This is a genomic window from Pseudomonas sp. SBT1-2 (assembly GCF_028640875.1).
Lineage (GTDB): Bacteria > Pseudomonadota > Gammaproteobacteria > Pseudomonadales > Pseudomonadaceae > Aquipseudomonas > Aquipseudomonas chlororaphis_I.
In genome coordinates this window covers 57,672-113,478 of the sequence record NZ_JAQZAA010000111.1, presented here as the reverse complement: position 1 = coordinate 113,478, position 55,807 = coordinate 57,672, and the positions used below count along the sequence as shown (strand labels likewise).

53 protein-coding genes (2 of these 53 only partly in view) are annotated in these 55,807 nt (G+C 63.1%); 31 read left to right on the top strand and 22 right to left on the bottom strand.

Annotation, left to right across the window (positions count from 1 at the left end; translation table 11 throughout):
- The 5 genes from PVZ78_RS25950 to PVZ78_RS25930 form a co-directional block, all read left to right on the top strand.
- Positions 1-206, top strand: the end of a protein-coding gene (locus tag PVZ78_RS25950; RefSeq protein WP_028682281.1) for an oxidoreductase. It extends 640 nt beyond the left edge of the window; the window shows 206 of its 846 coding nt (coding positions 641-846); its start codon lies off the left edge, out of view; its stop codon occupies positions 204-206.
- A 189-nt stretch (positions 207-395) separates the two neighbouring features.
- On the top strand, positions 396-851 hold the full coding sequence (locus tag PVZ78_RS25945; RefSeq protein WP_009048695.1) for a (2Fe-2S)-binding protein: 456 nt from the start codon (positions 396-398) through the stop codon (positions 849-851).
- A gap of 23 nt (positions 852-874) precedes the next feature.
- Positions 875-3,022, top strand: a complete 2,148-nt coding sequence (locus PVZ78_RS25940) for a xanthine dehydrogenase family protein molybdopterin-binding subunit (RefSeq protein WP_273829505.1) — start codon at positions 875-877, stop codon at positions 3,020-3,022.
- A gap of 1 nt (position 3,023) precedes the next feature.
- Positions 3,024-3,602: a hypothetical protein gene (locus PVZ78_RS25935; protein WP_053268900.1), complete on the top strand. Its 579-nt coding sequence runs from the start codon at positions 3,024-3,026 to the stop codon at positions 3,600-3,602.
- Positions 3,603-3,692: 90 nt separating this feature from the next.
- Entirely contained in the window at positions 3,693-4,301 is a 609-nt protein-coding gene (locus PVZ78_RS25930; RefSeq protein ID WP_273829504.1) for a GGDEF domain-containing protein, read from the top strand.
- Between the two features lie 89 nt (positions 4,302-4,390).
- Here PVZ78_RS25930 and PVZ78_RS25925 read toward each other — a convergent pair whose 3' ends face one another.
- The 7 genes from PVZ78_RS25925 to gloB all read right to left on the bottom strand — a co-directional run bounded on the left by PVZ78_RS25925 (position 4,391) and on the right by gloB (position 14,332).
- Positions 4,391-5,998 (bottom strand): ABC transporter ATP-binding protein, encoded by a 1,608-nt coding sequence (locus PVZ78_RS25925; protein ID WP_038632050.1) that lies wholly within the window; start codon positions 5,996-5,998, stop codon positions 4,391-4,393.
- Position 5,999: 1 nt separating this feature from the next.
- A complete protein-coding gene (locus PVZ78_RS25920; RefSeq protein WP_009048700.1) occupies positions 6,000-7,019 on the bottom strand; it encodes an ABC transporter permease in 1,020 nt (339 codons plus the stop codon).
- 1 nt (position 7,020) lies between these two features.
- A complete protein-coding gene (locus PVZ78_RS25915) occupies positions 7,021-8,094 on the bottom strand; it encodes a microcin C ABC transporter permease YejB (RefSeq protein WP_009048701.1) in 1,074 nt (357 codons plus the stop codon).
- A gap of 1 nt (position 8,095) precedes the next feature.
- Positions 8,096-9,949 carry an extracellular solute-binding protein gene (locus PVZ78_RS25910; protein ID WP_009048702.1) on the bottom strand — a complete coding sequence of 618 codons (1,854 nt, stop codon included), beginning with the start codon at positions 9,947-9,949 and terminating at the stop codon, positions 8,096-8,098.
- Positions 9,946-11,775 (bottom strand): extracellular solute-binding protein, encoded by a 1,830-nt coding sequence (locus PVZ78_RS25905; protein WP_273829503.1) that lies wholly within the window; start codon positions 11,773-11,775, stop codon positions 9,946-9,948. Before PVZ78_RS25905 ends, PVZ78_RS25910 begins: the two co-directional genes overlap by 4 nt.
- Positions 11,776-12,007: 232 nt before the next feature.
- Entirely contained in the window at positions 12,008-13,465 is a 1,458-nt protein-coding gene (locus PVZ78_RS25900) for a transglycosylase SLT domain-containing protein (RefSeq protein WP_028682275.1), read from the bottom strand.
- Between the two features lie 99 nt (positions 13,466-13,564).
- Positions 13,565-14,332: a hydroxyacylglutathione hydrolase gene (gloB, locus tag PVZ78_RS25895; RefSeq protein ID WP_016704649.1), complete on the bottom strand. Its 768-nt coding sequence runs from the start codon at positions 14,330-14,332 to the stop codon at positions 13,565-13,567.
- 65 nt (positions 14,333-14,397) lie between these two features.
- Between gloB and PVZ78_RS25890 the strand changes: the two genes are divergently transcribed.
- Positions 14,398-15,162: a class I SAM-dependent methyltransferase gene (locus tag PVZ78_RS25890; protein WP_009048706.1), complete on the top strand. Its 765-nt coding sequence runs from the start codon at positions 14,398-14,400 to the stop codon at positions 15,160-15,162.
- Positions 15,163-15,245: 83 nt separating this feature from the next.
- The gene (gene rnhA, locus PVZ78_RS25885) at positions 15,246-15,698 is read left to right on the top strand and encodes a ribonuclease HI (protein ID WP_009048707.1); all 453 of its coding nucleotides are present in this window, start codon (positions 15,246-15,248) and stop codon (positions 15,696-15,698) included.
- Between the two features lie 16 nt (positions 15,699-15,714).
- Here the strand turns inward: rnhA and PVZ78_RS25880 are convergent, their stop codons facing one another.
- Together PVZ78_RS25880 and PVZ78_RS25875 are read right to left on the bottom strand one after the other, a co-directional pair.
- A complete protein-coding gene (locus PVZ78_RS25880; RefSeq protein ID WP_273829502.1) occupies positions 15,715-16,665 on the bottom strand; it encodes a glycerophosphodiester phosphodiesterase family protein in 951 nt (316 codons plus the stop codon).
- A gap of 143 nt (positions 16,666-16,808) precedes the next feature.
- Positions 16,809-17,132, bottom strand: coding sequence for a DUF2388 domain-containing protein (locus tag PVZ78_RS25875; RefSeq protein WP_038579500.1), 324 nt, complete (start codon positions 17,130-17,132; stop codon positions 16,809-16,811).
- A gap of 195 nt (positions 17,133-17,327) precedes the next feature.
- On the opposite strand from PVZ78_RS25875, the gene dnaQ reads away from it, so the two are divergent.
- The 3 genes from dnaQ (at position 17,328) to PVZ78_RS25860 (ending at position 21,066) form a co-directional block, all read left to right on the top strand.
- Positions 17,328-18,086 carry a DNA polymerase III subunit epsilon gene (dnaQ, locus tag PVZ78_RS25870; protein WP_009048710.1) on the top strand — a complete coding sequence of 253 codons (759 nt, stop codon included), beginning with the start codon at positions 17,328-17,330 and terminating at the stop codon, positions 18,084-18,086.
- Between the two features lie 119 nt (positions 18,087-18,205).
- On the top strand, positions 18,206-20,461 hold the full coding sequence (locus tag PVZ78_RS25865; RefSeq protein ID WP_273829501.1) for an arginine/lysine/ornithine decarboxylase: 2,256 nt from the start codon (positions 18,206-18,208) through the stop codon (positions 20,459-20,461).
- Positions 20,462-20,475: 14 nt separating this feature from the next.
- Positions 20,476-21,066, top strand: coding sequence for a GNAT family N-acetyltransferase (locus tag PVZ78_RS25860; protein WP_041988995.1), 591 nt, complete (start codon positions 20,476-20,478; stop codon positions 21,064-21,066).
- On the opposite strand, the gene PVZ78_RS25855 is transcribed toward PVZ78_RS25860, so the two are convergent.
- Both PVZ78_RS25855 and PVZ78_RS25850 read right to left on the bottom strand, forming a co-directional pair.
- On the bottom strand, positions 21,063-21,956 hold the full coding sequence (locus PVZ78_RS25855) for a LysR substrate-binding domain-containing protein (RefSeq protein ID WP_016704653.1): 894 nt from the start codon (positions 21,954-21,956) through the stop codon (positions 21,063-21,065). The genes PVZ78_RS25860 and PVZ78_RS25855 overlap by 4 nt on opposite strands.
- Before the next feature lie 86 nt (positions 21,957-22,042).
- Positions 22,043-22,279, bottom strand: coding sequence for a hypothetical protein (locus tag PVZ78_RS25850; protein WP_009048714.1), 237 nt, complete (start codon positions 22,277-22,279; stop codon positions 22,043-22,045).
- A 228-nt stretch (positions 22,280-22,507) separates the two neighbouring features.
- On the opposite strand from PVZ78_RS25850, the gene PVZ78_RS25845 reads away from it, so the two are divergent.
- The 3 genes from PVZ78_RS25845 to PVZ78_RS25835 all read left to right on the top strand — a co-directional run bounded on the left by PVZ78_RS25845 (position 22,508) and on the right by PVZ78_RS25835 (position 24,872).
- Entirely contained in the window at positions 22,508-23,065 is a 558-nt protein-coding gene (locus PVZ78_RS25845; protein ID WP_009048715.1) for an NADPH-dependent FMN reductase, read from the top strand.
- Positions 23,066-23,196: 131 nt separating this feature from the next.
- Positions 23,197-23,544, top strand: coding sequence for a metalloregulator ArsR/SmtB family transcription factor (locus PVZ78_RS25840; RefSeq protein ID WP_028682271.1), 348 nt, complete (start codon positions 23,197-23,199; stop codon positions 23,542-23,544).
- Positions 23,545-23,585: 41 nt separating this feature from the next.
- Positions 23,586-24,872 carry an arsenic transporter gene (locus PVZ78_RS25835; protein ID WP_273829500.1) on the top strand — a complete coding sequence of 429 codons (1,287 nt, stop codon included), beginning with the start codon at positions 23,586-23,588 and terminating at the stop codon, positions 24,870-24,872.
- 161 nt (positions 24,873-25,033) lie between these two features.
- Here the strand turns inward: PVZ78_RS25835 and PVZ78_RS25830 are convergent, their stop codons facing one another.
- Positions 25,034-25,984, bottom strand: a complete 951-nt coding sequence (locus PVZ78_RS25830) for a DUF1853 family protein (protein ID WP_009048718.1) — start codon at positions 25,982-25,984, stop codon at positions 25,034-25,036.
- 105 nt (positions 25,985-26,089) lie between these two features.
- On the opposite strand from PVZ78_RS25830, the gene PVZ78_RS25825 reads away from it, so the two are divergent.
- Genes PVZ78_RS25825 through pepN form a run of 6 tightly spaced genes read left to right on the top strand, consistent with a single transcriptional unit; the run spans position 26,090 to position 32,594 of the window.
- Positions 26,090-26,980 (top strand): NAD(+) kinase, encoded by an 891-nt coding sequence (locus tag PVZ78_RS25825; protein ID WP_007920913.1) that lies wholly within the window; start codon positions 26,090-26,092, stop codon positions 26,978-26,980.
- A complete protein-coding gene (locus PVZ78_RS25820; RefSeq protein ID WP_371920928.1) occupies positions 26,977-27,951 on the top strand; it encodes a metallophosphoesterase in 975 nt (324 codons plus the stop codon). Before PVZ78_RS25825 ends, PVZ78_RS25820 begins: the two co-directional genes overlap by 4 nt.
- On the top strand, positions 27,948-28,820 hold the full coding sequence (locus PVZ78_RS25815; RefSeq protein ID WP_016704656.1) for a rhomboid family intramembrane serine protease: 873 nt from the start codon (positions 27,948-27,950) through the stop codon (positions 28,818-28,820). Before PVZ78_RS25820 ends, PVZ78_RS25815 begins: the two co-directional genes overlap by 4 nt.
- 15 nt (positions 28,821-28,835) lie before the next feature.
- The gene (locus PVZ78_RS25810; RefSeq protein ID WP_007920905.1) at positions 28,836-29,096 is read left to right on the top strand and encodes a YeaC family protein; all 261 of its coding nucleotides are present in this window, start codon (positions 28,836-28,838) and stop codon (positions 29,094-29,096) included.
- Entirely contained in the window at positions 29,093-29,923 is an 831-nt protein-coding gene (locus PVZ78_RS25805; RefSeq protein ID WP_273829499.1) for a DUF2797 domain-containing protein, read from the top strand. Before PVZ78_RS25810 ends, PVZ78_RS25805 begins: the two co-directional genes overlap by 4 nt.
- Before the next feature lie 13 nt (positions 29,924-29,936).
- Positions 29,937-32,594: an aminopeptidase N gene (gene pepN / locus PVZ78_RS25800; protein ID WP_273829498.1), complete on the top strand. Its 2,658-nt coding sequence runs from the start codon at positions 29,937-29,939 to the stop codon at positions 32,592-32,594.
- A gap of 126 nt (positions 32,595-32,720) precedes the next feature.
- On the opposite strand, the gene PVZ78_RS25795 is transcribed toward pepN, so the two are convergent.
- Entirely contained in the window at positions 32,721-34,373 is a 1,653-nt protein-coding gene (locus PVZ78_RS25795) for a SulP family inorganic anion transporter (RefSeq protein ID WP_009048723.1), read from the bottom strand.
- Between the two features lie 387 nt (positions 34,374-34,760).
- Here PVZ78_RS25795 and PVZ78_RS25790 point away from each other — a divergent pair, with 387 nt between their 5' ends.
- From PVZ78_RS25790 to PVZ78_RS25755, 8 genes are all read left to right on the top strand, one after another.
- On the top strand, positions 34,761-35,810 hold the full coding sequence (locus PVZ78_RS25790; RefSeq protein ID WP_016704660.1) for a WD40/YVTN/BNR-like repeat-containing protein: 1,050 nt from the start codon (positions 34,761-34,763) through the stop codon (positions 35,808-35,810).
- Positions 35,811-35,857: 47 nt separating this feature from the next.
- Entirely contained in the window at positions 35,858-38,233 is a 2,376-nt protein-coding gene (locus PVZ78_RS25785) for an efflux RND transporter permease subunit (RefSeq protein WP_273829497.1), read from the top strand.
- A 279-nt stretch (positions 38,234-38,512) separates the two neighbouring features.
- Positions 38,513-38,806 (top strand): DUF5629 family protein, encoded by a 294-nt coding sequence (locus PVZ78_RS25780; protein WP_016704661.1) that lies wholly within the window; start codon positions 38,513-38,515, stop codon positions 38,804-38,806.
- Positions 38,793-39,965, top strand: a complete 1,173-nt coding sequence (locus tag PVZ78_RS25775; protein ID WP_273829496.1) for a lactonase family protein — start codon at positions 38,793-38,795, stop codon at positions 39,963-39,965. Before PVZ78_RS25780 ends, PVZ78_RS25775 begins: the two co-directional genes overlap by 14 nt.
- 167 nt (positions 39,966-40,132) lie before the next feature.
- Positions 40,133-40,312 (top strand): hypothetical protein, encoded by a 180-nt coding sequence (locus PVZ78_RS25770; protein ID WP_007923220.1) that lies wholly within the window; start codon positions 40,133-40,135, stop codon positions 40,310-40,312.
- Between the two features lie 211 nt (positions 40,313-40,523).
- Positions 40,524-40,649: a hypothetical protein gene (locus PVZ78_RS25765; RefSeq protein WP_009048728.1), complete on the top strand. Its 126-nt coding sequence runs from the start codon at positions 40,524-40,526 to the stop codon at positions 40,647-40,649.
- A 115-nt stretch (positions 40,650-40,764) separates the two neighbouring features.
- The gene (locus PVZ78_RS25760) at positions 40,765-40,971 is read left to right on the top strand and encodes a hypothetical protein (protein WP_009048729.1); all 207 of its coding nucleotides are present in this window, start codon (positions 40,765-40,767) and stop codon (positions 40,969-40,971) included.
- The gene (locus PVZ78_RS25755; protein WP_009048730.1) at positions 40,968-41,225 is read left to right on the top strand and encodes a hypothetical protein; all 258 of its coding nucleotides are present in this window, start codon (positions 40,968-40,970) and stop codon (positions 41,223-41,225) included. The genes PVZ78_RS25760 and PVZ78_RS25755 overlap by 4 nt, the downstream gene beginning before the upstream one ends.
- Before the next feature lie 149 nt (positions 41,226-41,374).
- Here the strand turns inward: PVZ78_RS25755 and PVZ78_RS25750 are convergent, their stop codons facing one another.
- The 4 genes from PVZ78_RS25750 to PVZ78_RS25735 form a co-directional block, all read right to left on the bottom strand.
- Complete coding sequence (locus PVZ78_RS25750; protein WP_273829495.1) at positions 41,375-41,980, bottom strand: glutathione S-transferase; 606 nt, start codon at positions 41,978-41,980, stop codon at positions 41,375-41,377.
- Positions 41,977-45,618, bottom strand: coding sequence for an AAA family ATPase (locus tag PVZ78_RS25745; protein WP_273829494.1), 3,642 nt, complete (start codon positions 45,616-45,618; stop codon positions 41,977-41,979). Before PVZ78_RS25745 ends, PVZ78_RS25750 begins: the two co-directional genes overlap by 4 nt.
- Positions 45,615-46,859, bottom strand: a complete 1,245-nt coding sequence (locus PVZ78_RS25740; RefSeq protein ID WP_007923235.1) for an exonuclease SbcCD subunit D C-terminal domain-containing protein — start codon at positions 46,857-46,859, stop codon at positions 45,615-45,617. Before PVZ78_RS25740 ends, PVZ78_RS25745 begins: the two co-directional genes overlap by 4 nt.
- Before the next feature lie 248 nt (positions 46,860-47,107).
- Positions 47,108-47,938, bottom strand: a complete 831-nt coding sequence (locus PVZ78_RS25735; RefSeq protein ID WP_273829493.1) for an alpha/beta fold hydrolase — start codon at positions 47,936-47,938, stop codon at positions 47,108-47,110.
- Between the two features lie 237 nt (positions 47,939-48,175).
- Here PVZ78_RS25735 and PVZ78_RS25730 point away from each other — a divergent pair, with 237 nt between their 5' ends.
- Complete coding sequence (locus tag PVZ78_RS25730) at positions 48,176-48,625, top strand: MerR family transcriptional regulator (RefSeq protein ID WP_273829563.1); 450 nt, start codon at positions 48,176-48,178, stop codon at positions 48,623-48,625.
- Positions 48,626-48,683: 58 nt separating this feature from the next.
- Here PVZ78_RS25730 and PVZ78_RS25725 read toward each other — a convergent pair whose 3' ends face one another.
- Both PVZ78_RS25725 and PVZ78_RS25720 read right to left on the bottom strand, forming a co-directional pair.
- The gene (locus PVZ78_RS25725) at positions 48,684-49,691 is read right to left on the bottom strand and encodes an acetoacetate decarboxylase (ADC) (protein ID WP_443218364.1); all 1,008 of its coding nucleotides are present in this window, start codon (positions 49,689-49,691) and stop codon (positions 48,684-48,686) included.
- 219 nt (positions 49,692-49,910) lie between these two features.
- A complete protein-coding gene (locus tag PVZ78_RS25720; RefSeq protein WP_273829492.1) occupies positions 49,911-50,714 on the bottom strand; it encodes a type 1 glutamine amidotransferase domain-containing protein in 804 nt (267 codons plus the stop codon).
- A 195-nt stretch (positions 50,715-50,909) separates the two neighbouring features.
- Here PVZ78_RS25720 and PVZ78_RS25715 point away from each other — a divergent pair, with 195 nt between their 5' ends.
- Together PVZ78_RS25715 and PVZ78_RS25710 are read left to right on the top strand one after the other, a co-directional pair.
- Positions 50,910-51,989: a saccharopine dehydrogenase family protein gene (locus PVZ78_RS25715; RefSeq protein ID WP_273829491.1), complete on the top strand. Its 1,080-nt coding sequence runs from the start codon at positions 50,910-50,912 to the stop codon at positions 51,987-51,989.
- 100 nt (positions 51,990-52,089) lie between these two features.
- On the top strand, positions 52,090-53,322 hold the full coding sequence (locus PVZ78_RS25710; RefSeq protein ID WP_273829490.1) for an NADH:flavin oxidoreductase/NADH oxidase family protein: 1,233 nt from the start codon (positions 52,090-52,092) through the stop codon (positions 53,320-53,322).
- Positions 53,323-53,446: 124 nt separating this feature from the next.
- Here PVZ78_RS25710 and PVZ78_RS25705 read toward each other — a convergent pair whose 3' ends face one another.
- The 3 genes from PVZ78_RS25705 to PVZ78_RS25695 all read right to left on the bottom strand — a co-directional run bounded on the left by PVZ78_RS25705 (position 53,447) and on the right by PVZ78_RS25695 (position 55,276).
- The gene (locus PVZ78_RS25705) at positions 53,447-53,929 is read right to left on the bottom strand and encodes a GNAT family N-acetyltransferase (RefSeq protein ID WP_273829489.1); all 483 of its coding nucleotides are present in this window, start codon (positions 53,927-53,929) and stop codon (positions 53,447-53,449) included.
- 99 nt (positions 53,930-54,028) lie between these two features.
- Positions 54,029-54,244, bottom strand: coding sequence for a hypothetical protein (locus tag PVZ78_RS25700; protein ID WP_041989015.1), 216 nt, complete (start codon positions 54,242-54,244; stop codon positions 54,029-54,031).
- 219 nt (positions 54,245-54,463) lie between these two features.
- The gene (locus tag PVZ78_RS25695; protein WP_273829488.1) at positions 54,464-55,276 is read right to left on the bottom strand and encodes a DUF2971 domain-containing protein; all 813 of its coding nucleotides are present in this window, start codon (positions 55,274-55,276) and stop codon (positions 54,464-54,466) included.
- A 405-nt stretch (positions 55,277-55,681) separates the two neighbouring features.
- Between PVZ78_RS25695 and PVZ78_RS25690 the strand changes: the two genes are divergently transcribed.
- Positions 55,682-55,807: the 5' portion of a hypothetical protein gene (locus PVZ78_RS25690; protein WP_273829487.1), read on the top strand. It continues 462 nt past the right edge of the window; 126 of the gene's 588 nt are visible here — the first part of the coding sequence; it begins with the start codon at positions 55,682-55,684; its stop codon lies off the right edge, out of view.

Here is a 55,807-nt window from a genome sequence, read left to right as displayed (position 1 = left end):
GCCAGCAGGCCAAGGCCTATAACCAGCAGCAGCCGGGCGATCCGGACAAGCTGGCGCAGGCGATGATCGCCCTGGTCGAAGCCGAGCAACCGCCGCTGCGCCTGCCCCTGGGCACCGACACCCTGGGCGCCATCGCGGCGAAGAACGCCTACGTCGAGCAGGAAACCGCGACCTGGCGGGCGCTGTCGGCCTCCACCGATTTCTGATGCTGCGCTCATCGCCCGGCCGCCCCGTCCAGGCCGGCTGGGCGTGACCGGCGGTCGCAGAATCCGGCCTGTTCGGCAAACTGCGCTTAGCTGTATGGAAAACCTCGCGGCGCGCGTAGGCCTTCGGCCACAGCGACGCCGCTCCAGGATCCCGTGAATCCTGTCCCCCCTCGGCCTGAGGAATTGTGCATGTTGACACTCAATATCAATGGCAAGGACCAGCAGCTCGAGGTGCCCGCGGACATGCCGCTGCTCTGGGTGCTGCGCGATGTGGCGCACCTGACCGGCACCAAGTTCGGCTGCGGCATGGCGCAATGCGGCGCCTGCACCGTGCATGTCGACGGCGCGCCGCTGCGTTCCTGCGTGACCCCGGCCGCGGCGGTGGCCAACGGGCAGAAAATCCTCACCATCGAAGGCCTGTCGACGGACGGCTCGCACCCGGTGCAGCGCGCCTGGGCCGAGCTGGACGTGGTGCAGTGCGGTTACTGCCAGTCGGGGCAGATCATGTCGGCTGCGGCCTTGCTGGCGAAGATCCCGTCGCCCACCGACAGCGATATCGACCAGGCGCTGTCCGGCAATATCTGCCGCTGCGGCACCTACCCACGGATCCGCGCGGCGGTCAAACGCGCCGCCGAAATCGGCTGAGTCGGCATTAAGAGGGACAAGGCATGATCACTGCGTCGCGTCGTGGATTTCTCAAAGGGGGGGCGCTGCTCGGCGGCGGCCTGGTGGTGGCGTTCGTCATTCCGGGGGCCAATCGTTTTGCCCGGGCGGCGAGCGAAGAATTTGTGCCCAATGCCTTCTTGCGCATCGCTCCGGACGGCATGGTCACCGTGGTGCTCGGTCATTCGGAAATGGGCCAGGGCATCTGGACCGGGCTGTCGATGCTGATTGCCGAGGAACTGGATGCCGACTGGTCGAAGATCCGCGTCGAGCACGCGCCGGCCGCCGCGGTGTATGGCTTGCCGGCGTTCGGCGGGATGCAGATCACCGGCGGTTCGACCTCGACCTGGATGGAGTTCGACCGCTATCGCCAGGCCGGCGCCGCAGCGCGCCAGATGCTGATCGAAGCCGCGGCCAAGCGCCTGCAAGTAGCACCCTCGACCCTGCACACCGAGCAGGGCTGGGTGGTGGCCGGTGACCAGCGCCTGAGCTACGGCGACCTGGCCAACGACGCCGGGCAACTGCCGGTGCCGGACCCGGCCTCGCTGCACTTGAAGGAGGCCAAGGACTGGCGGCTGATCGGCAAGCCGACCAAGCGCCTGGATACGCCGGAGAAAATCACCGGCCGCGCGCAATTCGGCATGGACATGTATTTCGACGGCCTGCTGACCGCCGTGGTCCTGCGTTCGCCAGTGTTCGGCGGCACGCTCAAGTCGTTCGATCCCCAGGCGGCGCTGGCGGTGCCTGGGGTGATCAAGGTGCTCCAGGTGCCCACGGGCGTGGCGGTGGTCGCCGAGCATTACTGGGCGGCCAAGCAGGGGCGCGATGCGCTCAAGGCCGAATGGGACCTGGGGCCGAACGCCAACATGAGCAGCGAAAGCCTGATGCAGAGCTTTCGCAAGCTGGCGCTGACCCCCGGGACCAAGGTCGCCGAGGCCGGCGATGCGGCCGGGACCATGGCCAAGGCGGCGCAGGTGATCAAGGCCGAATACAGCGTGCCGTACCTGGCCCATGCGCCGATGGAGCCGCTCAACTGCACGGTGCGCATCGGCGCCGACAAGTGCGAGATCTGGACCGGCACCCAGTTCCAGACCCTGGACCAGATGGTCGCGTCGAAGATCACCGGGCTCAAGCCGGAACAGGTACAGATCCATACGCAATTTCTGGGCGGCGGTTTCGGCCGCCGGGCCAACCCGACCTCGGACTTCGTCAGCGAAGCGGTGGAGGTGGCCAAGGCCGCCGCCGCCCCGGTGAAAACTGTCTGGTCGCGGGAAGACGATGTGCGCGGCGGCTACTTCCGCTCAGCGTTCCTGCACCAGGCGCAGGTCGGCCTGGACGCCCAGGGCCTGCCGCTGGCCTGGCAGCATGTGCTGGTGGGGCAGTCGATCATGGCCGGCACCTCGTTCGAGGCCAGCTTCGTCAAGAACGGTATCGATAACACCTCGGTCGAGGGCCTGGCGGACGGGCCTTACCTGAAGGGCACGCCGAACCACCGGGTCGACCTGCATTCGCCGATGACCGGCATCACCGTGCTGTGGATGCGCTCCGTGGGCCACACCCACACCGCGTTCGTCGTCGAGTCGCTGATCGACGAGATGGCCGACGCGGTGGGCAAGGACCCGGTGGAATACCGCCGCATCCTGCTCAAGGATCACCCGCGGCACCTGGGCGTGCTCAACCTGGCGGTGGAGAAGGCCGGCTGGGGCAAGCCCGTGCCCAACGGCCATGCCTTGGGCGTGGCGGTGCACGAGTCCTTCGGCAGCTATGTGGCGCAGGTGGCCGAGGTGTCCCTGGAGGCCGAGCGGATTCGCGTGCACCGGGTGGTCTGCGCGGTGGATTGCGGCATCGCGGTGAACCCGCAAAGCATCGTCGCGCAGATGGAGTCGGGCATCACCTTCGGCCTGGGCATGGCCCTGCACAGCCGCATTTCCTTCAAGGACGGCCGGGTGGTGCAGTCCAACTATCACGACTTCCAGGTGTTGCGCCTGAACGAGATGCCCCAGGTCGAGGTGCATATAGTCGCCAGTACCGACAAGCCCGGCGGTATCGGCGAGACGGGCGTGCCGCCCACGGCGCCGGCGGTGGCCAACGCGGTGTTCGCCCTGACCGGCCAGCGGCTGCGCGAGCTGCCGTTGCAACTGGCGGGGGTGTGAGATGAAACGCCACCTGTTCCTCGGTTCGCTGATCCTGGTCGGCCTGGGCGGTTATGCCTCGGACCTGTTCGCCGCCGATGAACCGGCGCTGGCGGCGTTCGCGACGGTGCAGAAGGTGTTCCAGAGCCCGCGCTGCCAGAATTGCCATATCCCTGGGGATGCGCCCTTGCAGTTCGACGCTGGCACACCCCATGCCATGGCCGTGGTCCGTGGCCTGGACGGCAAGGGCGCGGCGGGGCTGCCGTGCGCCACCTGCCATGGCGAAAGCAACCCGCCGGCCAGCTATGGCCCGCACATGCCGCCGGGGGCGCCGCACTGGAGCCTGCCGCCGGCGGCGCACAAGATGGCCTGGATCGGCCTGCCGGCCGACCGCCTGTGCCAGATGATCAAGGACAAGGCCAGCAACGGCGACCGCGACTTTGCCGCGCTGATCAAGCATGTCAGCGAAGACAAGCTGGTGCTCTGGGGCTGGAACCCCGGTGGCAACCGCGCGCCGGTCCCGGTGCCCCACGACATCTTCGTCAGCCAGTTCAAACTCTGGGCCGAGGCGGGCGGACCCTGTCCGGCGGTCGGAAGTTGACGCCAGGGGCACCCTGGGAGGGCTGGTTGCGGGCAGTCGCAGGCCCTGGCAACTAAGCTCTATAGGAGTTACCCGCCAATGGAGTGTGCGATGTTTTCCCCAGACAAGCCTGTCCAGGCACCGGACCAGGTGCCATCCCCGGAGGCGGACGACCCGTCCCGGCAACTGTTGCGCGATCAGAACCGCCGGGCCGAGCAGGAGCTGGCCGCGGTGCAGGTAGCCAACCTCGATAAACTGACCCTGCTGCCCAACCCCCACGGCTTTGCGGTGCTGGCCGGCGATGCGTTGCAGGCCTGCAAGGACCTCAACTGCCCGGCGACCTTGCTGCTGTTCGACCTCGACGATATCTACCGCATCGCCCGCGCTTACGGGGCGGAAGAAGGCGAGGCGGCGCTCAAGACCTTCGCCGACGGCCTGCGCATCGCCTTTCGCGAAAGCGACGTGGTCGGGCATCTGGAGTACCAGCGTTTCGCGGTACTGCTGACCGGCTCGGAACGGGTGGAAAAACTGGCGATCATCGCTCGCCTGCAGGCCATCCTCGACGAGCGCACCGCCACCCAGCAGTGCATTTACGACATCTGTTTCAGCATCGGCCAGATCGAGTTCGATCCGGCCCGGCCGGCCGATGTGGAAACCTTGCTGGCGGAAGCCGACAAGACCATGAGCAGGCCGGGCCTCGGGCCGCAGATAAAGGACTAGCCGCTGATCCAGCCCGCTGTGTGGGCTGGACGGAGAGAAAGTCCAGCCAATAAAAAACCGCCCTCAGGCGGTTTTTTATTGGCCGGTTGTCACTCGGCGGCCGGCACCAGGAACGCGGCTTCGAGCAACTGCCGGGTGTAGGGATGCTGCGGCGCGGCGAAGATATCTTGCGCGTCGCCCTGTTCCACCACCTGGCCATGCTTGACCACCATCAACTGGTGGCTCAGGGCCTTGACCACCGCCAGGTCGTGGCTGATGAACAGGTAGGTCAGGTTGTACTTGGCCTGCAGCTTGCGCAGCAGTTCCACCACCTGGCGCTGTACGGTGCGGTCGAGGGCCGAGGTCGGCTCGTCCAGCAGGATCAGCGCCGGCTTGAGTACCAGGGCGCGGGCGATGGCGATGCGCTGGCGCTGGCCACCGGAGAACTCGTGGGGGTAGCGATGCCGGGTTTCCGGGTCCAGGCCGACTTCCTTGAGCGCCTCGATGATTGCCTGTTCCTGCTCGGCGGCGGTGCCGATCTTGTGGATGCGCAGGCCTTCGCCGACGATCTGGCTCACGCACATGCGCGGGCTGAGGCTGCCGAAAGGGTCCTGGAACACCACCTGCATCTCCCGGCGCAACGGCCGCACCTGCTGCTGCGACAGGCCGTCCAGCTGCTTGCCTTCGAAGCGGATGGCGCCCTTGCTGGCGATCAGCCGCAGGATCGCCAGGCCCAGGGTGGACTTGCCCGAGCCGCTTTCGCCGACGATGCCCAGGGTCTGGCCCTGGGGCAGGCTGAAGTTGATGCCATCCACCGCCTTCACATGGTCGACGGTGTGGCGCAGCAGGCCTTTCTTGATCGGGAACCAGACCTTCAGGTCCTCGACCTGCAACAGCGGCGGGCCGACCACATTGGTCGCCGGCTTGCCGCTGGGCTCGGCCGCCAGCAGTTCGCGGGTGTAGGGATGCTGCGGCGCGCGGAACAGCTCTTCGCAGGGCGCCTGCTCGACAATGCAGCCGCGCTGCATCACGCAGACGCGGTGGGCGATGCGCCGGACCAGGTTGAGGTCGTGGCTGATCAGCAGCAAGGCCATCCCCAGGCGCGCCTGCAACTCCTTGAGCAGTTCGAGGATCTTCAACTGCACGGTGACGTCGAGGGCGGTGGTCGGCTCGTCGGCGATCAGCAGCTCCGGCTCGTTGGCCAGGGCCATGGCGATCATCACCCGTTGCCGCTGGCCGCCGGACAGCTCGTGGGGCAGGGCCTTGAGGCGCTTGTGCGGCTCGGGGATGCCCACCAGATCCAGCAGCTCCAGGGTGCGCTGGGTCGCGACCTTGCCGGTCAGGCCCTTGTGCAGGCCCAGCACCTCGTTGATCTGCTTCTCGATGCTGTGCAGCGGGTTGAGCGAGGTCATGGGCTCCTGGAAGATCATGGCGATGCGGTTACCGCGGATATGGCGGATGGTCTTCTCTTTCTGGGTCAGCAGATCCTGGCCGGCGTAGTGGATAGTGCCGGACGGATGACGGGCCAGCGGGTAGGGCAGCAGGCGCAGGATCGAGTGCGCGGTCACCGATTTGCCTGAGCCGCTTTCGCCCACCAGAGCCAGGGTTTCGCCGCGCTTGATGTCGAAGCTGATGCCCTCGACCACCCGTTGCTGGTGCTCGCCGACGACAAATTCGACGGCGAGGTCGCGGACTTCGATCAAATTGTCCTGATTCATCTCATTTCCTCGGGTCGAAGGCATCGCGAGCGGACTCGCCGATGAATACCAGCAGGCTCAACATGATCGCCAGCACGGCAAAGGCACTGATGCCCAGCCACGGCGCCTGCAGGTTGGATTTGCCCTGGGCCACCAGTTCGCCCAGGGACGGCGCGCCGGGCGGCAGGCCGAAACCGAGGAAGTCGAGGGCGGTCAGGGTGCCGATGGCGCCGGTGAGGATGAAGGGCATGAAGGTCATGGTCGAGACCATGGCGTTGGGCAGGATGTGGCGGAACATGATGGCGCCGTTCTGCATGCCCAGGGCGCGGGCGGCGCGCACGTATTCCAGGTTGCGCCCGCGCAGGAACTCGGCGCGCACCACGTCTACCAGGCTCATCCAGGAGAACAGCAGCATGATCCCCAGCAGCCACCAGAAGTTCGGCTGCACGAAACTGGCAAGGATGATCAGCAGGTACAGCACCGGCAGCCCGGACCAGATCTCCAGGAAACGCTGCCCGGCCAGGTCGACCCAGCCGCCATAGAAACCCTGCAGCGCCCCGGCGATGACGCCGATGATCGAACTGAGGATGGTCAGGGTCAGGGCGAACAGCACCGAGACCCGGAAGCCATAGATCACCCGCGCCAGCACGTCGCGGCCCTGGTCGTCGGTGCCCAGCAGGTTGTCCGCCGAGGGCGGCGCGGGGGCGGGGACCTTCAGGTCGTAGTTGATGCTCTGGTAGCTGAACGGGATCGGCGCCCACAGCACCCAGGCGTCCTTGGCCGCCAGCAGCTCGCGGATGTACGGGCTCTTGTAGTTGGCCTCCAGGGGGAACTCGCCGCCGAAGGTGGTTTCCGGGTAACGCTTGAGCGCCGGGAAGTACCAGCCGTCGTCATAGTGCACCACCAGCGGCTTGTCGTTGGCGATCAGCTCGGCGCCAAGGCTCAGACCGAACAGGACCAGGAACAGCCACAGCGACCACCAGCCGCGCTTGTTGGCCTTGAACAGTTCGAAGCGCCGACGATTGAGGGGGGACAGGTTCATCTCAATGCTCCCGGCTTTCGAAGTCGATGCGTGGGTCGACCAGGGTGTAGGTCAAATCGCCGATCAGTTTCACCACCAGCCCCAGCAGGGTGAAGATGAACAGGGTGCCGAACACCACCGGGTAATCGCGGTTGATCGCCGCCTCGAAGCTCATCAGGCCCAGGCCGTCGAGGGAGAAGATCACCTCCACCAGCAAGGATCCGGTAAAGAAGATGCCGATGAAGGCCGAGGGGAAACCGGCGATCACCAGCAGCATGGCGTTGCGGAACACATGGCCGTAGAGCACGCGGCGCTTGGTCAGGCCCTTGGCCCTGGCAGTGATCACGTACTGCTTGTTGATCTCGTCGAGGAAGCTGTTCTTGGTCAGCAGGGTCATGGTGGCGAAGTTGCCGATCACCAGGGCGGTCACCGGCAGGGTCAGGTGCCAGAAGTAGTCGAGGATCTTGCCGCCCCAGCTCAACTGGTCGAAGTTGTTCGAGGTCAGGCCGCGCAGCGGGAACCAGTCGAAATAACTGCCGCCGGCGAACATCACGATCAGCAGGATGGCGAACAGGAACGCCGGGATCGCGTAGCCGACGATGATCGCCGAGCTGGTCCAGACGTCGAAGTGGCTGCCGTGGCGGGTGGCCTTGGCGATCCCCAGGGGGATCGACACCAGGTACATGATCAGGGTGCTCCACAGCCCCAGGGAAATGGACACCGGGAGTTTCTCGCGGATCAGGTCGACCACCTTGGCGTCGCGGAAGAAGCTGTCGCCGAAATCCAGGGTGGCGTAGTTCTTGATCATGATCCACAGGCGTTCCGGCGCCGATTTGTCGAAGCCGTACATCTTCTCGATTTCCTTGACCAGGGCCGGGTCCAGGCCCTGGGCGCCACGGTAGCTGGAACCTGCCACCGAGACTTCGGCGCCGCCGCCGGCGATGCGGCTGGTGGCGCCCTCGAAACCCTCGAGCTTGGCGATCATCTGTTCCACCGGGCCGCCGGGCGCGGCCTGGATGATCACGAAGTTGATCAGCAGGATGCCGAACAGGGTAGGGATGATCAGCAGCAGTCGCCGCAGAATGTAGGCCAGCATCTTATTGCTCCACGCCGGCGGGGGCGGCCTGCGAGTGGGTGTCCGGGGTCACGGCCGGCTTGGCGTCGGGCTTGATCCACCAGGTCTGGGTGCCGATGTCATATTTGGGCGAGACCTTCGGGTGGCCGATATGGTCCCAGTAGGCCACGCGCCAGGTCTTGATGTGCCAGTTGGGAATCACGTAGTAGCCCCATTGCAGCACCCGGTCGAGGGCGCGGGCATGGGCCACCAGGCTCTTGCGCGAGTCGGCGTTGATCAGGTCTTCCACCAGCGCATCGATGGTCGGGTCCTTGAGGCCGATGAAGTTGCGGCTGCCGGGGTTGTCGGCGCTGGAGGACTTCCAGTATTCGCGCTGCTCGTTGCCGGGCGAACTCGATTGCGGGAAGCCGCCGACCACCATGTCGAAGTCCCGCGAGCGCAGGCGGTTGATGTACTGGGAAACGTCGACCCGGCGGATCACCAGGTCGATCCCGAGGTCCGCGAGGTTGCGCTTGAACGGCAGCAATATGCGCTCGAACTCGGTCTGGGCCAGCAGGAACTCGATCACCACCGGCTTGCCCTGGGCGTCGACCATCTTGTCGTCGACGATGCGCCAGCCGGCTTCCTGCAACAGCTGGTAGGCCTGGCGCTGCTGGGCGCGGATCATGCCGCTGCCATCGCACACCGAGGGCTGGAAGGCTTCAGTGAAGACCTGGTCGGGGATCTTGCCGCGCAGCGGTTCGAGGATCTGCAGTTCGTCGGCGTCGGGCAGGCCGGTGGCGGCCATTTCCGAGTTCTCGAAGTAGCTGCGGGTGCGGGTGTAGGCACCGTTGAACAGTTGTTTGTTGGTCCACTCGAAGTCCAGCAGCAGGCTCAGGGCCTTGCGCACCCGCACATCCTGGAACAGCGGGCGGCGGAGGTTGTAGACGAAGCCCTGCATGCCGGTGGGGTTGCCGTTGGGGATCTGTTCCTTGATCAGCCGGCCTTCGCTCACGGCCGGGATGTTGTAGGCGTTGGCCCAGTTCTTCGCGCTGGTTTCCAGCCAGTAGTCGAACTGCCCGGCCTTGAGGGCTTCCAGGGCCACGGTGTTGTCGCGGAAATAGTCGGTGGCCATGACGTCGAAGTTGAACTGGCCGCGGTTGATCGGCAGGTCCTTGCCCCAGTAGTCCTTGACCCGCTCATAGCGCACCGAGCGTCCGGCCTTGACCTCGGCCACCTTGTACGGGCCGCTGCCGAGGGGGATTTCCAGGTTGCCCTTGGAAAAGTCGCGGTGCTCCCACCAGTGCTTGGGCAGTATCGACAGCTGCCCGAGAATCAGCGGCAGCTCGCGGTTGTTCTTGTGCTTGAACTTGAACAGCACCTTGAGCGGGTCTTCGGCGATCACGTCGTCGACGTCGGCGTAGTAGCCGCGGTACATCGGCGCGCCGGCCTTCATCAGGGTCTGGAAGCTGAACACCACGTCTTCGGCGCGGATCGGATGGCCGTCGTGGAAACGCGCCTCGGGGCGCAGGTAGAAACGCACCCAGCTGTTGTCCGGGGCCTTCTCGATCTGCCCGGCGATCAGGCCGTACTCGGTGAAGGGTTCGTCCAGGCTCTGGCGCATCAGGGTGTCGTAGATCAGGCCGATATTGTCCGCCGGCACGCCTTTGTTGATGAACGGGTTGAGGCTGTCGAAGCCGCCGAAACCGGACTCGCGGAAGGTGCCGCCCTTGGGCGCGTCCGGGTTGACGTAGTCGAAGTGCTTGAAGGTCGCCGGGTACTTCGGCGGTTCGTTGTACAGGGTCAGGGCGTGTTGCGGGGCGGCCTGGGCGAGGCAGGCGATTCCCGTCAGCAGCACGCCGCCGGCCCACGGGAGCAGGGCACGCAGGGGCATCATTGGGCTTTCTCCAGGGACTTCAGCCACCAGGCGCTCAGGCCCAGCTGGTAGGGCGGCGTGGTGACGAAGGCGAACCGGTTGCGGTACGCCAGGCGATGATAGTTGAGGTACCAGTTGGGGATGATGTAGTGCTGCCACAGCAGCACCCGATCCAGGGCCCGACCGGCGGCCAGTTGCTCGTCGCGGCTCTGCGCGGCGAGCAATTGTTCCAGCAGGTGATCGACGATGGGGTTGTCGATGCCTGCATAGTTCTTGCTGCCCTTGACCCTGACCTGGCTGGAGTGGAAGTACTGCCATTGCTCCAGGCCCGGGCTCAGGGTCTGGTTCAGGGTCATGAGGATCATGTCGAAATCGAACTGGTCCAGGCGCTGCTTGTACTGCGCCCGATCCACGGTGCGCAGGTGCGCGTCGATGCCGATGCTGGCCAGGTTCTCGACGTAGGGCTGGAGGATCCGTTCCAGGTTCGGGTTGACCAGCAACAGCTCGAAGCGCAGCGGTTGCCCGTTGCTGTCGAGCAGGCGCTGGCCGTTGAGCTTCCAGCCGGCTTCGGCGAGCAGGCCCAGGGCCTGGCGCAGGGTCGCCCGCGGGATGCCGCGGCCATCGGTCTGCGGCAGGCTGAAGGGCTGGGTGAACAGGCTGGCGGGCAACTGCTCGCGGTAGGGCGAGAGCAGCAGCCATTCATGGCCGACCGGCAGGCCCGTGGCGGAGAACTCGCTGTTGGGGTAGTAGCTGGTCGCGCGCTTGTAGGCGCCGCTGAACAGGGTGCGGTTGGTCCACTCGAAGTCGAACATCAGGCCCAGGGCTTCGCGCACCTTACGGTCGGCGAAGATCGCCCGGCGGCTGTTCATGAACAGGCCCTGGGTCTGGGTCGGGATCTGGTGCGCCACCTGGGTCTTGATGATGTCGCCGCGATTGACCGCGGGGAAGTTGTAGCCATTGGCCCAGTTCTTCGCCTGGTGTTCGATGTAAATGTCGAACTCGCCGGCCTTGAAGGCTTCGAAGGCGACGTCGCTGTCACGGTAGAACTCCACCGCGACCTTGTTGAAATTGTTGAAGCCGCGATTGACCGGCAGGTCCTTGCCCCAGTAGTCCTTGACCCGCTCGAACAGCAGCGAGCGCCCCGGTTGCACCCGGGTGATGCGGTAGGGGCCGCTGCCCAGCGGCGGCTCGAAGGTGGTGGCCTTGAAGTCGCGGTCTTTCCAGTAGTGCTGCGGCAGCACCGGCAACTCGCCCAGGCGCAGGATCAGCAGCGGGTTGCCGGAGCGCTTGAACACGAAGCGGATGCGCTGTGGGCCGAGGATGTCCACGCGCTGCACTTCCTGCAGGTTGGTGCGGTATTGCGGGTGGCCTTCCTTGAGCAGCAGCCGGTAGGAAAACGCCACATCGTAGGCGGTGATCGGGTGGCCGTCGTGGAAACGCGCCTCGGGGCGCAGGTTGAACACTACCCAGCTGCGGTCTTCGCTGTATTCGACGGAGCGGGCGATCAGGCCGTAGCTGGAAGTCGGCTCGTCGCCGGACGGCGCGTACTGGCCGGTGCCGACCATCAGCGGCTCGTTCAGCTCGTTGACCCCGTATTGCAGGAAGTTGGGCGTGGAAACCGGGCTGCTGCCCTTGAAGGTGTAGGGGTTGAGGGTGTCGAAGGTGCCAAACGCCATGACCCGCAAGGTCCCGCCTTTGGGCGCGGTGGGGTTGACCCAGTCGTAATGGGTGAATTTGGCGGGGTACTTGAGCGTGCCGAACTGCGCGTAACCATGGCTTTCAGTGATCGTTGCGCTTGCGGGAAAGCTCAAGGCCAGACTGATTAGGGACAGGAGGAGGGGACGCATCAAGTCAGAGATCCGATCCAGGCGGCTTGGGCTTTGTGCTCCGTACAGTAACAGCTTGTATCGACAGGAAAAAGGCCGCCCCGGGCTGGCCACGATATTTGCTTGCCGTCGCTGGATATGCCGCAATCTGTAGCCGCTGCCGAAGGCTGCGATCGACCGGAACGGTCGTGGGGATCTTCAGGGTGCAGGAGGGCCTGCGGCCCTATCGCAGCCTGCGGCAGCGGCTACAGGATCAGTGAGGCAGGTAGACGGTCAGCATCTGGCCTGGCTTGAGGGCCTGGCCGGCGCGGGGGTTCCAGCGCTTGAGGTGTTGCATCTCGACGTTGAAGCGCTTGGCCACCATGTACAGCGAATCGCCTTGCTTGACCTTGTACTGGGTCGACTTCTTGTCGGCGCTGGCGACCAGGGTCTTCTTGCCGGAAGCCTTGGCGCTGGTCTTGCTGCTGCCCTTGGCTTTGCTGGTGTCCTGCATGACCAGGGTCTGGCCGACCTTGAGCTGCTTGCCGCTCAGCTTGTTCCAGCGTTGCAGGTCCTTGACGTCGACCTTGTTGGCCTTGGCGATCTGCGACAGGTTGTCGCCACGCTTGACCCGGTAGTTGCGCTTGGCCTGGGCCATTTCGCGACTGTCGGCACCCTCGAACACCGGCTTGAACGAACGCTGGCTGATCAGCTCCTCGGGTTTCATGGTCGACAGGCTGGCGCTCAGCAGTTGCGCCTTGGACGTCGGCACCAGCAGATGCTGGGGACCGTCGATGGTGGTGCGCTGCTTGAAGGCCGGGTTGAGCTGGAACAGCTCGTCCTCGTCGATGTTGGCCACCGCGGCGACCTTGGACAGGTCCATGCGCTGGTTGATCTCGACGACCTGGAAGTAGGGTTCGTTGGCGATCGGGTTCAGGTTGACGCCATAGGCCTCGGGCGCCAGCACCACCTGGGACAGGGCCAGCAGCTTGGGCACGTAGGCCTGGGTTTCCGACGGCAGCGGCAGGTTCCAGTAGTCGGTGGGCAGGCCAAGCTTCTCGTTGCGCTCGATGGCCCGGCTGACCGTGCCTTCGCCGGCGTTGTAGGCCGCCAGGGCCAGCAGCCAGTCGCCGTTGAACATGTCGTGCAGGCGGGTCAGGTAATCCATGGCCGCGGTGGTCGAGGCGGTGATATCGCGACGGCCATCATAGAAGCGGGTCTGGCGCAGGTTGAAGGAACGACCGGTGGACGGAATGAACTGCCAGAGGCCCACCGCGTCGGCCCGGGAATAGGCCATCGGGTTGTAGGCGCTCTCGATCACTGGCAGCAGGGCCAGCTCCAGCGGCATGTTGCGTTCTTCAAGGCGCTCGACGATGTAATGGATATAGAGGCTGCCGCGTTCGCTGGCATTCTCGAGAAACGATGGATTGCTGGCGAACCACAGGCGCTGCTGTTCGATGCGCGGGTTGACGCCGATGCCTTCCTGCAACTGGAAACCTTCGCGCATGCGCTCCCAGACGTCCTGGGGCAATTGCGGGCTGGGTTTTTCATTCAGCCAGATGGGTTTCTGCTTGATGCGGGCGTTGAAATTCTGGGTGTGCGAAGCGTCGGTTTGCGGGACGTGGCTCGTGCTTTGGCAGCCCGCCAGGGTGGCGGACACAGCCACCGCGATGGCTTGAGCCAACCGCGTCAATGCGTCTGAATTGATGGATTTACGAATAGATGACGACATTGGCTGGAAGTAAGTTCCGGGCAAAAATGTCGGGCGATTCTAGAAAGCGCACCCGGTGCGGTCAACCATTCAGAATTTTCGTACCAACTCGCAGCCTGCTTAGAACTTATCTTTCCAAGCCCGCAAGGCAGCAAAAACCGCACTCTGAGCCCGGTTATCGAGGCCATTCCGTTCGTCCGCTTTTTGTTTAACGGATGTTTCACCGGTACGCAGGAAGGGATTGGTGAGCTTTTCCAGGGCCAGGGTGGAAGGCAGGGTCATGCGGCCGTTTTCCCGCAGTTCGCTGACTTTGCGCAGGCGCTCGGCGATGTCCGGGTTGTCCGGTTCCACCGCCTGGGCAAAACGCAGGTTGCTCAGGGTGTATTCGTGGGTGCAGTACACCAGGGTGTCTTCGGGCAGCGCGGCCAGGCGGCTCAGGGAATGGTGCATCTGCTCCGGCGTGCCCTCGAACAGACGCCCGCACCCGGCGGCGAACAGGGTGTCGCCGCAAAACAGCAGGCCGTGATGGTAGTAGGCAATATGCCCCAGGGTATGCCCGGGCACCGCGTAGATGTCGAAGTCCCAGCCAAGGATGCTGGCGCGGTCGTTGTCGTGCAGGGCCACGTCGCGCCCCGGGATGTTTTCGTTGGCCGGGCCCCAGACCTTGGCGCCGCTGGCTTTTTTCAGTTGTTCGACACCGCCGACATGGTCGTGGTGGTGATGGGTCACCAGGATATCGCTCAGCACCCAGCCCGGATGTTCGGCGAGCCAGGCCTGTACCGGTGCGGCGTCACCCGGGTCGACTACCGCGCAACGCTGATGGCGATGGTCCTGTAACAACCAGATGTAGTTATCGGTGAACGCGGGCAGGGCACTGATCTGTATCATCGTTGGAGTCGCCAAGCGGAAAACATTGGCGCATCTTAGAACTTCTTGGCGGGTTGGAGAATGCAATGACCGATAAAGCGTTCGCTCAGGCCGATCCTGACTGGCTGGCCCTGATCAGTGCCGCCCGTGAGTGGCTGTCCGGGCCACTGGGGCAATTTCTGCTGGATGAAGAACGGCGCATGCTCGACGACGAGCTGGGGCGTTTCTTCGGCGGCTACCTGGTGCATTACGGCCCGTCGGCGCAAACCCCGCCGACGGCGCCCCAGGTGCAGCGCAATGTACGCCTGGGCGCGCCGCTGCCCGGCGTCGAGATCGTCTGCGAGGAGCAGGCCTGGCCGCTCAGCGAGCACGCCGCCGATGTGGTGGTGCTGCAGCACGGCCTGGATTTCTGCCTGTCGCCCCACGGCCTGCTGCGCGAAGCCGCCAGCGCCGTGCGACCGGGTGGGCACCTGTTGATCGTCGGTATCAATCCCTGGAGCAGTTGGGGCCTGCGCCATGTGTTCGCCCATGACGCCTTGCGCAAGGCGCGCTGCATTTCCCCGTCGCGGGTCGCCGACTGGTTGAACCTGCTGGGCTTCGCGCTGGAGAAACGCCGCTTCGGGTGCTATCGTCCGCCGCTTGCCTCGGCGGCCTGGCAGGCTCGGTTGGCCGGCTGGGAGCGCAAGGCCGGTGACTGGCAACTGTCCGGCGGCGGCTTCTACCTGCTGGTGGCACGCAAGATAGTGGTCGGCCTGCGCCCGGTGCGCCAGGTACGCCGCGAGCCGATGGGCAAGCTGGTGCCGCTGCCGATGGCCAAGGTCAACCGCCGGCACAGCGAACCCCCTCTTTAATTCAGCCGGGCCGAACCTGCCCGGCTTGGGCGTTGTCGATCGACGATCGGCAAGCCACAGGTATTTTCGATTGGAAGTCTGGCATGAGCGATAGCGTAGAAATCTTCACCGACGGCGCCTGCAAGGGCAATCCTGGCCCGGGGGGCTGGGGCGCACTGCTGGTGTTCAAGGGCGTGGAGAAGGAACTCTGGGGCGGCGAAGCCAACACCACCAACAACCGCATGGAGCTGATGGCGGCGATCCGCGGCCTGGAAGAGCTCAAGCGCGAGTGCCAGGTGATCCTGGTCACCGACTCGCAGTACGTGATGAAGGGCATCAACGAGTGGATGGCCAACTGGAAAAAGCGCGGCTGGAAAACCGCGGCCAAGGAGCCGGTGAAAAATGCCGACCTGTGGCAGCAGCTCGATGAGCAGGTCAACCGCCACCAGGTCACCTGGAAATGGGTGCGCGGCCATACCGGCCACCACGGCAACGAACGGGCCGACCAACTGGCCAACCGCGGTGTCGACGAGGTGCGCGGTTACAAACAGGCCTGATGCCCTGAACGGGTAGTCAGTCGCAACGCAGCGGCCGTTCGAGCCGCTGCTTCATGTCCCGCATCGCGCGGGGCGAATCCACCAGCACCGCGTCCATCTTCAGGCAGGCGGCCGCCTGGTAATCCTCGGCCGTATTGACCCCGATCGCCAGCATCCGCACCTTGCCCCGGGACTGGAAGCAATCCACCGCTGCGGGCGTCCACAGCCGGGCATCCACCTTCGAACGGGCTTCACCCAGGGTGAAAGTCTCGACCAGCTGCACCGGGCGCCGGTACTCGAAAGCCACCCAGCTGGCCGGTGCCGGCGGTGTGGTACAGCTGTGGGCCAGGGCGACACTCGCCAGGCGATCCCGGGTGTTGTCCCGGGACTCGAACAGCCGCGCCTGCGGATAGTGCGCGAACGCCTGCTGGTAGCTGGCATCGGTGGAGTAGATCAGCACCCGGTTCCAGGCGTGCAGCTGTTCCAGCAACTGGGCGACCGCCTGGGCCTGGGGCGCGGCGGGCAGGGCCTTCATGTCGAGAATGACCGGCACGGCATCGGGGATCGCCGCCAGCGCCTGCTGTAGCGAGGGGATGCTCACCGCCTGGGAGCGAAAGGGAAATGTCACCTGGCCATCGACCGCGGTCTGCTTGAAGTTCCAGCCGGCATTCAGTGTTTGCAACTGCGCCAGGGTTTTCTCGCTGACCGCGCCGGAGGCCGGGGTATTGGCGCTCAGGTCCGCCGGTCGGTACAGCACCGGCACGCCGTCGCGGCTCAGTTGCACCGTCAGCCAGAGCATGTCTGCACGGTTGCGCAGGGCGTTGTCGATGGCCAGCAGGGTGTTCTCGGGAAAGTCTGCGGCGCCGCCGCGATGGGCGACGATCAAGGGGGCTTGCCCGGCGTCGGGCTCCGTTGCTGGCAGGGAAGAGCAGCCACTGATGAAGGCCGCGGCCAACAGCAGTGGGAGCATCTGTCGAGTCTTGAGCATGGGAGGGCGGTTTCCTGGAAATGAGTGCAAGGCCGGGTGCCAGCCCTGCCCGCCTGAGTGGGCCGTACAGTAGCGCAATGGCCGCGCTCATTTAAACAAACGCGTGGTGCTCGGGGTGAATGAGTGGCCCTGTTCCGGGGCGATCAAAGGGTGAGAATGGCGCTGGCCAGTTGCAGGTCGGAGTACTGTGGGTTGCCGAGCGTCTGGCGAATATGCCGCATCGCTGCTTCCAGCTGGGCGCCGCGGATCTCGCCGGCGCTGGCGACAAAGGCCGCGGCATCGGTCCTGGCGGCGAGCACCAGTTTGTCGTCCTTGAAGGAACTGGTGGCTTTCGAACTGCCTTCGGTCGTGCTCAAGGCCAGGCTCATGGTGATGTCGGTACTGATCACCAGGCTGGTGGCCTGGCCGATATCGGCGAACAGGCAGGTGCAAAACAAAAAGGCCAGGCGGGTTTTACAGGTAGTCATGGCAGGGTGGAGTCCGCTAAAAATATCGTCGCGCACCCTAACAAGCCCCTGTGCGGCAAACTGCATGAGCTTTGCGAATGATTGTTAAAAACTGCGCACGCCGGGGCCAGGCGAATCCGCCATGCGTGCCATGCCGCGAGAGCGTGCTAAAATCCCGCGCCTTGAAAGACTTCCACCGTTGAGAACTGACCCCTGATGGCCAACAGATCTGTTGTACTCGATACCGAAACCACCGGCATGCCGGTGACCGACGGCCACCGGATCATTGAAATCGGTTGCGTCGAGTTGATCGGACGGCGCCTGACCGGTCGGCATTTCCACGTCTACCTGCAACCGGATCGCGAGAGCGACGAGGGCGCGATCGGCGTCCACGGCATCACCAACGAATTCCTGGTGGGCAAGCCGCGCTTCGCCGAAGTCGCCGACGAGTTCTTCGAGTTCATCCAGGGCGCGCAGCTGATCATCCACAACGCGGCGTTCGACGTTGGCTTCATCAACAACGAATTCGCCCTGATGGGCCAGCACGACCGCGCCGACATCACCCAGCACTGCACCATCCTCGACACCCTGTTGATGGCACGGGAACGTCACCCTGGCCAGCGCAACAGCCTCGATGCCTTGTGCAAGCGTTATGACGTCGACAACTCCGGCCGTGAACTGCACGGCGCCTTGCTCGACTCGGAGATTCTCGCCGACGTCTACCTGACCATGACCGGCGGCCAGACCAGCCTGTCCCTGGCCGGCAACGCCTCGGACGGCAACGGCAGCGAAGGTTCGGGCAACCGCGCCAGCGAAATCCGGCGTCTGTCGGCGGATCGCCAGCGTGGGCGGGTCATTCGCGCCAGCGAAGCCGAACTGGCCGAGCATCAGGTGCGTCTCGAGATCATCGCCAAATCCGCCGGGGCCCCGGCGCTCTGGACCCAACTGGCCGAAGCCAAGGCCCAGCAACAGTAGTTGTTCGTGGGCGACCTTTTGTTACAGGAGGTCGTTGACGGGGTTACGCGCCGGCCCCCGAGCTTCTACCCTGAGGTGATTGGCGGGCCCTTGTCCGCCGCCTCAGGATGCCTGGTGCCATGTACAAAGACCTGAAATTCCCCGTCCTTATCGTGCATCGCGACATCAAGGCCGACACCGTCGCCGGCGACCGGGTGCGGGGGATCGCCAGGGAACTGGAGCAGGAAGGCTTCAGTATCTTTTCCGCGGTGGACTATGCCGAAGGGCGCCTGGTGGCCTCGACCCATCACGGCCTGGCCTGCATGCTGATCGCCGCCGAAGGCGCCGGGGAAAACACCCACCTGCTGCAGAACATGGTGGAACTGATCCGCCTGGCCCGGGTGCGCGCGCCGAACCTGCCGATCTTTGCCCTGGGCGAGCAGGTGACCCTGGAAAACGCCCCGGCCGACGCCATGAGCGAGCTCAATCAGCTGCGCGGCATTCTTTACCTGTTCGAAGACACCGTGCCGTTTCTGGCGCGGCAGGTGGCGCGGGCGGCGCGCAATTACCTCGATGGCCTGTTGCCGCCTTTCTTCAAGGCGCTGGTGCAGCATACGGCCGACTCCAATTATTCCTGGCACACCCCGGGGCACGGCGGTGGCGTGGCTTATCGCAAGAGCCCGGTAGGCCAGGCGTTCCATCAGTTCTTCGGTGAGAACACCTTGCGTTCGGACCTGTCGGTATCGGTCCCGGAGCTGGGCTCGCTGCTCGATCACACCGGGCCCCTGGCGGAAGCCGAGGCGCGGGCGGCGCGCAATTTCGGCGCCGACCACACCTTTTTCGTGATCAACGGCACCTCGACCGCCAACAAGATCGTCTGGCATTCCATGGTCGGTCGCGATGACCTGGTGCTGGTGGATCGCAACTGCCACAAGTCGGTGCTGCACTCGATCATCATGACCGGCGCCATCCCGCTGTTCCTCTGTCCGGAGCGCAATGAGCTGGGGATCATCGGCCCGATCCCGCTGAGCGAATTCAGCCGCGAGTCGATCCAGGCCAAGATCGACGCCAACCCGCTGACCCGGGGCCGGCCGGCCAAGGTCAAGCTGGCGGTGGTCACCAACTCGACCTACGACGGCCTCTGCTACAATGCCGAGCTGATCAAGCAGAGCCTGGGCAACAGTGTCGAGGTGCTGCATTTCGATGAAGCCTGGTACGCCTACGCGGCCTTCCATGAGTTCTTCGAGGGGCGCTACGGCATGGGCACCTCGCGCAGCGCCGACAGCCCGCTGGTGTTCACCACCCATTCCACCCACAAGCTGCTGGCGGCCTTCAGCCAGGCCTCGATGATCCATGTGCAGGACGGCGGTGCCCGGCAGCTGGATCGCGACCGCTTCAACGAAGCCTTCATGATGCACATCTCCACCTCGCCGCAGTACAGCATCATCGCCTCGCTGGACGTGGCCTCGGCGATGATGGAAGGGCCGGCGGGGCGTTCGCTGCTGCAGGAAATGTTCGACGAGGCCCTGAGCTTCCGCCGGGCCCTGGCCAACCTGCGCCAGCACATCGCCGCCGATGACTGGTGGTTTTCCATCTGGCAGCCGGAGCGGGTGGAAGGCATCGACCAGGTCAGCACCGCGGACTGGCTGCTGGAGCCGGAAGGCGAGTGGCACGGGTTCGCCGGGGTGACCGACGACTATGTGCTGCTGGACCCGATCAAGGTCACCCTGGTGATGCCCGGGCTCACCGCTGGCGGTGCCCTGAGCGAGCGCGGGATACCGGCGGCGGTGGTCAGCAAGTTTCTCTGGGAGCGCGGCCTGGTGGTGGAAAAGACCGGCCTGTATTCGTTCCTGGTGCTGTTTTCCATGGGCATCACCAAAGGCAAGTGGAGCACGCTGCTGACCGAACTGCTGGAGTTCAAGCGCAACTACGACGCCAATGTCAGCCTCGCCGTCTGCCTGCCGAGCATCGCCCAGCAAGACATGGCGCGCTACCAGGGCATGGGCCTGCGCGACCTCTGCGATCAGTTGCATGCCTGCTACCGCAGCAATGCCACGGCCAAGCACCTCAAGCGCATGTACACCGTGCTGCCGGAGGTGGCGATGAAGCCCGCCGACGCCTACGATCAGTTGGTGCGGGGCGAGGTCGAGGCGGTGTCCATCGATGCCCTCGCCGGGCGGGTGGCGGCGGTGATGCTGGTGCCATACCCGCCGGGTATTCCCCTGATCATGCCGGGCGAGCGCTTCACCGAGTCAACCCGCTCGATCATCGATTACCTGGCTTTCGCCCGTACGTTCGATAGCAGCTTTCCCGGCTTTGTCGCGGATGTGCATGGATTGCAGCATGAAGACGAAGGCAATGGGCGGCAGTACACCGTCGATTGCATCAAGGTTTGAGGACGTTTCCCGCTATGCAGCCAATGATCAACCCCAAGTACCCCGGCCTGTCGGTACGTGTCGCCGACGACGGTTTCGCCGCGTATGTCTGGGGCAGCGACTTCAGCTTCGAGGTCAGCGCCTATGCCCAGGCACAGAGCGAGCAGGTGGTGGCCAAGTGGCCGTTGCATCACATCACCCCGTACCGCAAGTGCTACGGCATCGACCCCGAAGAATTCAGCAGCTATCGCGACGCCGCCGACAGCGCGGTGTTCATGGCCTACCTGGACGACGAGCCGGTTGGCCATGTGGTGGTCAGCACCAACTGGAACGGTTACGCCCATATCGACGAGCTGGCGGTGCATGCGCCGGCGCGGCGCCACGGGGTGGCCAAGGCTTTGCTGGATGTGGCGCAGTTCTGGAGTCGCAAGAAAAAACTGCCGGGCATCATGCTCGAGACCCAGAACAACAACCTGGGGGCCTGCCGCTTGTACGAGCGCTGCGGTTATGTGGTCGGCGGCATCGATCATCTGCGTTACCGCGGGATCGATCCGACCACCGCCGAGGTGGCGATTTTCTGGTATCGGCTGTTCAACGACGAGCTGGCGCGGGAAACCGGGGTCTAGCCGGCCAGCATGCCTTCAGCCTTTTCCGTCAGGGTTTCCAGCAGCGCCTCCAGGGTGGGCGAGGAGGGGGTGCCGCTGCGGGTCAGGGCATAGAGGGTGACCGGGATCGGTGGCGACAGCGGGCAGACGTCCAGGCCGCCCTCGCGCGCGCCCAGTGCGGTGAAGGGGTCGACAATCGCCAGGCCTTCGCCGGCCTCGACCATGCTGCGCATCATCTGGTGGGTCTGTACCCGGGTGTGGATAGTCGGGCTCGGGCGCAGGTTCTGCAGCTTGCTGTCCAGGGCCACGCTCAGCGGGTCCTGGCCTTCCAGGCCGACCATGGCCTGGCCCGCCAGGTCCTGCAGGGAAATGTACTTCTGCTTCGGTTGCAGCCAGCCGTGCGGGGCCAGCAGTTGCAGCTTGCCCTGGGCCAGGGCGACGCACTGGATATCGGGGTGATCGGGGTTGTGCAGGCTCAGGCCCAGGTCGCCTTCGCGCAGCAACAGGCTCTTGACCATGTCGCGGGTGCCCTGGCTGGCGAGGTTGCACGGGGTATCGGGAAAACGCCGGCGCAGGGCGGCGATGCTCTGTGGCAACAGTTGCTGGGCCAGGGGCGGGGTGCCGATGATGCGCAAGGGCGGCGCCTGGTATTGCTTCAGGCTGTCGGCCAGGCGTTGCACGGGTTCGAAGGCGTCATACAGGGTGGCGATCGCCGGCTGTAGCTCGCGGGCCTCCCGGGTGGCTTGCAGGCGTCCGCGAACACTGGCGAAGAGCATGAAACCCGATTGGCTTTCGGCGTCGCGCAGGATCGTTTCCACCTCGGCCACCGGCAGTTGCAGCAGCTCGGCGGCCGTGCCCAGGTGTCCGGTTTGCAGGAGCGCCTGAATCACTTCGATATGACGTAAACGCATGCTTGAAGTCCATGTCCAGCCGGTGAGGGATTCACACTGAATCCTAACTCATGTCCGCGCATATGACTTCTGCTCATAACGGCACGTTATGAAGGAAGGATGGTCTCGGGTTCGCGAATGAGGGTGACGCCCGATTGCACGAGGAGAAACTGGTTGTCGTCCATTTTGTTGACGCGGTCGCCAATGGCCAGGCGATAGGTGGTAACAGGCTCCGAGCCGGCGATGCCGTCTGGCGACGGGGTGGATTCCTGGAACTCATGCACCGAATAGACCCGGCCTTCCGCGTCCCTGGCATGAAATTGTCCGACGAGTACTGCTGCCATCTTTAGAGCCTCTGGAGATAAAACACTCAATTTGCGGTCCTGTAGACCCTGCCTGGGCGAAGTAAGTTTAGCGGCGGAAAAAAAATAGTCCGCGGTCCTGATTGCAACTGGCGTGCAGCGGAGCGAGGGCCTGGAAAAGCCCACGGAATTTCCTGTGGCGGGGTGGCTGTGGTCGGGGTGGATCATCTATAACTACCAGCCTCCTTAACCAGAAGTCGGGGATTCACTATGAGCAACGTCTACACGATTGCAGTGCTGGTTGGCAGCCTGAGAAAGGCCTCGATCAACCGGAAAGTGGCGCTGGCCCTGGCCGAACTGGCGCCGGCCAACCTGCGGTTGCAGATTGTCGAGATCGGCGACCTGCCGCTCTACAACGAAGACATCGATGTGGATCCGCCGGCCGCCTACAAGGTGTTCCGCGAGCAGGTCAGCGCCGCCGATGCCGTACTGTTCGTCACTCCGGAATACAACCGCTCGGTTCCCGCACCCATGAAAAACGCCATCGACGTGGGGTCGCGCCCCTACGGCAAGAGCGCCTGGAACGGCAAGCCGGGGGCGGTGATCAGCGCATCCCCGGGCGCTATCGGCGGTTTTGGCGCCAACCATCACCTGCGCCAGTCCCTGGTGTTCCTCAATGTACCGTGCATGCAGCAGCCGGAAGCCTACCTGAGCGGCGCCGGTTCGGCCTTCGACGAGGCGGGCAAGCTGTCCGAGTCGCTCAAGCCGTTCCTGGAGAAGTTCATCAACGCCTACGCGCAGTGGGTCGAGCAGCACAAAAAGCTCTGATCCTGGCACCGCGGGAGTCGGCCAGCCGGCTTCCGCGGGTGATGGGATATTCCTCTCGTCGTGAGAAAAGCGCTTTACCGCATATCTGAATATTCATATATTCGCCGCTCCAACTGCCTGGAGTGGCCCTGGTGTCCGACGCTCTCAACCCCGCCGAACTGTTCAAGGCGCTTGCCGACGAAACCCGCAGTCGCATCGCCTTGCTCGTGACCCGCGAAGGCGAGTTGTGTGTCTGTGAGTTGACCGCCGCCCTGGGCCAGAGCCAGCCGAAGATCTCCCGGCACCTGGCGCTGTTGCGCAGTTGCGGCCTGCTGGCCGACCGCCGCCAGGGGCAATGGATCTACTACCGGCTGCACCCGCAATTGTCACCCTGGGTGACCGCATTGCTGCAGGACACGCTGGAGGCCAACAGCCCCTGGCTGCAGGCTGACCTGCAACGCCTGCAGACCATGGCCGATCGCCCCGTGCGCTGCTGCTGAATTCCCATCCACCTCACTTTTCCTGTTCAAGGCTGCCCGGCATGCTGACTGCTTCATTGATTTTCCTGCTGACCATTACCCTGGTGATCTGGCAGCCCAAGGGCCTCGGCGTGGGCTGGAGCGCGGTGTTCGGCGCGGTGCTGGCGTTGCTGTTCGGGGTGGTACAACTGACGGACATTCCGGTGGTCTGGCAGATCATCTGGAACGCCACCGGCACCTTCGTGGCCTTGATCATCATCAGCCTGCTGCTCGACGAGGCCGGGTTTTTCGCCTGGGCGGCCTTGCATGTGGCGCGCTGGGGGCAGGGCAGCGGGCGCAAGCTGTTTGCCTTCATGGTGCTGCTGGGGGCGCTGGTGTCGGCGCTGTTCGCCAACGACGGGGCGGCGCTGATTCTCACGCCGATCGTGATTTCCATGCTGCTGGCGTTGCGCTTCTCCCGGGCCGCGACCCTGGCGTTCGTCATGGGCGCCGGGTTCATCGCCGATACCGCGAGCCTGCCGCTGGTGGTGTCGAACCTGGTGAACATCGTTTCCGCGGACTTCTTCAATATCGGCTTCAACCAGTACGCCGCGGTGATGCTGCCGGTGAACCTGGTCAGCGTGGCCGCGACCCTGGCGGTGCTGCTGTGGTTCTTCCGCCGCGACATTCCGCAGGCCTACAACCCCGAGGAACTGGAGCTGCCCGCCAGCGCGATCCACGACAAGGCCACCTTTGTCGCCGGCTGGTGGGTGCTGGTCATCCTGCTGCTGGGCTGTTTTGCCCTGGAGCCGCTGGGCATTCCCATCAGCGCGATTTCGGCGGTGTGCGCGGCCTTGCTGCTGGGCATCGCGGCCAAGGGCCACAAGATTTCGACGCGCAAGGTGCTCAAGGAAGCGCCGTGGCAGATCGTGATTTTCTCCCTCGGCATGTACCTGGTGGTGTACGGCCTGCGTAATGCCGGGCTGACCACCCACTTGGCCGGCTGGCTCGACCGCTTCGCCGACTACGGCATCTGGGGCGCGGCCATGGGCACCGGGCTGCTGACCGCCGTCCTGTCATCGATCATGAACAACCTGCCGACGGTGCTGATCGGCGCGCTGTCCATCGACGCCAGCCAGGCCAGCGGCGTGATCAAGGACGCGATGATCTACGCCAACGTGATCGGCAGCGACCTGGGGCCGAAGATCACTCCGATCGGCAGCCTGGCCACCTTGCTCTGGCTGCACGTGCTGGATCGCAAGGACATCCATATCGGCTGGGGCCGCTACTTCAAGGTCGGCATCGTGCTGACCCTGCCGGTGCTGCTGGTGACCCTGGCGGCGCTGGCCCTGCGCTTGTCGGTGATGTGAGGGGCAGGTTCGTATTCGTCGAAAACCCGCATCCACCACGTAACCTGTAGGAGCGAGCTTGCTCGCGAAGTGTCGTATCTGGCACCCCGCGTTGCCCCTATCGCGAGCAAGCTCGCTCCTACAGGTTCGGTGTTTGGCGCAGTTGAAGGAGTTATAGAAGCTCAACTCGCCCCTGGCACATTCGGCCAGAGGTCCGCCACCAGGAACAGGCGTTCGGCTTCCTCCCAGTCGCCGGCGCGGTTTTCCGTGAGGCGCACCAGCAGTTGCGCCGGGGCGTGCGGGTCGAGTTCCTCCAGCCAGGCTTGCAGCTGTGGGGCGCTCCAGGTTTGTTCCGGCGGGTAGGACGCGGGCGCCAGCCAGGCCTGGCGTGGCAAGGGTTGCCAGCGCCCGGGCGGGCTTTGCGCGATAAAGGCTGGCCAGTCGCGCTGGTGCAGCCAACGCCCGCGCAGGTGCTGCGGGTGGGCGCCGCGGGGCGGTTGCGTGGTGCCGGGCCAGGGGTAGAGCAGGTAGCCGCCGAGCCACAGGTGGGCGCTGAAGTCCTGGATATCCATGGCCGCCAGCACTTCCAGGCTGTCGGCGCGGGCGGAGATCGGTAACTGGTGTTCGTTCAGGTGCGCCAGCTTGCGGTCCAGGCGATCGTGGCAGCCGGGGCCCAGCCACAACGCGGTGTTCGTGCCGTTGCCATGTTGCGGGCCGAGGTAGAGCTTGATCGCCAGTTCCAGATGGTGAATGCCGTCGCGATCGCGCAGCAGCATGTCCAGTTCGCCCAGGGTGTGGCCGGCGCGACGGATCGGCAGGTTGGCCGCCAGCAGCTCGACGCCGGGCGCGTGCTGTACGGCAAATTGCCACAGGCGTTCGTAGTACAGCCCCAGGCGTTTGGTCGGCCCGAGGGCCAGCCAGCGGCGCAGGGCGCGGCCGTCCTGGTCCAGCTGATGCAGCCAGTGCGCCAGCAGCTGCGGCGCCTGCACCCAGTCGCTGCCGGCCAGTGGATGGCGCTGCGGCCAGGGCGTCTGGTCGAGCATCGGCGGCGCGAGGATGACCCAGGCCAGGTCGCGCACTTCGGGGTGGCGCAACTGGCGGGGGAGGTCGAGCAAGCCGGGAAACAGGATCATTCTGCGAGCATAGCGCCTAACGTCGAGGCTGAAAGGATTTTGTCTATGGCCGGCTTTCGCCCATAATCTCTGCTTTGCCCGTCCCAGAACCCCTGCAGGAGCCCCATGGAGCAATTTCGCAATATCGGCATTATCGGTCGCCTGGGCAGTTCGCAGGTGCTGGACACAGTTCGCCGACTGAAAAAGTTTCTGCTCGCCCGCCACCTGCATGTGATCCTCGAAGACACCATCGCCGAAGTGCTGCCCGGCCACGGCCTGCAGACCTCCTCGCGCAAGCTGCTCGGCGAAGTCTGCGACATGGTGATCGTGGTCGGCGGCGACGGCAGCCTGCTGGGCGCGGCCCGTGCCCTGGCGCGCCACAACATTCCGGTGCTGGGGATCAACCGCGGCAGCCTGGGCTTCCTCACCGACATTCGTCCGGACGAGCTGGAAGTCAAGGTCGCCGAAGTCCTCGACGGCCATTACCTGGTGGAAAACCGTTTCCTGCTGCAGGCCGAAGTGCGGCGCCACGCCGAAGCCATCGGCCAGGGCGACGCACTGAACGATGTGGTGCTGCACCCGGGCAAGTCGACGCGGATGATCGAGTTCGAGATCTACATCGACGGCCAGTTCGTCTGCAGCCAGAAGGCCGACGGCCTGATCGTCGCCACGCCGACCGGCTCCACCGCCTACGCCTTGTCCGCCGGCGGGCCGATCATGCATCCCAAGCTCGACGCCATTGTGATTGTGCCGATGTACCCCCATACCTTGTCGGGAAGGCCGATCGTGGTCGATGGCAACAGCGAGCTGAAAATCGTCGTGTCCAAGGATATGCAGATCTACCCGCAGGTTTCCTGCGACGGGCAGAACCATTTCACCTGTGCCCCCGGTGACACCATCACTGTCAGCAAGAAGGCGCAGAAACTGCGCCTGATCCATCCGCTGGACCACAACTATTACGAGGTCTGCCGGACCAAGCTCGGCTGGGGCAGCCGACTGGGTGGTGGAGGCGACTGATGCTCGATCCCGCGCGAAGTTATGACCTGATCGGTGATGTGCACGGTTGCGCCCTGACCCTCGAACACCTGCTGGACAAGCTCGGTTATCGCAAGCAGGGCGGCGTCTGGCGGCATCCGTCGCGCATGGCGGTGTTCCTCGGCGACATCATCGACCGCGGCCCACGGATCCGCGAAGCCTTGCACATCGTCCACGACATGGTCGAGGCCGGCCAGGCGCTGTGCGTCATGGGTAACCATGAGTTCAACGCCCTGGGCTGGGTCACCCCGGCAGCGCCCGGCGGCGGCAGGCATTTCGTGCGCGAACACACGCCGCGCCATGCCCGGCTGATCAATGAGACCCTGGCGCAATTCGAGCAGTACCCCAAGGACTGGCACGATTTCCTCGACTGGTTCTACCAGATGCCGCTGTTCATCGACGCCGGGCGTTTTCGCGTGGTGCATGCCTGCTGGGACGCCGGCCTGATCGAACCGCTGCGGGCGCAATACCCCGACGGCTGCATCGACGAGCACTTCCTCCAGGCCTCGGCGGTACCCGGCAGCTTCGCCAATAACGTGTTCGACCGCCTGCTGCGCGGCACCGACATGCGCCTGCCCCATGGCCTGACCATGACCAGCGGCGATGGCCTGACCCGTTCGTTCTTCCGCACCAAGTTCTGGGAAGACGACCCGCAGACCTACGGCGACATCGTGTTCCAGCCCGATGCGCTGCCCGAGCCGGTAGCTCGCACGCCGCTGTCCTCGGCGGAGAAAAACAACCTGCTGCGCTACGGCGTCGATGAGCCGTTGCTGTTCGTCGGCCATTACTGGCGCAGCGGCAAACCGGCGCCGATTCGCTCGAACCTGGCCTGCCTGGATTACAGCGCGGTGCTCTACGGCAAGCTGGTGGCTTATCGCCTGGACCAGGAAACCCGCCTGGACCCGGACAAATTCGTCTGGGTCTATGTCGAGCGGCCGGAGGAGCAGCAATGAGTGCGGTTGCGGTATTGCGTCTGCCGTTGAATGTGGACCTGAGTGGCTTCGTCAAACTGTTGCAGCGCATGCAGGTGCCGCACCGGGTCAGCGAGGAAGCGGGGGAGCAGGTGCTCTGGGTGCCGGACGCCATCAGCGAGGACGTGCGTTCGTTGTACGAGCGTTTTCCGGCGGGCGATCCCGAGCAGCAACTGGACATCCCCGAGGCCGGCGCCGCCCTGCGGCGTCCGGGGTTCGTCGAGCAACTGCGGCGTAGCCCGGCTACTGCGCTGATCCTGCTGCTGAGCCTGATTGTTGCCGCCTTGACTTTGCTCGGCGAAAACCTTGGCACCCTGCGCTGGCTGACCTTCCTCGAATTCCGCGTGGTCGGCGACTACATCCAGTTCACGCCCCTGGCCGACAGCCTGGCGGCGGGGCAGTGGTGGCGCCTGGTCACGCCGATGCTGATCCACTTCGGCTTCCTGCACATCGCCATGAACGGCATGTGGTACTGGGAGCTGGGGCGGCGCATCGAACAGCGCCAGGGCAGCATCAACCTGCTGGGCCTGACGTTGCTGTTCAGCCTGGTGTCGAACTACGCGCAATACCTGTTCAGCGGGCCGAGCCTGTTCGGCGGCCTGTCCGGCGTGCTCTACGGCCTGCTCGGGCATTGCTGGATCTATCAGTTGCTGTCGCCCAACCCGGCCTATCGCCTGCCTCGCGGAGTCCTGGCGATGATGCTGGTGTGGTTGCTGATCTGTATGTCGGGGCTGATCTCGGTGATCGGCTTCGGTGAAATCGCCAACGCCGCCCACGTCGGCGGGTTGCTCGTCGGATGCCTCACAGGTTTGTTGGGCGGCTTGTACAGTCGCCGTAAACTGGCCGTCTAATGCTGGAGACCGCTTATGTCGTCGTTTGTTGAAATGATTGAAAACATCACCCCGGACATCTACCAGAGCCTGAAACTGGCGGTAGAGATCGGCAAATGGTCCGATGGCCGCAAGCTCACCGCCGAGCAGCGCGAACTGTCCCTGCAGGCGATGATCGCCTGGGAAATGCAGAACCTGCCCGAAGAGCAGCGCACCGGCTACATGGGCCCGCAGGAGTGTGCGTCGAAGTCGATCGAAGTGCCGAATATCCTGTTCAAGTCGGATGCCATCCATTGATCGAAATTGGCCGTGGCTCCATCAGTAAAATGTCGGTGCGCCTGGACGGGGCGGATGTCCAGTACGCCTTTCGTCTTGGCGACACCGAGGTGCCGGTCAATCCGTTGATCGGCAGCACCGTGCGCCTGGAATACCTGGGGGCGATCCACTGCACCCATTGCGGGCGCAAGACCAAGACCAGCTTCAGTCAGGGTTACTGCTACCCGTGCATGACCAAGCTGGCCCAGTGCGATGTCTGCATCATGAGCCCGGAACGCTGCCACTACGACGCCGGCACCTGCCGCGAGCCGTCCTGGGGCGAGCAGTTCTGCATGACCGACCACGTGGTGTACCTGGCCAATTCGTCGGGGATCAAGGTCGGCATTACCCGCGCCACCCAGCTGCCCACCCGCTGGCTCGACCAGGGCGCCAGCCAGGCGCTGCCGATCATGCGCGTGGCGACCCGCCAGCAGTCCGGTTTCGTCGAGGACCTGTTCCGCACCCAGGTGGCCGACAAGACCAACTGGCGCGCCTTGCTCAAGGGCGACGCCGAGGCGGTGAACCTGGCGCAGGTGCGCGACCAGCTGTTCGCTTCCTGCGCCGAGGGCCTGCGCGCCTTGCAGGAACGCTTCGGCCTGCAGGCGATCCAACCGGTCAGCGATGTCGAGCCGATCGAGATCCGCTACCCGGTCGAGCAGTACCCGGCCAAGATCGTCAGCTTCAACCTGGACAAAAACCCGATTGCCGAAGGCACGCTGCTGGGGATCAAGGGCCAATACCTGATCTTCGATACCGGCGTGATCAACATTCGTAAATACACGGCCTACCAGCTCGCCGTGCATCAGTAGAAGGATTCGACGCATGCGCACCGAACAACCGAAGATGATTTACCTGAAGGACTATCAGGCGCCCGAGTACCTGATCGACGAAACACACCTGACCTTCGAGTTGTTCGAGGACCACAGCCTGGTCCATGCGCAACTGGTGATGCGCCGCAACCCAGTGCATGGCGGTGGCCTGCCGCCGCTGGTGCTCGACGGCCAGCAGCTGGAGCTGCTGTCGGTGTCCCTGGGCGACCGCGAGCTGACGGCCGCGGATTACCAGCTGAGCGCCAACCACCTGACCCTGCAGCCGAGCAGCGAATCCTTCACTGTCGACACCAGCGTCAAGATCCACCCGGAAAGCAACACCGCCCTGGAAGGCCTGTACAAGTCCAGCGGCATGTTCTGCACCCAGTGCGAGGCCGAGGGCTTTCGCAAGATCACGTACTACCTCGACCGCCCGGACGTGATGAGCAAGTTCACCACCACAGTGGTGGCCGAGCAGCACAGCTATCCGGTGCTGCTGTCCAACGGCAACCCGATCGCCAGCGGACCGGGCGAAGACGGCCGGCACTGGGCGACCTGGGAAGACCCGTTCATGAAGCCGGCCTACCTGTTCGCCCTGGTGGCGGGCGATCTGTGGTGCGTCGAGGACAGCTTCACCACCATGAACCAGCGCGAGGTCGCGCTGCGCATCTACGTCGAGCCGGAAAACATCGACAAGTGCCAGCACGCCATGACCAGCCTGAAGAAATCCATGCGCTGGGATGAACAGACCTATGGCCGTGAGTACGACCTGGACATCTTCATGATCGTCGCGGTCAACGACTTCAACATGGGCGCCATGGAAAACAAGGGCCTCAACATCTTCAACTCCAGCGCCGTGCTGGCCCGCGCCGAGACCGCCACCGACGCCGCGCACCAGCGGGTCGAGGCGATCGTCGCCCACGAATACTTCCACAACTGGTCGGGCAACCGCGTGACCTGCCGCGACTGGTTCCAGCTGTCGCTCAAGGAAGGCTTCACGGTATTCCGCGATGCCGGCTTCTCCTCGGACATGAACTCGCGCACGGTCAAGCGCATCCAGGACGTGGCCTACCTGCGCACCCACCAGTTCGCCGAAGACGCCGGCCCCATGGCTCACGCCGTGCGCCCGGAAAGTTTTATCGAGATCTCCAACTTCTACACCCTGACCGTGTACGAGAAGGGCTCGGAAGTGGTCGGCATGATCCGCACCCTGGTGGGCGCCGAAGGCTTCCGCAAGGGCAGCGACCTGTACTTCGAGCGCCACGACGGCCAGGCCGTGACCTGCGACGATTTCGTCAAGGCCATGGAAGACGCCAACGGCATCGACCTCGCCCAGTTCAAGCGCTGGTACAGCCAGGCCGGCACCCCGCGCCTGGCGGTCAGCGAGGCCTATGACGCGGCGGCGAAGACCTACAGCCTGACCTTCCGCCAGAGCTGCCCGCAAACCCCGGACAAGGTGGAAAAGCTGCCGTTCGTGATTCCGGTCGAGCTGGGCCTGCTGGACGCCAAGGGCGCGGCCATTGCCCTGCGCCTGGCCGGCGAAGCCGCCGCGCAAGGCACTTCGCGGGTGATCTCGGTGACCGAAGCCGAGCAGACCTTCACCTTCGTCGACATCGCCGAACAGCCGCTGCCGTCCTTGCTGCGCGGCTTCTCGGCGCCGGTGAAGCTGAGCTTCCCGTACAACCGCGACCAGCTGATGTTCCTCATGCAGCACGACAGCGACGGCTTCAACCGTTGGGACGCCGGCCAGCAACTGGCGGTGCAGGTGCTGCAAGACCTGATTGCCCAGCACCAGCAGGGCCAGGCACTGGTGCTGGACCAGCGTCTGGTCACCGCGCTGGCGACGCTGCTGGCCGACGACAGCCTGGACCAGGCCATGGTCGCGGAAATGCTCTCGCTGCCGGGCGAGGCCTACCTGACCGAGATCAGCGAAGTGGCGGATGTCGAGGCCATTCATGCGGCGCGCGAGTTCGCTCGCCAGCAATTGGCCGATAGCCTGTTCGACGCGCTGTGGAAGCGTTACCAGGCCAATCGCGAGGTCTCTCGGAGCACCGACTATGTCGCCGAGTCTGCGCACTTCGCCCGTCGCGCCCTGCAAAACATCGCGCTGTCGTACCTGATGCTCACCGAGAAGCCGCAAGTGCTGGCGGCGGCCATCGAGCAGTTCGACGCCGCCGACAACATGACCGAGCGCCTGACAGCGCTGGCGGTGCTGGTCAACTCGCCGTTCGAGGCCGAGAAGGCCAAGGCCCTGGCGGTGTTCGCCGAGCACTTCAAGGACAATGCCCTGGTCATGGACCAGTGGTTCAGCGTCCAGGCCGGCAGCACGCTGCCGGGCGGGCTGGAGCGGGTCAAGGCGCTGATGCAGCACCCGGCGTTCAACATCAAGAACCCGAACAAGGTGCGCGCCCTGATCGGCGCCTTCGCCGGCCAGAACCTGATCAACTTCCACGCCGCGGACGGCTCCGGCTACCGTTTCCTGGCCGACCTGGTGATCCAGCTCAACGGCTTCAACCCGCAGATCGCCTCGCGGCAACTGGCGCCGCTGACCCGCTGGCGCAAATACGACAGCGCCCGCCAGGCGCTGATGAAAGGCGAGCTGGAACGCATCCGCGCCTCCGGCGAGCTGTCCAGCGATGTGTTCGAAGTGGTTAGCAAAAGCCTGGCCTGACCCTTGTAGGAGCGGCCGGTCGACGCTCGATTGCTCGCGAAAAAACTCAAGCCAACGCGCGGCCCCAGATGCCGCGCGTTGTCGTTCAGGTCTTATCGCGAGCAATCGAGCGTCGACCGGCCGCTCCTACAGGGGAGTGGAGCTGTCCGGCTCGCTCTGCAAGGCTTCAGGCAGATCCCGGTGATAGTTCTGCGCGCCGATGGCGTGCAGGATGCCGACCCGTTCAAGCTTGGTGTGGACCTTGAGGTTGGCTTCGCACAGCTTCACCACAATCCCGCGCTTGTGCAGTTGGCCTATCACTTCCTCCAGCATCTGCAAGCCGGTGATATCCATGAAAGGCACGTGTCTCAGGCGAATGATCAGCACCTGCGGGTCGCTGTGGGTCTGCGCCAGCGCGCGCTCGAAAGTCTCCGCGGCACCGAAGAACAGCGGCCCCTCGATGGTGTAGATCAGCACGCCCGGTGGCAGATGCAACTGGCCGTTGCCGTGCAGCTCATGTTGCAGGTCCTGCTCCACCACCTGTTGCACCTCCACCGAGGAGGCCATGCGCCGCAGGAAGTGCAGCATCGCCAGGATCACCCCGATATTCACCGCGATCACCAGGTCGCTGAACACCGTGAGGACAAAGGTGGCCAGCAGAATCGCCACGTCCGCCCGGGGCGCCCGTTGCACCATGCGCTTGAAGTGGTGCAGTTCGCTCATGTTGTAGGCCACCACGAACAGGATCGCCGCCAGGGCGCACAGCGGGATATTGGCCGCCAGTGGCGCGAGAAACAGGATGATCAGCACCAGGACCAGCGCGTGGATGATGCCCGCCAGCGGGCTGCTGCCGCCGTTGCGGATATTGGTTGCGGTGCGGGCAATCGCGCCGGTGGCGGCGAATCCGCCGAACAGCGGGGTGGCCAGGTTGGCGATGCCCTGGCCGATCAGTTCCTGGTTGGAGTCGTGGCGGGTGCCGGCCATGCCGTCGGCCACCACCGCCGACAACAGCGACTCGATGGCGCCGAGCATGGCGATGGCGAAGGCCGGACCGATCAGGTCCAGCACTCGCGGCAGGCTGATTTCAGGCAGCTGCAACGCCGGCAACCCCTGGGGAATACCGCCGAAGGCGCTGCCGATGGTGGCCACGCCGTCGAACTGGAACAGGGACTGCAGGGCCGTGGCCAGGGTCATGGCGACCAGGGGCGCCGGCAGGCGTTTGAGCTGCGCGATCCTCGGCACGCCCCACAACAGCGCCAGGCTGAGCAGGGCCAGCAAGGTGGTGGCCAGGTGCAGGTCGGGCAGGGCTTGCAGCAGGTGCCAGAGCTTCTGGTGGAAGTACTCGCCGCCGACGGCGGGCAGGCCGAAGAAGTCCTTCCACTGGCTGACCCAGATGATCACCCCTATCCCGGCGGTAAAGCCGAGTATCACCGGGTCCGGGATGAACTTGATCAGCGCCCCGAGGCGACTGATGCCCAGCAGGAACAGGATGATCCCGGCCATCATGGTCGCCAGTTGCAGGCCGTCGACCCCGTACTTGGCAGTGACCCCGGCCAGAATCACGATAAAGGCCCCGGTGGGACCGGCGATCTGCAAGCGGCTGCCGCCGAACAGCGACACCAGCAGGCCGCCGACGATGGCGGTGTAGATCCCCTGTTCGGGCTTGACCCCGGAGGCGATGGCGAAGGCCATGGCCAGGGGCAGCGCCACCACGCCGACAATCACCCCGGACACCAGGTTGCGGGCCCAGTGCGCGCGTCCCAGCAATCCGGCTTTCCACGCCTCGCGTATGGCAATCATGGCTCACTCCCGACATCCGACTCGCAGATCACGCTGCTCATCATAGCCAAAGCCAGGAGGCGAGGCCCATGGCCTGAGTCAGTCTTTGCGCGGCTATCGGCTGCAGCCACTGGGATCGAGGAGTGCAGTCCGCGGCGTTGGTGTTCTTGCCTCAGCTACGCTTCGTACACCACCCCCAGTATCGACTGAGCAGTCAGGTTCCAGGCTGGGGCGATGGTTAACAAAAGATAACGTGGTGTCGATTGTCAGACGTTTCGAAAGCCCGATAGGATAGGTCAGCTTCCGAAGGGGCTCTAGATTGCAGGTTTCAGGACATTGTCCTAACCGCCCCGAACGGCGCCCTGTAAAGGTTGAACGACCTAACAATAATAAATGGGGGAGAGGTCTATGAGTGAGCCTGTCATGGGTGTGAGTTCCTGCCGCCCGCCGGCCTTGCGCAGATTTGCGTTGCTGGCTACAGCGCTCTCGCTGTTGGGGGTCGCCCTGTTGTCGGCCCCGGTCCAGGCCGCCGCGTCCGCGGCGGACACTGTCTATTCCACCGAATCGGCCAAGGCCAGCAAGGGCCTGATGCTCGATGTCGTGCATGCCGGTCCGCGCCTGGTCGCCGTCGGCGATCGTGGGCACATTCTTTATTCCGACGACCAGGGCCAGACCTGGACCCAGGCCAAGGTGCCGACCCGGCAGCTGCTGACCGCGGTGTATTTCGTCGATGCCAAGCACGGTTGGGCCGTCGGCCACGATGCCCAGGTGCTCGCCAGCGAAGACGGTGGCCTGACCTGGACCAAGCAATTCGAAGACCTCAAGCGCGAAGCGCCGCTGCTGGACGTGTGGTTCCAGGACATCAGCAACGGTTTTGCCGTGGGCGCCTACGGCGCGCTGCTGGCCACCACCGACGGCGGTAAAACCTGGGAAGACGCCAGCGACCGCCTGGACAACGAAGACCAGTACCACCTCAACGCCATCGCCGCGGTGAAGGATTCCGGCCTGTTCATCGTCGGCGAGCAGGGCAGCATGTTCCGCTCCGCCGACTGGGGACAAACCTGGGAACGCCTCGAAGGCCCTTATGAAGGTTCGTTCTTCGGCGTGATCGGCACCGCCCAGCCCGCCACGTTGCTGGCTTACGGCCTGCGCGGCAACCTCTATCGCTCCACCGACTTCGGCAGCACCTGGGAGCAGGTCGAGCTCAAGGCCGCCCGCGGCAGCCTGGAGTTCGGCCTGTCCGGCGCCACGCTGCTGGACGACGGTTCGCTGGTGATCGTCGGCAACGGCGGCAGCGTGGTGCGCAGCACCGACAACGGCGTGACCTTCAGCGTCTACAACCGTCCGGACCGGATCTCCCTGGCAGCGGTGACGGCAGCCGGCAATGGCAACCTGATTCTGGCGGGGCAGGGCGGTGTGCGCTCGACCTCGTCGAATGGCGCCGATCTCGGAAAATAATCAGGGCAAGCAAGCCGGGCCAATAATAAGAAGGCGGGAACACTTCCATGAGCAGTCATCAAACCGACAAGGCGACGTTTCTCGAGCGTCTGATTTTCAACAACCGCCCGGCAGTGATCGTCATCTGCCTGCTGGTCAGCGTTTTCCTGTTCTGGCAGGCCACGCTGATCAAACCGTCCACCAGCTTCGAAAAAATGATCCCGCTCGAGCATCCCTTCATCGAGAAGATGATGGAGCATCGCAACGACCTGGCGAACCTGGGCAACACCGTGCGTATCTCGGTGGAAGCCAAGGACGGTGACATCTTCACCAAGGACTACATGGAGACGCTGCGGCAGATCCACGACGAGGTGTTCTACATCTCCGGCGTCGACCGCTCGGGCCTCAAGTCGCTGTGGAGCCCCAGCGTGCGCTGGACCGAGGTGACGGAGGAGGGCTTCGCCGGCGGCGAAGTGATCCCGCAGAGCTACAACGGCTCGGCCGACAGCCTCGACCTGCTGCGCAACAACGTGCTCAAGTCGGGCCAGGTCGGGCGCCTGGTGGCCAACGACTTCAAGTCGAGCATCGTCGACATCCCGCTGCTGGAGTCCTACCCGGACCCGCAGGACCAGGGCAAGCTGCTGGCCCTGGACTACCAGAAGTTCTCCCACCAGCTTGAAGAAAAGATCCGCGACAAGTTCGAGGCGCAGAACCCCAATGTGAAGATCCACATCGTCGGTTTCGCCAAGAAGGTCGGCGACCTGATCGATGGCCTGATCATGGTGGTGATGTTCTTTGGCATCGCCTTCCTGATCACCCTGGTGCTGCTGTACTGGTTCACCTGGTGTATCCGCAGCACCATCGCCGTGCTCATCACCACCCTGGTGGCGGTGGTCTGGCAACTGGGCCTGATGCATGCCGTGGGCTTTGGCCTCGACCCTTACTCGATGCTGGTGCCGTTCCTGATCTTCGCCATCGGCATCTCCCACGGCGTGCAGAAAATCAACGGTATCGCCCTGCAGTCCAGCGGTGCCGACAATGCCTTGACCGCGGCCCGGCGCACCTTTCGCCAGCTGTTCCTGCCGGGGATGATCGCGATCCTCGCCGACGCCGTGGGCTTCATCACCCTGCTGATCATCGACATCGGGGTGATCCGTGAGCTGGCCATCGGCGCGTCCATCGGCGTGGCGGTGATCGTGTTCACCAACCTGATCCTGTTGCCGGTGGCGATTTCCTATGTTGGCATCAGCAAGCGCGCGATCGAGCGCAGCAAAAAAGACGCTACCCGCGAGCATCCGTTCTGGCGCCTGCTGTCGAACTTCGCCAGCCCGAAAGTCGCCCCGGTGTCGATCTTCCTGGCCCTGCTGGCCTTCGGTGGCGGCCTCTGGTACAGCCAGAACCTGAAGATCGGCGACCTCGACCAGGGCGCGCCGGAACTGCGTCCGGACTCGCGCTACAACAAGGACAACAACTTCATCATCAACAACTACTCCACCAGTTCCGACGTGCTGGTGGTGATGGTCAAGACCGCTTCCGAAGGCTGCTCGCGCTACGAAGCCATGGCGCCGATCGACGAGCTGATGTGGAAGATGCAGAACACCGAGGGCGTGCAGTCGGCGATCTCCCTGGTGACCGTGTCCAAGCAGATGATCAAGGGCATGAACGAGGGCAACCTGAAATGGGAAACCCTGTCGCGCAACCCGGACGTGCTGAACAACTCCATCGCCCGCGCCGACGGCCTGTACAACAACAACTGCTCGCTGGCGCCGGTGTTGATCTTCCTTAACGACCACAAGGCCGAGACCCTCGACCGCGCGGTGCATGCGGTCCAGGAGTTCGCCAAGGAGCACAACAAGGACGGCCTGGAGTTCCTGCTGGCGGCGGGTAACGCCGGGATCGAGGCGGCCACCAACGAAGTGATCAAACGCTCGGAACTGACCATCCTGGTGCTGGTGTACATCTGCGTGGCGGTGATGTGCATGATCACCTTCCGCTCCTGGGCGGCGACTCTGTGCATCGTGCTGCCGCTGGTGCTGACCTCGGTGCTGGGCAACGCGCTGATGGCGTTCATGGGCATCGGCGTCAAGGTCGCGACCTTGCCGGTGGTGGCGCTCGGGGTGGGGATCGGCGTGGACTACGGGATCTACATCTACAGCCGCCTGGAAAGTTTCCTGCGTGCCGGTCTGCCGCTGCAGGAGGCCTACTACCAGACCCTGAAATCCACCGGCAAGGCGGTGCTGTTCACTGGCCTGTGCCTGGCCATCGGCGTCGCCACCTGGATCTTCTCGGCCATCAAGTTCCAGGCTGACATGGGCCTGATGCTGACCTTCATGCTCCTGTGGAACATGTTCGGCGCGCTGTGGCTGCTGCCGGCGCTGGCGCGATTCCTGATCAAGCCGGAGAAACTGGCGGGGCAGAAGGGCCACTCGCTGTTCGCCCACTAAGCTTCGAAGCGCCAAGCAAAACCGCGACCCAGGTCGCGGTTTTTTATTGCCCGGCCAGACACCACCGGCCCCTGTAGCCGCTGCCGAGCCCGCGAGGCTGCGATCGACCGGCACGGTCGCAGCGGTGTTCCTGGTGCAGGAGGGCCTTCGGCCCTGGCGCAGGCTTCGCCAGCGGCTACAGAATTTGTAGCAATGGTTCGTGCGAACTTTGCAATGCCACTACAGCCGCGCCGCGCCGGACCCGCTATCATGGCCGCTTTCCATTGCTGACTGACGACCATGACTGCCGCTACAGACACTTTGCTGACTGCCCTCCAAGCCTGCGACATGCTGGAAATCGACGGGCTGCATGCCTTCGACTTCACCCTTGACGACCAACAGCTGCTGATCGAATGCATGGACGGCCGTGCGGCCAAGCGCTGGAGTTTCAGCCTGGCCCAGGTCAACGCCGCGACCTTCGACGACACCCTGCAAAGCTGGACCATCGTCGGCGACTCCGGTGAGCACCGCCTGGTGTGCATGAGTGCTTTCAGTGCCCGTAACGATGAGGAGGATGAACATGAGGATGCGTAACTTCTGGCCACTGCTGATGGCTGGCAGTGTCGGCGCCATGGCCGTGCAGGCCGCGCCGGTCGAGACCCAGGAACTGCTGGTCGGTTCCTACACCCAGGGCCAGAGCGAAGGCATCTACCGCCTCAAGTTCGACGGCCGCACCGGCAAGATCGAGGCCAAGCCGCTGCAGGTGGTCAAGAGCGCCAACCCGTCCTGGCTGACCCTGTCCAAGGACCAGAAGCAGCTGTTCGTAGTCAACGAGAACGGCCCGGGGCAAGCCGACCCGATCGGCCGGGTCAGCAGCTTCAGCATCGAAGCCAAGGGCCACAAGCTGAACCCGATCAACCAGGTGCAGAGCCTGGGCAACGAGCCGACGCATTCGAGCCTGAGCGGCGATGGCCGCTACCTGTTCGTCAGCAACTACTCGGTGGTCGCGGATCCGGGCGGCAGCCTCGCGGTGTTGCCGGTCGCTGCCGATGGCAAGCTGTCGCCGGTGGTCCAGCTCAGCAGCCACCCGGGCAGTGGGGTCAACCCCGAGCGCCAGGTCTCGGCCCATGTGCATTCGGTGGTGTCGTCGCCGGACGGCCAGTTCGTGTTCGCCAGCGACCTGGGCGCGGACAAGGTCTTTGTCTACCGCTACGACCCCAAGGCCAACGCCGAACATCCCCTGACCGCGGCCGAGCCGGCGTTCGTCGAGCTGCCGCCGGGCAGTGGCCCACGCCACCTGCTGTTCAGCGCCGATGGCAAGCACGCTTACCTGACCCTGGAAATGAGCGCCCAGGTGGCGGTGTTCGACTACCAGGACGGCAAGCTGACCCAGAAGCAGATCCTCGACTTGACCAGCGGCGGCAAGGAGAAGAAGGCGGCGGGTGCGCTGCACGCTTCCAAGGACGGTAAGTACCTGTACGTGAGCAACCGCGGCACGGCCAATCAGTTGCTGGTGTTCGCCATCGACGAAGCCACCGGCCAGCTCAAGGAGATCCAGCGGCGTTCGGTGGAGGGCGATCACCCGCGTGAGTTCAGCCTCGATCCGAGCAACAAGTACGTGCTGATCGGCAACCAGAAGAGCAACGAAATCGTGGTGATCGAGCGCGACGCCAAGACCGGTTTCCTCGGCAAGACCGTGCAGAAACTGCCGTTCGATTCACCCAGCGATATCAAATTCCTGGTGCGTCAATAAGCCACAGGCCCCGGTCGACGGGGCCTGAGCCTTTCTATTAATGACGCTGATATCTGCTACTGCTGGAAAAAATTTCAACCCGCCAACCCTCGGGCGTAGTTTTGCTTCACGGCCCGGCGCATCAAGGCTTCCGGGCAAACAAGCCGACTGCATACGAGGGTTACCCAATGAACTTCAATCTCTTCTCCGTGATCGCCGCTTCCGCCATCTCCGCTACCGTGGCCCTGCCAGCCAGCGCCAACGTGGAAATCAGCGAGAAAAAATCCGCGACCAACACCTACACCCAGAAATACCTGCAACAGAGCGCCAACTTCTACGCCGCGCTGGATCACAAGATCCAACACTGAAATTCCCCGCACCGCCCAGGTATGCAGGAGCGAAGTCACTGGCTTCCCTGAATGGACTCGTTCATCCAGCGGACAGCAGTGATGTCGCTCCTGCATCACCTGTATGCGACGTTTTCCCCCATGCCAGGCAAATTAGCTTGGTAATGTCACATCGCCATATGTTTAAATTTGACGCTAATTAATTGACTCCTCCTTTCCAAGGATCGACAGCATGGCGATGCGTCTGGCAGTGGTTCTTCTGTTCCTCTATTCCACCCCGATTCTCTCGGCTGCCCAGCCTGTCGAAGGCGAGCCGGAAACCTCCCGCGAGCGAATGCTGACCCTGCTTGAGGGTTGATTGGCCGCGGACCAACGATCAATCCAACTGATGGTGACTATGCACCGAGGTTGTTTCTGCGGCGGGCGTTTTTAACGGATTCTGTGGGCACTGAAACATGCCCACGGAGACCACCATGGCCCACTCGATCCTCACCTCTGCCAAGCGCGGCGCCTATGTCGCCATTGGCCTGTACCTGGCCATGGTCCTCCTGGTCAGCCTCTCGGCCCAGACCCCGTCGACGGTGCAACCGCCGATCCAGGTCGCTTACCCGGCCATCCAGTTCGAACACCGCGCGCAAGCCGCCGAACAGGTTCCTGATGCGGGAGTGGCGCTGCTATGAAAGGACGCAGGTTCTGGGTCATTGCCGTCCTGGCGTTCATGACCAATGGCGCTTCCTTGCTGGGGATCGGGCAGGGCTCGGCGGGCTCGCTGGCCCGGGCCATCGAATGCAATCACAACATCGCCCACAACATTGAAACCGCCAAGGCCCAGGGCCTGCTGGCCGGCAACCCGCCAGCCAAACCCAGGGCCGCGTTCTTCGGCCCGTTCAGCGTCGATTGCTCGGCGTTGCAGATGTGTAGTGTGCTGGCCTGATCCGAGGAGCAACGCGAACCCTGTAGCCGCTGCCGCAGGCTGCGATCGGTCGCGAAGCGGCCGCCTCCTGGGACACCTCGGTCTTTCTGCCAATACGCGGTGGGGCGTTTTACAAGCGCTGCGCGCTTGATCGCAGCCTGCGGCAGCGGCTACAGGGGCGGTTTGGCCATCACCTGGGTGAACAGCTCCGACTCCAGGAACCGCTGCAACCAGCGCTGCAAATGCCGGTAAGGCGTCTGCGCAAACCACTCGCGATCGACATGGGCGAACTGCCGCACGAAAGGCGCCAGGGCCATGTCCGCCAGGCTCGGGTGATCTGCCAGCAGGTAATCGTGCTGGCTCAACAGTTCATCCAGCTGCCGTAGAAATACTTCCCCCTGACTGCGGTAATGCTCCATCGGCTGTTCGGGATAACGCTCGGCGTATTTGTAGCGATTGAGGTGCAGCTTGAACACCTGGTCGTTTTCCGCGATCAGCGCCTCGATCCGTTGCTGCGCCGGCCCATCGTCCTTCAGCAGCCAGTCCTGCGGATCGTGCTGGGCCAGGGCCCAGCGCATGATGTCCAGGCTTTCGTCGATCACCCGTCCGTCAGCGTTGAGCACCGGCACCGTGCCCTTGGGCGACAGCGCCAGCATCTCGGCCGGCTTGGCCTTGAGGCTGACTTCGACTATCTCCAGCGGCACTCCGCTGTAGCGCAGTGCGAGGCGGGCGCGCATGGCATAGGGGCAGCGGCGGAACGAATACAGGGTATTCATTTCACCTCCAGGGTACTCAGGCCATTGCCCTGGCGCCGTACCTGGATCTGCACCGGAATCCGCTCGTGCATTTCCTGCACGTGGGAAATCACCGCCACCTTGCGTCCCTGGGCCTGCAAGCCGTCGAGGGCGTCCATCGCCAGTTGCAGGGATTCCGGATCGAGGCTGCCGAAACCTTCGTCGATAAACAGCGACTCGATCTTCAGCGTGCTGGAGGCCATGGACGCCAGGCCCAGGGCCAGTGCCAGGGACACCAGGAAGGTCTCGCCGCCGGACAGCGAATGCACCGAGCGCAGTTCATCGCCCATTTCCGTGTCCATCACCAGCAGGCCGAGCATGCTGCCGCCGCGCTTGAGGCGATAGCGCCGCACCAGCTGGCGCAGCTGCGCGTTGGCGTGATGCACCAGCAGGTCGAGGTTGTAGGCCTGGGCGATCTTGCGGAAGGTGTCGCCGCTGGCCGAGCCGATCAAGGCATTGAGCCGCGCCCAGCGCTGCCATTCGGTGTAGGCCTGGGCGATCTGCTCGCCCAGCGCCTGGTTGGCGTCTTGCCGGCGCTGGTCCTCGCTCTGCTGGGCGCGCAGTTCGGCGCTCAGCTGTTCGCTGGCGGCCAGCTGGTTGTGCAATTCGCTCAGGGCGCTGGCCAATTGTTCGGCGTCGAGCTGGCCGTCGTGCTGGGCCTGATGGCTGTGCAGGCGTTGCTCGCGTTCGGTGACCAGGACCTTGGCCTGTTCCACTGCCTTTTCGCTCGCTTGCAGTTGTTGGCGCAACGCAGTGACCTGCTGGTCGTCGAGGCTGAGCAACTGTTCCAGGCCGCCGTCGTCCAGTTCCGGGTGCTGCTGGCGCCAGTCGGCGATCTTGCTGCCCAGCGCCTGCTGTTCGGCTTCCAGGGCCAGCAGGCGTTCCTCCTTGCCTTGCAGTTCCGCGCCCAGCTGCACCAGCAGGCTGCGGACTTCCTGCAACTGCTGGTTGGCCTGCACGTCGGCGGCGCGCGCCTGTTCCACGGCCTGTTCCAGATGTTGCTGCCACTGCTCGGCACTGGCGTGTTCGCCCAGCAATTGCGCGAGCTTGTTGCGGGCGGCTTGCTGTTGTTCGGCCAGGGTATTGAACTGCTCCTGGGCGGCTTGCAGTTGCTGCACGCGGGTCTGCTGGCGATCCTGTTCCTTGTCCAGGGCCAGCTGGCGCTGTTGCTGCTCCTGTTGCTCTTCCTTCTGTTGGTCGAGCTGCTCCAGGCGCTGCATGACCTGCTGGTCGATCTGCATAAAGGTCGCGGCCGGGTCGCTGCGCAGGGCTTCGAGGGTATCGGCCGGCAGCAGGGTGGCGAAGGCCGACAGTTCTTCTTCCAGGCGTTGGCGATCCGCGCCCAGCTGCTGTTGCTGCTGGGTCAGCTGTTGCGTGGCTTCCTGGCTGGCCTCGACCGCCGCTTGCAGTTGCTGTTGCAGGCGCGCGGCGTCCTTTTGCAGTTTCAGCAGGGCGCCTTGGCGCTGTTCGTCCTGCAGGATGCTCTGGTTCAGTTGGCTCAGTTGCTGGTTCAGCCAGGCGTCGCGCTTGCCGGCGTCCTGGTCGAGCAGCGCCGCCGCCAGCGGATGGGCTTCGATACTCGGCGCCAGGGCCTGCTGCTGGCTTGCCAGTTGCTCCTGTTGCTGGAGGAATTCCTTTTGCTGGGCGATCAGGCCGCCGACCTGGCTGCGCAGTTCGGCGAGCTTTTCCTTGAGTTCATCCACCGCCTTGCGTGCGTTGGCTTCTTCGCTTTCGTCGTGGCGACCCAGGCTCTGCAACAGCGCCTCGGGCTGATGGTAGGGATGCTCGTGGCTGCCGCAGACCGGACAGGGCTGATCGTCCTGCAACTGCTCGCGCAGCTCTTCGACACTGGCGCTGCGCGCCAGGCGCTGGCGTTCCAGCAGTTGCTGGGTCACCGTCAGGGTCTGTTCGGCGACCGTCAGCTCGGCTTTGCTTTGCAGCCCGATCCGGTTCAGCTCTTCGCGCTGGCGCGCCGCGGTCTGCAACTTGTCCGCCAGCTCCGCGCCGCGCTTGTCCAGCTCCTGCTGGCTGGCCCACAGCCGCGCCAGTTCTTCGAAGGCGCGCTGTTGCTTGCGGTTGTCCTGCAGCAGGTCGCTGAGGATCTGCAACTGTTCGGCCACCGCATGGGGCTCGGCGCCGGCTTCGCTGTACAGCACTTGCAGCTCATCGCGTTGCGCAGCCAGTTGCTGCGCCGCGCTGGCGGCCCGTTGTTGCAGGCCGGGCAGTTCTTCCTGGCCCTTGTTCAGCCGGTTGCCGGCCAGCATCAGCTGTTGCAGGCGATCGCGGTAGGCATTCCAGGCATCGCTCAGCGGCGCCAGATGGGTGCTGTGTTCCAGCTGCTCGGCAATCCGCTGCAGGCGTTCGCCCACCAGCCGCTGCTGTTCGAGCATGGCCTGGATCGCCTGCTGGCCTTGCTCGCTGGCTTGTTGCAGTTTGTCCTTGAGCTCGCCGGCTTCGCCGCAGGCCTTGCCCAGGTGGGCGAGGGTGCTTTGCTCGGCAAAGGCCTCGCGCAGCAGCGGGGCACTGGCGCTTTGCTGTTCCTGGGCGGCGAGTAACGCGGCCTGGGCCGTGCCCAGTTGTTGCTCCAGTTCGCCCTGGCGTTGCTGCTCTGCGCCTTGTTGCTGGCGCTGTTGCCGGATCTGTTCGCGCAGCGGCGTCAGTTGCTGGTTCAGTTCCACCTGCCGGGCGAACTGATGGCGTTGCGGCGCCAGTTGCTCCAGGCGGATCAGCCTGGTCCGCTCGCTGCCCAGGCCTTCCCAGGTCGTTTGCGCCTGTTGCAGTTGCTCGGCGGCGCTCCGCTGCTGGTCCTGCAACTGCTGCAGTTCCTTGAGCCAGGCGTGTTGCAGCTCCAGCTGCTTGAGCTGCGCCTGCTGGGCCTTGAGCTGCTGCTGGGCGGCGTCGAAGCGTTGGTCCAGCTCGGCGCGGGCCTCGGGCTCCAGCGGGGTGATGCCACTGGCCTGGGCCTTGAGGGTTTTGTGCTGTTCCTCGGCTTCCTTGCTCTTGCTGTAGGCGCGCCGCCCGAGCTGGCTGTAGATCGAGGTGTTGGTGAGCTTTTCCAGCAGCTCGCTGCGTTCCTTGTCGTCGGCCTTGAGGAAGGCGCTGAACTCGCTCTGGGCCAGCATCACCGCGCGGGTGAACTGCTCGAAGTTGAGCCCCAGCTTGGCTTCGATCAACTGCTCGTAGTCGCGCTTCTGGCTGGCCAGCAGTTGATTACTGTCCAGGTCGTGCAGGCTCTGTTTGCTGGCCTGCAGCTTGCCGTTGGCCTTGTCCCGGGCGCGGTTGGTTTCCCAGCGCGCGCGATAGCGATGGCCGTCGATGCCGACGAAGTCGACCTCGGCGTAACCGCTGCCGGTGCCACGGCGCAGCAGGGTGCGCGGGTCGCTGGTGAGCATTTCGCTGTCCACCTCCGGCACCTTGGTTTCGCGGCCGATATTGTTCAGCCGCGGCACCGCGCCGAACAGTGCGAGGCACAGCGCATCGAGCAGGGTGCTCTTGCCGGCGCCGGTGGGCCCGGTAATGGCGAACAGCCCGGCGCTGGCCAGGGGCTCGGCGCTGAAGTCGATTTCAAAGGGGCCGGCCAGGGAGGCCAGGTTCTTCAGGCGGATGGCAAGAATCTTCATGGCTGCTCCTCCTCGTGCTGCACTTCCTGGAGCAGTTGCGCGAAGTCCTTGAGGGTCTGTTCGTCCACCTCGCTGCCGTAGCTGTCCAGCCAGGCGCGGCTGAACAGGTCCTGCGGGCTGAGCTGGTCCAGCTCCACCAGTTGCGCGGCGCCGTCGTCGCCCTCGCGACCGCCATTGCCGGCGTATTCGGCGGCAATCCGCACCAGACGCACGGCCTTGCCCTGCAGAGCGCTTTCCACTTGCTGGCGCAGGTCCGGCTGCGGCTCGTCCAGGCGCACCCGTACTTCCAGCCAGGGCTGGCGCTGCTCTTCGGCCAGCAGGTCGATGTCCGGCAGTTCCGCCAGTTGCAGCAGGATCTCCGCCAGCGGCGCCGGGCCCAGGCGTTGCAGGTTGACCGCGCGCGGGATCAGCCGCGGCTCGACGCTGACCAGGGTTTCGCCGTCGAGCTGGATATCGAGGATCTGGTGCTGGTAGCCGATCTCCGAGAACGACAGCGGGATCGGCGAGCCGCTGTAGCGAATGCGCTCCTCGCCGTTGACCTTCTGCGGCTTGTGCAGATGCCCCAGGGCCACGTAGCTGATGCTCGGGCCGAACAGGCTGGCGGGCAGGGCCTCGGCATTGCCGATGATCAGGCTGCGCTCGGAGTCTTCCGACACCGAACCGCCGGCCATGTGCGCGTGACTGATGGCGACCAGCGCCTGGCCCGGCTGGCGCTTGGCGTTGGCCGCAGCGATCAGCCACTCATGCACCTGGCCGATACCCCGCAGGTAGTCGTCCCCCAGGTGCGGGCCGGTGACCTCCGCTGGCCGCAGGAACGGCAGCGCCAGGCACCAACCGGCAATCGCGCCGCTGGCATCGGGCAACGGCAGCAACAGACGCTCGCTGTCCAGCTGCCCGTCGTCCAGCCACAGCACCCGGCCCAGGGCATGGGTGCGCAGACGCCGCATCAAGGGCGCCGGCAACTCGATGCGCGAACCGGAGTCATGGTTGCCGGCGATCATCACAATGGTCAGGCCGGGCTGCTGTTCATGGGCGCTGACGATAAAGTCGTACAACCGCTCCTGGGCTTTGACCGGTGGATTGACCGTGTCGAAGATATCGCCGGCGATCAGCAGTACGTCAGGGCTGTGCAGCGCCAGCTGGCGCAATAGCCATTCAAGGAAGCAGGCATGCTCGAAATCGCGTTCCTGGCCATGGAGGTTCTGCCCCAGGTGCCAGTCGGAGGTGTGAAACAGACGCAAGGCAAACTCCGCAAACAATCAGGTGAGCCGCAGGGAAGAGGAGAGCGGCGTGAGGGGGGAGAGTTTACTGCAAATCGGCTGGGGGGCTTGGTTGGATGCCGAATACTGGTGCCGTCTAGCGGCAGCCAGAAGTTGGCGCTCGGCAAGAGCGCTTTTGCGTCATGGGGCGACGCTTGCGCGGATCATTCAAGTCCCTTTGAAAAAGGGCGCCAGGGAGCGGGGTAATAACCCCACCCCCATCCATTGCTCTAACCTCGCACGAAAGCGAGCAAATCGGCGTTGATGGTATCGGCGTTCGTGGTAGGCATTCCGTGTGGGAAGCCTGGGTAGATTTTCAGCCTACTGTTTTGCAGAAGTTTGGCTGACAGAATCCCGGCGTTCTCATAAGGGACGATCTGGTCATCATCACCATGCAGCACCAGGACGGGGATCTTGATGCTCTTCAAATCTTCGGTGAAGTCGGTCTGGGAGAAGGCCACGATCCCGTCATAGTGGGCCTTTGCGCAGCCCATCATGCCTTGCCGCCACCAGTTCCAGACAATGCCCTCGGACGGTGTCGCGCCAGGGCGGTTGTAACCGTAGAAAGGCCCGGCCGGGACGTCGTAGTAGAACTGCGAGCGGTTGGCCTTGAGCTGTGCCTGCAGGTCATCGAACACCGACTTCGGCAAGCCGCCGGGATTGCTGTCGGTCTTCACCATCAGCGGTGGCACGGCACTGATGATGGCTGCCTTCGACACCCGGTCTTCGCCGTGGCGAGCGATGTAATGGATGACTTCGCCACCGCCGGTGGAATGCCCCACATGGACGGCGCCCTGCACGCCAAGATGGTCGACCACGGCCGCTACGTCATCGGCATAGTGATCCATGTCATGCCCGTCCCAGACCTGGCTGGAGCGCCCGTGGCCGCGCCGGTCGTGGGCGATGACCCGGTAGCCGTTGGCCAGGAAAAACAGCATTTGCGCATCCCAATCGTCCGCGCTGAGTGGCCATCCATGATGGAAAAAGATCACTTGGGCATCACGTGGGCCCCAGTCTTTGTAAAAGATCTCAACACCGTCCTGCGTAGTGACATACCCCATGTTCGCATCTCCTGTGTGGAAGGTAGGCCATGACCGAAGCGAGTTCCGATCGCGACCCTTCATCAGCAACGTGCGCCCTGTCCAATAGGCATTCCGCTGGGGTTGGCTCTGGTCTGGTGTCCGCTTTCCCCTGGTTCCATGACGGTCGAGCAGCGCTTTGCATCCGCGCCGCTTGGCCGCCAAATCACTTTAGGTTTAAAGTCAACTTTAAGGTCAATGGCTTTTTTGGGTGGGAATATGAGAATTGGCGAACTGGCGAAAATCAGCGGATTGGCGCCTTCACGCATCCGCTTCTACGAAGCGAGCGGCCTGATCAAATCCGTCGAGCGCAAAGCCAACGGGTATCGGGACTACGCACCTGACACCGAGTGGGTCCTGGAGATCATCACCGGCGCACAGGCGGCAGGGTTTTCGTTGGAGGAAATCCGCCAGTTACTGCCGATGAATGCCAACGGATGGCGGCATGAAGAGTTGCTGAGTGGGCTCAAGCGCAAGGTCGAGGAAATTGAAATCCTCCAGCAACGGCTAGCCCAGAATAAAGCCCAACTACTGCTTGTGATCGAGGGTGTCGAGAGTAAACCCGAGGGCATGGGCTGTGCGGACAACACGCAGTTGTTATTGCATCGTCTGCGCGAAGAGGGTGTGGCGCCCGCTTCAGGCCGCCGTAATGGTGCGTCTTCCAAGTAACACGCAACCTGTCAGGCTGATGAGGCCTGACAGGCTTAAAAAACCATGACTCTTTGAATCAGTGCGTGCCAACCAGGGTAACGAGTGGTTTCGGCGCGTAGAGCGCGCTCTGGAACGCCGGCACATATTCGTACTTCAGCATTTTCCCAAGCTGCAAGGAGCGGATGTAGTTCGACAGGCTGCCATTGCCAAGCGTAAGGGTGGCCGAATCCGCGCTCCTGCTGGAACCGTGGCTGAGCTGGCGGGAAACCGCGTACCCATAGGCTAATTGGCCCTTGTGATCGAGATTGGTGAAGCTGCTGGTGACGATCTCGACGTCGCTGGACAGGTCGTCGAGTTTCTTCGCTGTGAAGGACACATCCACCTGGCCGGTCTGGCTGTCGGTAATGTCATAGGTCACCGATCTGGCATCTTCTTTTCGCTCAATGCCCGTCAGCCATTTCGGCAGGTTGTAACCGACGACGCCACGAACCCTGGCGAGCTCGGTATTGACCGGCAGCTTGAGGACATAGCCCCAGAAGTCTCCAGACATCGACTGGCCAATCAAGGTGAAGGGACCAAGATTGGCTTTGCCGGGCTTGTTGGTGATGATCGACACGGCGACTTCGTTATAGGCGTCGTTATCGCAGTGCTCGTAGGTGTACGCGGTAAACGCGATCAAGCCCCGGCCTGGCCAGACTTGCAGGGGTTGGATGGTCGCCAGCACCGCGGCCGGCATCAGCGCCCGAAGCCTGTCCAGATCTGCCGTATAGACAGCGGTGACGCGACTGTTCTGGTAGTAGAAGTTGGGGGAGTAGGACTCGAAGCCGATGTCGACCCTGGTCTTCTCCAGCGCTTTGAACCAGCTCAAATCAACGCCCGGGACTTCTGCGGCAATCACCGACAAGGGAGGGTTGGAGCGAAAGCGGTCATACAAGCCGCCCTTGACCACAGGCACCTGATGGCCCGCGATATCGATCAGGGTGCTGTCGGTCTGGCTGGGCATTTCAGGCATCCCCGCCAATGCATGATTGGCAAAAGTGTTTAAAAGCAATCCTGTTAAAACGGCTGCGCTTGCGAGTTTCAATGGGTTTCTCTCCAGGTGATTGCATCTGCTCGATGGCGTCGACCAGAGAATTTCGCTGGGCATTCGGCTCGATGCCTCACGCCGTTCACGCCAGCCGAAATTCGCCAGGGCAGGCTTTTGAGAGCCGCCGAAAATCACCTTAACGTTAAACTGAACTTTAAGGTCAAGCGTCGTTAGCTGGCTTGTTCCGTTGGCTTTCAGCGTGCCGTTTGCAATGGCTCAGCGAGCTTCATTGCCAGCGGAGAGCAAGGCCATCAAGGCTTCAGCCACCGCCTTGGGCGACTGAGGGTTCTGGCCCGTCACCAGGCGTCCATCGGTGATGGCAAATGCCGTGAATGGCAACCAGGCCTTGCGGTAACGCGCACCTTGGCTGACCAGCCTGTCCTCGAGGAAGAAGGGAACCTGACTTTTCATGCCCGAAAACAGCTCTTCGCGATTTGAGAAACCGGTGATGTTCTTGCCCTTGATGATCAACTGGCCTTGTTCATCTTTCAGATCCAGCAAACCCGCTACGCCATGGCAGACGGCCGAAACGATGCCGCCCTGGTTGTAGATGGTTTCGGCGACACGTCGAAGGTCGGGATTATCGGGGAAGTCCCACATGACGCCGTGGCCCCCGGTGAAATAGATGACGCTGAACCGGGACGGATCGACATCGGCAATCGGCAGGGTATTTTGCAGGCGAGCGCGAAACGCCGGCGACTGCAAATGTTCACGGGCGGCCTTGTCCATGTAGAGCCAACCGAGGCTGCGCTCGTCCAACGGAATCGCTCCGCCCTTGGGGCTGGCAAAAACCGTCGTATAACCGGCGGCCTCGACGACATCCGTGAAGTGCGTGAGCTCGGTCAACCACAGCCCCGTGGTGTCGGTGCGTGAGGGGTAGCTGGCGTGGTTGGTCATGATCACCAGTATCTGGCGATCCTTCGGCATTGCAGTGGAAGGGTTGGTTTCAGCATTTGCAAAAGTCATGAATACACCGCCTATCAATACCAACGCACAAGAAACAAGGGTCTTCAACATCATCCGGGCTCCGACTGTCATGCAGTGCCAGGCATGCTCACCTTGAACCATGCTTTAAGGTCAACCCCCAGATTTCCCAAAAGTTGCCGTTGGCGCTGGCACGCTTCTGCTTGACTCTAAACCTGACTTCAACGTTAGCGTCTGACGCCGATTGGGCAAGGCAATAACGCACTTAGCCATCCTGTCAGGAGCCACAGCATGAGCCAGCAAGACCACCCAGCGACGCCGATGAAATGGATGATCTATGGCGCCTACGGTTATACCGGCGAGCTGATCGCCCGCGAAGCTGTCAAGCGTGGGCTCAGGCCGGTGCTGGCGGGGCGCAGCCGCGACAAGATCGAACCCTTGGCCCGCGAGTTGGGGCTTGAGGCGCGTGTTTTCGGGCTGGATGACGAGGTGCGACTGCTGGCCCAGATCAAGGGCCATGGCTTGGTTCTGCATTGCGCGGGGCCGTTTTCGGCGACCGCCGCACCGATGATGGACGCTTGCTTGCGGGCCCATTCGCACTACCTGGACATCACCGGCGAGATCGCCGTGTTCGAGCATGCCCAGTCCCTGCATGAGCATGCGCAGGCGGCGGGCGTGGTGATTTGCCCCGGGGTCGGCTTCGATGTGATCCCCACCGACTGCGTCGCCGCCGCGCTCAAGGCCGCGCTGCCGGATGCAACGCACCTGGCCTTGGGGTTTGATTCGCGCTCCAGCTTGTCGCCGGGCACCGCCAAGACTTCGATCGAAGGCATGGCCCAGGGCGGCAAGATCCGTCGCGGAGGGAAAATTGTGTCTGTACCGCTGGCCTACCAGGTGCGTCGTATCGACTTTGGCGCTGGAGAGAAGCTTGCCATGACCATTCCCTGGGGGGACGTTTCCACGGCCTATCACACCACCGGCATTGCCAATATCGAGGTGTTCGTGCCGGGCTCCGCCGGCATGATTCGCGGCGCCAGGTTCGCCAACTTCATTCGCCCGCTGCTGGGTTTGTCGTTCGTGCAGAAGCGGCTCAAGGCCCACATTGGCAAGACCGTGATCGGTCCGGATGACGAAAAGCGCGCCGATCAGGGCACCTATGTCTGGGGCGAAGCCCGTAACGCTTGCGGCGATTGCAAAGTGGCGCGCCTGTACACTACGAATGTCTACAGCCTGACGGTCTACGGTGCGCTGGCCGTGGTCGACTACCTGTTACAGACGCGCCCGGCAGGCGGTGCCTACACGCCCGCGAGGTTGCTGGGCGCCGATCTGGTGACGCGCTTGCCAGGCTCAGGCGCCTTGAACGTCGAGTAGACGGTGTCCGATGAAACTGTCGGATGAAGTTGAAAAAAGCTATTGACCTTCAAGTTTACTTCAAGCTTAGGCTGGTCCCACGTCAAATGAGGGACTGCCCATGAATGTGTTCGACACCCTGATGCTCCCCAATGGTTCGACCATCAAGAACCGCATCGCCAAAGCCGCCATGGAAGAGAACATGGCGGACGCCGACCAGGCGCCTTCCGAAGAACTGATGCGTCTGTATCAGGCCTGGGCCGATGGTGGCGCCGGGCTGATCATCACCGGCAACGTGATGGTCGACGGCCGCGCCATGACCGGGCCGGGCGGCGTGGTGCTGCAGGATGACCAGCAACTGGACAAGTTCAGTCGCTGGGCGCGGATCGGTCGATCCGGCGGTGCGCAGTTCTGGCTGCAGATCAATCATCCCGGCCGCCAGATGCAGGCAAGCCTTGGGCAGAAGACCTGGGCACCGTCAGCCATACCGCTGAACCTGGGCAAAATGTCCAAGCACTTCGCCACGCCCCACGCGATGACCCCCAGCGTGATCGAAGAGGTTATCCAGAGCTTCGCACGTACCGCGCGCCTCGGTGAAGAGGCCGGTTTCACCGGCGTGGAAATCCATGCGGCCCATGGCTACCTGTTGAGCCAGTTCCTGTCGCCGCTGACCAATCAGCGAACGGACGAGTGGGGTGGCTCCCTGGAAAACCGGGCGCGCCTGTTGCTTGAGATCGTCAAGGCGGTGCGGGCCGTGGTTTCCCCAGGCTTTGCGGTGGCGGTCAAACTCAACTCGGCCGATTTCCAACGCGGTGGATTCACCGCCGACGATGCCAGGCAGGTGGTTGCACTGCTCAATGACCTGGGTGTGGATCTGGTCGAGCTATCCGGTGGCAGCTACGAAGTGCCGGCCATGCAAGGCGAGGCGCGCGATGGCCGCACCCTGGCGCGTGAGGCCTATTTCGTCGAGTTTGCCCGTGACATCCAGACCGTCGCCAGGATGCCGGTGATGGTCACCGGTGGCGTACGTCGGCGTCCCATTGCCGAAATGGTCGTCCAGAGTGGTGTGGACATGGTCGGTATCGGAACGGCTTTGGCCATCGATCCTTACCTGCCGCGTGATTGGCTTCTGGGTAAAGACAATGCTCCGCAATTGCCACCGATCACCTGGAAAAACAAGGCCGCCGCTTCCTTGGCCAACATGGCGGTCGTCAAGTTTCAGCTGCGCAAACTCAGCCAGGACAAAAAGCCCGATCCAGGCGTGTCACCCTTACGCGCGCTGCTCTTGCAACAGCTCGCCAGTGCCTGTCGCACTCGCCAATACCGGCGGTGGGTAGAACGGCGTTCGGCGTGAGTCGATGTCCATTTCAACTATATGGAAGTGGTTAATTCAGCAGGCACGGCCTCGGTACGGGCCTAGGTAGTTGCCCGCTACGAAGGGGCGCCTGACATTCTTTTTTACCATGAGGGAATGCTCTCTAAACGGACATTCCCATCTCGAGTGCCCGGGGCTCGAACCCCAACTCTGTGTACATACGGGTTGCACGTGCATTGAACGTCCACACCGACAGCCTTATATCTTTGGCGTTGTGCTCGATTGCCCAGTCTTGAACGAGTCGTACAAGGGCTCGACCAATACCTTTTCCCCAAAATTGCTCGTCTACGCACACCGATCCAATACGAACGAAATCCAGCGGTTGCATCAGCGGACCGGAGCTTGTCGACAGGCTGGCGGAAATGAAGCCAGCGGCCTGGTGGCCGATATGCGCAATGAAAACAACCTGGGTCGGTTTCTCGAGAAAACTCATCCAGTGCGGGAGGTCGCGCGAAAAGTCCTGGGTGGCAGCGGTGTAAATATCGGGACGGGCAGCGTGATGAATCGCGTTGAGTAACTGTCCCAACTCACAAATGGTCAGTGCATCCTCTATGGTTGCCGTTCGGTACGTGATGGCTTGATCCATGATGGGCAATTCTCCTTGAGTGTTAGGTCATCACCGCTAAGGGTTGAAATCAGTACACCACGAATGGCTTCGACGCTGTCACTTCATAGCGCCTTACAGTCAACCGATTCGAAAAAGACGGGATATCGCGACCAGGGCTTTCTCACCCTCAGCCTCGTAGAGGTTATATAAGGCTGTTTGATCGCTAAGGTGATGCAGGCGGAAATGGTTGTAGAAAGCTTGGCCCAGGCGTTGTTCTTTGAAGATCCCTTGATCCCACAAGTCTAGAAACTCGTCATAGACGGCGCTCTCGATTTCCAGCGATCGGCTATCCATGTGAACCTCGATTGATGATGATTGCTGGCGAGATCCTATAAAGCTCATGATGGCTGTGCAAGGCGCCTTCAGTTAAGCGTCCGTCTCTGGATGGCCGATTGCGAAGGGCTGTAATCGGCCAGAAGCGGCCATAAAATTTTCGCTCTCAAATGCTGCCAACCCCACCACTTGTCCCTCAGAAGGGGGAAGTGAGGTAACTCCATTGCGAAGAATAATCTTTCACCAGTTTCGAAAAGGAATCGAGGTTTTCCGCACTTCGATTGGTGTCGAGTAATCTCCGTCTAGCAATCTAGGAGGAAACATATTAATAAGGAAGGCCTCTGTGGCCAGAACTGCAAGCTCGGGGTGAGGAGTGTGACCAACAACAATTTCCTGGACAAGTGGTAGAAAATTAAATTTGTCATCATCACTACTTCGCAGGCTAACTTTATAAAAAGGAGTAAGCATTGACTTTCCAGCACGAAAACTTAATTCTCTAAAGCTTGCGGTCACAATAATTCGCCATTCAGCCTCCTCTTCGAAGCTCGGATCCTTTAACACGGGGGCGATCTCTGATAGTCGGTCAAGAAAAGTCGACGTGCTTTCATAGCTAATGTCGAACCCATACTCAGGCTCGGGCTCGTCTTTAAACTCCTCAATCAGCGTTTCAATCATCTTAGAGACAACGCTTACCTGCTCTTCCTTGTTGTATATGCACTGCACCAGTTTAAATCCCTGCAATCTTATGTAGGGCTCCAGCGCATGATAATTCAAGCCGATAGAGTATCCACCATGGCTCTGCGAGTACCCTCTCCACTGGCTAAGTAAGTCTCCATTTTCAGTTAGGGAGCAAACACATACATTCCTATCTTTAATGTGGGAGATACTGTCTTTGTAGTGATTTAGCCGTCCCTTTACATTTCGGTCTTGTGATTTTTTTGCGTAACTTTCTAAAAGTTCCGCTGCAAGATCCAATGCTAGCTTATGTTCATTGGAGTCATTGAGAAATTGAATCTTGGTTGCCCATAGCTCTCTCTGCTGGAAAATACCCATAAATCCATTTTGGTCTGTATAATGATATAGGATCATTTAAATTATAACTCTGAAAAATATTGTCTTGGCTGCCTGAAATTATTTCGCTGGCAAATTTCGCTGGTGTGTAATTTTACTTGCTGGGTTTGTGCTTTAGGCTATTATAGGCAAAACGCCATCACTGGATAGTGCCATTAGGTTCATTTAAGCAGGTCCTACCACCACAAGAATGCTTTGATCATCGCCACCTAACATTAATAGGTGATCGTGCGGTGGGTTGCTGCATGCGGGTGCTAGTCGAACGCTTTGGCGTCGACGGTTGTCGGTCAAGGCGCTCCCATTGCGCTGGTCAAATTCGATGCAAACAGCTGGTAAAGTGGAATGCAATTGCCCACTCTAACTGATAAGGGACTGAGGTTGAGAAGCATGGATGACGAATATGCAGGCTGGCTTGCGAGCCGTCCCTCTCTGGTTGAGCACAGAAGCCACCCAAATCATTGGTTTAATCGTGCCGCAGACTTGAAAACGTCAGCGGGTGCACTCTGGCACTCG

Bases quoted from the DNA above. Each gene is read 5' to 3' on its own strand.
- PVZ78_RS25945 (WP_009048695.1), top strand. From the start codon at position 396: ATGTTGACACTCAATATCAATGGCAAGGACCAGCAGCTCGAGGTGCCC.
- PVZ78_RS25940 (WP_273829505.1), top strand. From the start codon at position 875: ATGATCACTGCGTCGCGTCGTGGATTTCTCAAAGGGGGGGCGCTGCTC.
- PVZ78_RS25935 (WP_053268900.1), top strand. From the start codon at position 3,024: ATGAAACGCCACCTGTTCCTCGGTTCGCTGATCCTGGTCGGCCTGGGC.
- PVZ78_RS25930 (WP_273829504.1), top strand. From the start codon at position 3,693: ATGTTTTCCCCAGACAAGCCTGTCCAGGCACCGGACCAGGTGCCATCC.
- PVZ78_RS25925 (WP_038632050.1), bottom strand. From the start codon at position 5,998: ATGAATCAGGACAATTTGATCGAAGTCCGCGACCTCGCCGTCGAATTT.
- PVZ78_RS25920 (WP_009048700.1), bottom strand. From the start codon at position 7,019: ATGAACCTGTCCCCCCTCAATCGTCGGCGCTTCGAACTGTTCAAGGCC.
- PVZ78_RS25915 (WP_009048701.1), bottom strand. From the start codon at position 8,094: ATGCTGGCCTACATTCTGCGGCGACTGCTGCTGATCATCCCTACCCTG.
- PVZ78_RS25910 (WP_009048702.1), bottom strand. From the start codon at position 9,949: ATGATGCCCCTGCGTGCCCTGCTCCCGTGGGCCGGCGGCGTGCTGCTG.
- PVZ78_RS25905 (WP_273829503.1), bottom strand. From the start codon at position 11,775: ATGCGTCCCCTCCTCCTGTCCCTAATCAGTCTGGCCTTGAGCTTTCCC.
- PVZ78_RS25900 (WP_028682275.1), bottom strand. From the start codon at position 13,465: ATGTCGTCATCTATTCGTAAATCCATCAATTCAGACGCATTGACGCGG.
- gloB (WP_016704649.1), bottom strand. From the start codon at position 14,332: ATGATACAGATCAGTGCCCTGCCCGCGTTCACCGATAACTACATCTGG.
- PVZ78_RS25890 (WP_009048706.1), top strand. From the start codon at position 14,398: ATGACCGATAAAGCGTTCGCTCAGGCCGATCCTGACTGGCTGGCCCTG.
- rnhA (WP_009048707.1), top strand. From the start codon at position 15,246: ATGAGCGATAGCGTAGAAATCTTCACCGACGGCGCCTGCAAGGGCAAT.
- PVZ78_RS25880 (WP_273829502.1), bottom strand. From the start codon at position 16,665: ATGCTCAAGACTCGACAGATGCTCCCACTGCTGTTGGCCGCGGCCTTC.
- PVZ78_RS25875 (WP_038579500.1), bottom strand. From the start codon at position 17,132: ATGACTACCTGTAAAACCCGCCTGGCCTTTTTGTTTTGCACCTGCCTG.
- dnaQ (WP_009048710.1), top strand. From the start codon at position 17,328: ATGGCCAACAGATCTGTTGTACTCGATACCGAAACCACCGGCATGCCG.
- PVZ78_RS25865 (WP_273829501.1), top strand. From the start codon at position 18,206: ATGTACAAAGACCTGAAATTCCCCGTCCTTATCGTGCATCGCGACATC.
- PVZ78_RS25860 (WP_041988995.1), top strand. From the start codon at position 20,476: ATGCAGCCAATGATCAACCCCAAGTACCCCGGCCTGTCGGTACGTGTC.
- PVZ78_RS25855 (WP_016704653.1), bottom strand. From the start codon at position 21,956: ATGCGTTTACGTCATATCGAAGTGATTCAGGCGCTCCTGCAAACCGGA.
- PVZ78_RS25850 (WP_009048714.1), bottom strand. From the start codon at position 22,279: ATGGCAGCAGTACTCGTCGGACAATTTCATGCCAGGGACGCGGAAGGC.
- PVZ78_RS25845 (WP_009048715.1), top strand. From the start codon at position 22,508: ATGAGCAACGTCTACACGATTGCAGTGCTGGTTGGCAGCCTGAGAAAG.
- PVZ78_RS25835 (WP_273829500.1), top strand. From the start codon at position 23,586: ATGCTGACTGCTTCATTGATTTTCCTGCTGACCATTACCCTGGTGATC.
- PVZ78_RS25830 (WP_009048718.1), bottom strand. From the start codon at position 25,984: ATGATCCTGTTTCCCGGCTTGCTCGACCTCCCCCGCCAGTTGCGCCAC.
- PVZ78_RS25825 (WP_007920913.1), top strand. From the start codon at position 26,090: ATGGAGCAATTTCGCAATATCGGCATTATCGGTCGCCTGGGCAGTTCG.
- PVZ78_RS25815 (WP_016704656.1), top strand. From the start codon at position 27,948: ATGAGTGCGGTTGCGGTATTGCGTCTGCCGTTGAATGTGGACCTGAGT.
- PVZ78_RS25810 (WP_007920905.1), top strand. From the start codon at position 28,836: ATGTCGTCGTTTGTTGAAATGATTGAAAACATCACCCCGGACATCTAC.
- pepN (WP_273829498.1), top strand. From the start codon at position 29,937: ATGCGCACCGAACAACCGAAGATGATTTACCTGAAGGACTATCAGGCG.
- PVZ78_RS25795 (WP_009048723.1), bottom strand. From the start codon at position 34,373: ATGATTGCCATACGCGAGGCGTGGAAAGCCGGATTGCTGGGACGCGCG.
- PVZ78_RS25790 (WP_016704660.1), top strand. From the start codon at position 34,761: ATGAGTGAGCCTGTCATGGGTGTGAGTTCCTGCCGCCCGCCGGCCTTG.
- PVZ78_RS25785 (WP_273829497.1), top strand. From the start codon at position 35,858: ATGAGCAGTCATCAAACCGACAAGGCGACGTTTCTCGAGCGTCTGATT.
- PVZ78_RS25780 (WP_016704661.1), top strand. From the start codon at position 38,513: ATGACTGCCGCTACAGACACTTTGCTGACTGCCCTCCAAGCCTGCGAC.
- PVZ78_RS25775 (WP_273829496.1), top strand. From the start codon at position 38,793: ATGAGGATGCGTAACTTCTGGCCACTGCTGATGGCTGGCAGTGTCGGC.
- PVZ78_RS25770 (WP_007923220.1), top strand. From the start codon at position 40,133: ATGAACTTCAATCTCTTCTCCGTGATCGCCGCTTCCGCCATCTCCGCT.
- PVZ78_RS25765 (WP_009048728.1), top strand. From the start codon at position 40,524: ATGGCGATGCGTCTGGCAGTGGTTCTTCTGTTCCTCTATTCCACCCCG.
- PVZ78_RS25760 (WP_009048729.1), top strand. From the start codon at position 40,765: ATGGCCCACTCGATCCTCACCTCTGCCAAGCGCGGCGCCTATGTCGCC.
- PVZ78_RS25755 (WP_009048730.1), top strand. From the start codon at position 40,968: ATGAAAGGACGCAGGTTCTGGGTCATTGCCGTCCTGGCGTTCATGACC.
- PVZ78_RS25750 (WP_273829495.1), bottom strand. From the start codon at position 41,980: ATGAATACCCTGTATTCGTTCCGCCGCTGCCCCTATGCCATGCGCGCC.
- PVZ78_RS25745 (WP_273829494.1), bottom strand. From the start codon at position 45,618: ATGAAGATTCTTGCCATCCGCCTGAAGAACCTGGCCTCCCTGGCCGGC.
- PVZ78_RS25735 (WP_273829493.1), bottom strand. From the start codon at position 47,938: ATGGGGTATGTCACTACGCAGGACGGTGTTGAGATCTTTTACAAAGAC.
- PVZ78_RS25730 (WP_273829563.1), top strand. From the start codon at position 48,176: ATGAGAATTGGCGAACTGGCGAAAATCAGCGGATTGGCGCCTTCACGC.
- PVZ78_RS25720 (WP_273829492.1), bottom strand. From the start codon at position 50,714: ATGATGTTGAAGACCCTTGTTTCTTGTGCGTTGGTATTGATAGGCGGT.
- PVZ78_RS25715 (WP_273829491.1), top strand. From the start codon at position 50,910: ATGAGCCAGCAAGACCACCCAGCGACGCCGATGAAATGGATGATCTAT.
- PVZ78_RS25710 (WP_273829490.1), top strand. From the start codon at position 52,090: ATGAATGTGTTCGACACCCTGATGCTCCCCAATGGTTCGACCATCAAG.
- PVZ78_RS25705 (WP_273829489.1), bottom strand. From the start codon at position 53,929: ATGGATCAAGCCATCACGTACCGAACGGCAACCATAGAGGATGCACTG.
- PVZ78_RS25700 (WP_041989015.1), bottom strand. From the start codon at position 54,244: ATGGATAGCCGATCGCTGGAAATCGAGAGCGCCGTCTATGACGAGTTT.
- PVZ78_RS25695 (WP_273829488.1), bottom strand. From the start codon at position 55,276: ATGGGTATTTTCCAGCAGAGAGAGCTATGGGCAACCAAGATTCAATTT.